Raw genomic sequence first — 57,671 nt, 5'->3', positions numbered from 1 at the left:
GAGCGCCGTGGTCGCGGCGAGGGCGCCGGGCGCCATGGCGCCGTCGAGCAGCTCGCGGAGCGCCCAGAAGCCGCCGTCCTTGCCGTCGATCTCGCCGGCGTGGATGCCGCCCTGGAACAGGATCACCGGGCGCCGCTTCGCCCGCGCCGCGGCGGGGTCGAGCGCGCCGTCGTCGGAGGCGGCGATCGCGAGCATGGGCCTGCCCTCGGGCGTGGTGCCGAAGCGGATGCAGCGCGCGCGGCCCGGATAGGCCTGCTCGAAGGCGGGGCACAGCCGCTCGACCTCGGCGTAACGGCCGGTGCGCTGGAAGCCGGTCCGCTCGGCCTCCGTGACGAGCGACGGCGTCGGCGCTGCCTGCGCGGCCTGCGCCGCCCCTGCGGTCCGCGCAGGCCCGCCGATGACGGGCGAGCCGGGCGCCGGCGCCTGGCAGGACGCGAGCAGCGCGATCGGCGCGATTCCCACGGGAAAAATGCGGCGACGGAGCGCGGCGCGGGGGCGAGACATCGCGGGAGTCGACCAAATTCCGCGCAGAACGGCAAGGCGTGCTCCCTCGGGCCGGGGCGGGCTAAGCTGCGCCAAGGATGAGCGCGCTCCCTTCCCGCCGTGCGCTGGCCGTCGGCGCGGCCCTGATCGGCGGCGCCGCGCTGCTCACCCCGCTCGGCGTCGCCTCGCTGCGCCGCGCCCCGGCGGAGCGGACCGAAGCGCCGGCGGCGGGCCCGACAGCGGCGGGGCCCGGGCCCGCCGGCGCGGCGACGGCGCTCGCGGACGGCGGGGCCGGCCTCCTGGACGGCGGCGAGGCCGTGGGCAGCGCGCCGGCCGACGGCGCGGCTGGCCTCCTGGACGGCGGCTGGGACGCGGGCGTCGCGCCGTTCGAGAAGCCCGTGTGGTCGGCGGCGTCGCGCGCGGCCACGTACGGCGGGCTCTCGAGCGACGCCTGCGACCGGGAGATGAAGCGCCGCCGGATCCCGCACGCCCCGGCGGCGCGCGGCGCCCCGCTGGTCGACCGGCCGGTCCGGCTCACCGGCCCGCTGCACGGGGTCGCGTTCCGCGGCGACGGCGTGGCGAGATCCCGGTCGATCTCTCCCTTCGACATCGCGGATTGCCGGCTGGTCCTCGCGCTCGACGATCTCGCCGCCTTCCTCGCGACGCGCGGGATCGCCGAGGTGGTGCACGTCAGCATGCACCGGCCCGCTCCCGCCGGCACGGCCGCGCCGAAGCCGAAGAAGGCGCAGAAGGCGCCCGCGAAGCCGGCGGGCAAGAAGGCCTCGAAGGGCGCGACCAAGGCGGCGAAGAAGGGCGCGATCGCCCCGAAGCCGCCGGCGCCGGCGCCCGGGCGGCCCAGCCAGCACGCCCTCGGGCTCGCCATCGACGTGGCCGCCTTCGTGAAGGCCGACGGCGCGCGGCTCGACGTGAAGGCCGACTGGCACGGCGCCATCGGCGCGCCGCCGTGCGGCCCCGGGTCGGAGCCGAAGGAGCCGAGCGCCCACGCCCTCGAGCTGCGGGAGATCCTCTGCGCCGTCCACACGAGCGGGCTGTTCAACGTGGTGCTCACGCCCAACGCGAACGAGGCGCACGCGGATCACTTTCACTTCGATATCAAGCGCGACGCGCACTATTTCCTGCTGGAGTGAGCCGCCGCGCGCGGGGCGATGCCGCCGGAATTCGGCGGCTTCAGCGGTTGAAAACCGCCCCGGCGCCAAGGATTCAATGGACAAGAGGACAAGAGGCGTTGCCCGGTCCGCGTCCCAGCATGGCGCATGCTGGCGTCGCTCGACCCACATCGAATGCGAAACAGGTTTCGCGGGGGGCCTGAAGCCGCCCACGACGAAGAGAAGGAGGGGCGTGCAATCTGGACAGACGCGGCGCTTCGTGCGAATTCTTGATGGAGAACATGTCGATCCGGTGTCGCAGCCATGTTCGCAGCTTTTCAGCAGGCGAGGTCCACTGGGAAGAGTGGAGCCCTCCTGGAAATGACGGCAAGCACACGCGCACCGTGGTCCTGGTGCACGGCCTGTCCGATAGCTGTAGGACCTGGAACCGGCTCGCGCCCGCGCTCGCGGCCGGCGGGCGCCGGGTCGTCGCGCTCGACCTGCCCGGCCACGGACACTCGGCCCGTCCGGACGCTCCCTACACGGTCGCCTGGTACGCGGGCGTGGTCGCGGAATGGATCCGCGCCCTCGGGCTCAGCGATTTCGATCTGATCGGGCACTCGTTCGGCGGCAGCGTTTCGATGTGCGTGGCGATCGAGCGGCCGGGGCGCGTGCACCGCCTCGGGCTGGTCGCCGCGGGCGGCATCGGGAGCGAGGTCGCGCTGCCGCTGCGCTTCGCCGCGGTGAGCGGGCTGCTGGAGCTCGCCGCGCCGGTGCTCATGGGCGTCGGCACCCACGCGGGGATGCTGGTGCTCGGCGGCAACTTCAACGCGGAAGAGCGCCGGCACCTCGCCCGCGTGAACGCGCGGCCCGGCACGGCCCGCGCGCTGTCGCGCACGCTCCGCCACGCGATCGATCTGCGCGGCCAGCGCGAGCACCTCATGGACATCGCGCACCGGATCCCGGAGATACCGCCCGTCGCCGTCTACTGGGGCGAGCGCGATCCCGTGATCCCGGTGCGCCACGCGTCGGACATCGACCGCTACCTCGAGGGGGTGGCGGTGCGCCGCTTCGCCAAGGCGGGGCACTACCCGCACCGGGAAGCGGTGGCCGATCTCGCTCCCGATCTCCTGCGCTTCCTCGACGAGCCTCGGCCTGCGCCGCGCCTGCGCGCCGGGGCGCGCGCGCCGCGCGCGGCGGTCGCGGCGCAGGTCGGCCCGCGGCCGCAGCGGTGGGCGGACGCCCCGGTCCGGCAATGGGCGATGCGCTCGCTCTCTCCGCTGCTCCGGCAAGCACCGCAGCAGGACGCCAGCAACTCCGTATCTCCCGCCGACCTCGGGAGCCGGCCGCCGCCCGTCCCCTGCTGACGGCGCGCGGCCCTGCCGGCGCCGCGCCGCCCCTTCCCTGTTGACGCCCAGCCCCCCGGTGCGGTTCTCTCGGGCGCCGGTGCAACTCGAATGTGAGACCTGCGGCGCCTCGCTGCGCGTCGAAGCGGACCAGCGGACCGCGGTGTGCCCCTTCTGCGCGTCGCCGTCGGTGGTGGAGCGGCCGCCCTCGAACGACCGGCCGTCGCCGCACTTCGTGCTCGGGTTCTCCATGGCCAGGGAGAGCGCGCAGGGCGCCGTCACGGCGTGGCTCGGGAAGCGGAGCCTCTTCGTGCAGTCGAGCGTCAAGAAGGGCACGATCGACGCGATCCGCGGCGTGTACACGCCCGCTTACCTGTACTCGGCGATGGCGCAGACGCGCTACGCGGCGCAGATCGGCGAGAACTACCAGGAGACCGAGACGTACACGACGACCGACGACAAGGGGAACACCGTCACCCGCACGCGCGTCGTCACCAGGACCGAGCACCGGCACCTCGAAGGCCAGCACGCCACCTACGTCATGGATGTGCTCGTCGTGGCGTCCCGCGCCGTCCAGAACGCCGAGCTCGAGGCGATCGAGCCGTTCGACCTCCGCACGATGCGGCGCTACACGCCCGCGGTGCTGAGCGGCTGGGTCGCCGAGGAGCCGACCATGACGCAGGCAGAGTGCTACGCCCTCGCGCGGCGGGAGGCGCTCGAGAAGGTCGGCCGCGACCTGCCGGGCTTCATGCCCGGGGATAGCCACCACGGCCTCACCCACGAGACGCGCCTCGACCAGGAGACGCTCGAGCTCATCTATGTGCCCCTCTGGGTGCTCGCGATCCGGCACGACCCGCGCAAGCCGCCCTTCCGGGTCCTCATCAATGGCCAGACCGGCGCCATCCACGGCAAGGCGCCCCTCTCCTGGGTGAAGATCGCCCTCGCCGTGCTGCTCGCGATCCTGCTCCTCGCGGCGCCGTTCGTCCTGGCCGCGGCCCGCGACCGCGACCGCGACCCGACCGAGCGGCGCGGCGTCGCGCGGCTTCCGGCCCCCGCCGCCGCGCCTGCGCCGGCCGAGCGCGCCCGTCCCGGTGGCAGCAGGCCCGGAGGGGCGCGATGAGCATGAGCGTGGGCGTCTCGCCGGCCGCCGCGCGGTGCTGCGCGCGCTGCCAGGGCCCGCTGGAGCTGGGCGACCTGCGCTGCGCCGTCTGCGGCCTCGCCGCGCCGCAGGACCGCGGCCCGGCCCCGCCGCCGCTGCAGGTGCTGCGGTGCACCGAGTGCGGCGCCGCGGTGGCGTACTCGGCCGAGGCGCAGGCGCCGAAGTGCCGCTTCTGCGGCGCGGTCACGCGGCTGGAGCAGCCGGTCGATCCAGTCGATCAGGCCGACTGGCTGCTCCCGTTCGGGGTGCCTCCCGCGCAGGCCGACCAGGCGCTGCGGCGGTGGATGTCGACGCTCGGCTTCTTCCGGCCGTCGGACCTGTCGCAGGCGGCGACCGTGGAGGGGCTGCGCCCGATCTGGTGGGCGGGCTGGCTCGTCAACGCGGACGCGGTGGTGAGCTGGACGGCGGACTCGAACGCGGGCGCCCGGCGGAGCGCCTGGGCCCCGCACGCCGGACAGACGCAGCTGCCGTTCCGCAGCCTGCTCGTGTCCGCGTCGCGCGGGCTGTCGCTCGACGAGGCCCGGGAGCTCGCGCCGCACTTCCGGCTCGACCACGCGGTGCCGGTCGCGCAGCGGGCCCAGCAGCAGCTCGGCCCCGAGGACGCGGTGCTGGAGCAGTTCGACGCCCAGCGCTCGGCGGCGCGGAAGATCGTCAGCGAGCGGATCGCCGCGGCCGCGGCGGAGGCGCTGCAGCAGGGCGTGATCCCCGGGTCCACCTTCCGGAACGTGCACGTGGCGGTGCTCCTGCGCGCGCTCGAGACGCGCCGGGTGGCGCTGCCCTCGTACGTGCTCGCCTATCGCTACAAGGGGCGCAGCTACCGCGCCGTCGTGCACGGCCAGGACGCGAGCCGCGTCACGGGCACGGCGCCGATCGCGTGGGGCAAGGTGGCGCTCGTGGTCATCGGCGCGCTCGCGCTGATCGTGATCGTCGTCGCGGCGCTCGCGCTCACCCGCGCTGGGTAGCTCGCAAGCGCCGCGCGACAGCCCTCCTTGCGCTGCGCAGGGCGGAGGCGCGCTCGCGAGGGCCGCCGAAGGCTGTGGCGGAATGCCTCTAGCGCACGCTGAGTGCGGCACAACAGGGCCGTTCATCGCGCGATCTCGCGGGTGCGCCGGCCATGGTCCAGATCTCGCAACTACCGGCGGGACTCAACGGAGGACACCATGGAAACTGGATCACGCGAGAAGCTGCTGGAGATCCTCAAGAAGTTCCGGAATGCCATGCTCGTCACGCAGGCCAGCCACGGCGCGCTGCGGGCGCGTCCGATGGCGCTGATGAAGGTCGACGACGGCACCGGGGACATCTGGTTCATGACGAGCATCGACTCGGGCAAGATCGACGAGATCGAGTCGAATCCGGAGGTGAACGTGACGCTCCAGGAGGAGCGCCGCTTCCTGTCGCTCTCGGGTCGCGCTTCGATCGTGAGGAGCCGGGCGAAGATCGAGGAGCTGTGGTCGGAAGAGGCCAAGGTCTACTTCCCGAAGGGCAAGGACGACCCCCACCTCGCGCTCATCCACGTGACCCCGCGCGAGGGCGAGTACTGGGACAACCAGGGCGCGGCCGGGCTCAGGTTCCTGGTCGAGGCGGTCAAGGCCTACGTCACGGGGACGACCCCGAAGACCGACGCCGCCCAGCACGCCGCGGTGCCGCTGAACGGCGGGCCGACGAGCGACGGCCGGGTGGCCGCGCGGTAAGCGATCTCCACCTGGGCGCGGAGCGCTGCGCCGGCTCGCTCTGGCGCAGCGCTCCGACGCGCCGATGCGGCCGACGTGGCGCGGCGCCGCATGCGACATCGCGCCCCACTGCCCTTTGCGGCGCTCCTGAGCCTGTTCCCCTCCCCCAGCATCGAATCGGCGCGCGTGGCGGATCGCTCCGCCGCGTGCAGGCTGGCCCCACCTCCACGATCCCGCGCGAGAAACGAACGCCGCGCCGCGCGCGGCGAGCTCGCGAATCCAGCGGACGCGACGATCCCACGCGCGCCCGCGCGCCGGAGGACCAGCGGGACGGAGCGTGGCACATTCCTTGCTTTTCTTGGAATTAACCCCGTGATCACTTTCTGGGATGGACGTGACGCGGGATCCCGGCAGCAACGAGGTCAGGCATGGGGATCTTCACGATGTCTCGTCGAGCTCAGATGATCATGGTCGCGGCGGCGGCGGTCGTTGTCATCGTGGGGTTGCGCTACGCCGAGCCGTTCCTCGTACCGGTGCTGTTCGGGATCGCGCTCGCGGCCATCTCCTCGCCGATCGCGAGCTGGGTGACGCGGCGGGGGCTCCCCCCGGCCGTCGGGGCGCTGGCCGCGCTCGTGGTCGACCTCGCGATCCTGGCCTTCGTGGGGGCGGTGGTCACCATCGCCGGGGTGGAGCTGGAGGAGAAGGTGCCGGCCTACCTGGCGCGCGCCTCCGAGATCACCGTGGCGATCGCCGCGACGCTCACGGAGCGCGGGTTGCCGGTGAACCCGGAGTTCCTGTCGAAGACGCTGCACACGGCGTCCCTGGTGCCGCTGCTCGGCGGCGCCGCGGTGACGGTCGCCAGCGCGGCGTCGAACCTGGGCGTGGTGCTCCTCGTCGTCTTCTTCGCGCTCTGCGAGTTCGCGGGCGCCGGCGCGAAGCTCCGGGCGGTCATCGCGGACCCCGGCCGCGGTCTCGAGCACGTCGATCGCATCGTGCGCGAGGTGAAGAAGTACCTGCTCGTGAAGACGCTGACGAGCCTGCTCGTCGCCGTGCTCGCCTACGTGATGCTGGTCCTCTTGGACGTGGATCTGGCGCTCCTCCTGGCGTCGAGCCTGTTCGTCCTGCACTTCATCCCGAACATCGGCGCGGCGGTGGCGACGATCCCGGCCGTGCTCGCCGCGCTGGCGAGCCAGGGGCCCGGGACCGCGGCGGTCGTGGCGATCGGGTACCTGCTCATCAACCTGCTGGTGGGGAACGTCCTGGAGCCGCGGGTCCTCGGGCGGACGCTGGGGCTGTCCCCGCTCGCGGTGCTGCTCGGGATGCTGTTCTGGGGCTGGCTCTGGGGGCCGTCGGGGGCGCTGCTGTCGGTGCCGATCATGATGGTGGCGAAGATCACGCTGGAGAACGTGGAGGGGCTCTCGTGGATCGCGCGCGTCATGGAGCCGGCGCCCGAGGAGCCCGAGGCGGCTCCGGCCAGCGAGGGCACGTCGGGCTCGCTGCGGGAGGAGGCGCCGAGCTCGCTGCTGCGGCCGAGCGTCGCGGGGGCGCGGAGATCCGTGTAGCGCCGCGGGACGACGTTCGTCTAGCGGCCCCCTCCGGCAGCGGCTCCCTCCGGCTGGACGAGGGGGAGCGTGAAGAAGAACGTGGCGCCAGCGCCGTGCTGACTCTCCGCCCAGATCCTCCCGCCGAGGGCCTCCACGAAGCCCTTCGCGATGGTGAGCCCCAGCCCGGTCCCCAGCCGCGCGGTCTCCGCCACCTGCCAGAAACGATTGAAGATGTGAGGGAGCTCGTCGGGGCGGATCCCCGCCCCTGTGTCCGCCACGGCGAAGAGGGCCTCCTCGCCGCGCGGCTCCGCTCGGACGGTGATGACCCCGCCCTCCCCCGTGAACTTGATGGCGTTGCCGATCAGGTTCGCGAAGACCTGGAGGACCCTCTCGCGATCACAGAGCACCTCGAAGCCGCCCCCGCCGCAAACCTCGCTCTTTAGCACCAGGTGCTTCTGCGTCGCCAGCGCCTGCTCCATCTCGATCGCGTCGCGGACGAGCGCGCCCGCCGCGTGCCTCCGCTTCTCCATCGATAGCCGACCGGCCTCGATGGCGGCGACGTCGAGCAGATCGCCGATGAGCCGGAGCATCCGCTGCGCAGCGAGGAGAATGATCTCGGCCCTCTTCCGATCTTGCGCTCCCTGCGCGCTGGTCGGCAATGTCTTCATGAGGAGAGCCGCGGCCGTCAAGATGGAGCTCAACGGGTTCCTGAGGTCGTGAGAGACGATGGCGAGGAAATCGTCCCGCGTGCGAATGCCGTGCTGCGCCTGCTGGTACAGGCGCGCATTCTCCACGGCCATGGCGGCCCGGTGCGCCACCTCCTCGGCCACTGCCAGATCGGCAGCGGAGTAGCGGCGGCTCGACTCCGCCGCCACGAACGTGAGCGCGCCGAGGATCCGCCCGCGAGCCATGAGCGGCACCACCATCACCGCGCCCGAGCCTCTCGCGCGGAGGGATCCTCGATGGCTCGGGTCGTGGGCGGTGGCCTCCACGGCCGGCTCGGAGATCTCAGGGATGAGGAGCGGCGCGCCGGTCCGCAGCACCCTCGCCTGCGGGGTCTCCCAGCCCGGCCTTGGGGTGTAATCCCCCATGCGCTCCGTCAGCCATGGCTTCACGGGATCCGCGGAAGTCGGCTCGAGGCGCTCGACTCGGCCGTTCTCATCGACCAGGTCGACGAAGTAGAGGTCGGCGAGGGCGTGCAGCGACAGCCGCGCCACCGCGGCGATCGTCTGTGCGTAGTCGAGCGAGGAGGCGAGGACCGCGCTGACCTCCGCGAACATTCGCTGCACCTGCTCGGCGCGTTTCACCTCCATGATATCCCGGAAGACGAGCACCGCCCCCGAGACCTGCCCTCCTCGCTTCAGGGGAGCGAACGTGCAGCTGACGTGGAAGGCCGCTCGGTCCCGGCATGAAAACGCGTCCTCGTCGCTCCGGACCGGCTCGCCCGTGCGGATCGCCCGCAGCGCGGGGTGCTCTTCGTCGGGTATGAACGTCCCATCCGGGCGTTGAATCCGGACAACCTGCTGGACGGGCCGCCCCACGACCTCCTCGGGGGTCCAGCCGAGCAAGCGCTCGGCGGCGGGGTTGAAGAAGGTGATCCGCCCTTCGCGATCGATCGCGAGCACGCCCTCGCCGATGCTGCTGGTCACCGCGCGCGTGAACTCCAGCTGCTCACGGACCTTCGCCTCCGCCTCCTTCGCGGGGGTGACGTCCATCGAGACGCCTTGAAACCGGGACGCGCCGGCGCCGTCCTTCACCAGGTGCACGCCGGTGTGGAGCCAGAGCACGCGGCCGTCCGCCGTTCGACAGCGATGGTCGCAGCGCTGGTCCCCCTCGAGGGCCAGCGTCCTTCGAAACGTCTGCTCGAGCGCGCCGCGACCGTCCGGGGTGGCGCAGCGGCTCCAAAAGTCGGGCTCCGCGAGCCACCGCGCGCGCGGATAGCCGAGGAGCTCCTCGGCCCGCGCGCTCACATAGAGGACCTGGAATGTACGCGCGTCGGCCTCCCACACGAACGCTCGAGCGAGGTTGTCCACCAGCGCCTCGTAGCGCTGCCGCAGCGCCTCGGCGAGGGCCCGCTGCTCGTCGGATTCGGCCTGCCTTCGCTGGGCCGCTTCTTGCGCCGCCTCCGCGGCCGCCTGCTTGGCGTCGACGACCACCTGGCGATCGAGCGCGACCGCGAGCTGGTTGGCCACCGCGTTCATGAACACGAGGTCCGGCTCCTCCAGAGGGGCGGCGCCCTCGATCTGGAGAGCGCCGAAGATCGGCCGGCGCTCGACGACGAGGGGGAGGATGAGGAAGCTCCCGCGCTCCTCCGCCTCGGCCCGAGGGGCCCTGGCAGGCTGTCCGGAAGGCGCGCTCGGCGCGGCCGGCGCGCCGTGCCTCTCGACGTCCCGTGCGGCCCCCGATCCGGTGAGATAAGCGTACGAGGTCGTGGCATGGGACGTCGCTGCCTGGAGCCGATCGGCGCCGACGCCTTCGGCGGCCCAGACGAGGGTCTTCACCCCGGGGCGGCCCTGGACCTCCAGGAGGACGAGCGCGGTGCGGAGGGGGAGCGCCCGCGCGAGGGTCGCGAGGACCGACGGGACGGTCCGCTCGGCGCCCTCGAAGCGCGTGAGCTGCTTGCTGATCTCGTAGAGATACTGGACGCCAGGGTACGCGCGCTCGAGACCTCCGGCGACCTGACCCTCGCCGTCGCGCAGCGCAGGCGCCTGCTCCCCGTGCGCGCCGTTGCGCCTCGACTCCTCCTGCGGTGCTCCCGGTGTCTCCTTCGTCCGGTGACCAGCGCTCATCCCCACCCCCCTATCTCTTCGTTCGCCTCCGGCCCGCGAGGTTCTCCGTCGCCAGGGGGGCACCCTCGCCAGCGCGCTGCCCGATCCGGGCGCCGCCCTTCCCGATGGTGAAGTAGTAGGCACCAAAATCGTGCTCGCTGCCGCGCGTCTTCACGACCAGGAGGGTTGGCCTGATCTCTCCTGGCAGGGGCGTGTACCGGAGCACGACGAGGTTGTCGGCCACCGGAGAGAAATGGCGGTCGGTGACGGTCTCACTGGAGTACATCACGCTCGATTCGAGCGTGAGCAGGCTGGTCACGCCGAGCGCCTTGAACCGCACGATCAGCGCGTAGAGGAGCTGCCGCAGCTCGTCCTCCCCGATGCCCTCGTCCGCGAGGTGGCTCACGCTGTCGAGGACGACGCGACGCGTCTTTTGCGTGCGGATCTTGTCGGTCAAGAGCGAGAGGAGCTGACTCGGGCGGATGCGCTCCCGCGAGATATAGATGACCTCGGCGCGCCCTTCCTGGATCGCCTCGGGGAGCGGCAGCCCCAGGGCCTCCGCGGCCCTGATGATCTGCGCGGGCCCCTCCTCGAGCGCGACGTAGAGCCCCGGCTCTCCGCGGCGGCAGCCTTCGAGGAGGAACTGCATCGACAGGGTGCTCTTCCCGATGCCCGCGCTCCCGGAGAGGAGGGTGACGCTGCGCTCGAGCAGCCCTCCGCCGAGCAGCTCGTCGAGCCCGGGCACCCCGGAGGGCAGGCGCCGCGCCGTCTCCAAGGGAGGCGGCGGCTCGGCGAACGCCGCCTCCGCGTTGTAACGGGGATAGACCATCACCCCGCCCGGGCCGATGACGATGCTGTGCCGGCCCCTGAGGTGGGCGGTGTTCCTGAGCTTGTAGATCTCGATGTAGCGCTGGCGCTCGAGCCCTTCCTCCGTCGAGGAGAGGAGGATGACCCCGTCGACCATGGTCTCCTCGACGCCGAAGCGGCTGATCTGGTGGGTGCCGTAGGGGATGTCGGTGGCGAGGAAGCCGACCGCCTGCGCGTTGTGGATGACGCTGGCGAGCTGGAAGATCTTCTCTCGGTCCACCTGAGGGTCCTTGACCTTGTGCAGAAAGACCGAGACCGAATCGACGACCACGCGCCGCGCCTTCATGCCGAGGATCCGCTCGCTCATCATGAGCAGGTGCGCCTCCACCAGGATGTTGGGCTGCGGGATGAAGACGATCTCGACCATCCCGCGCTCGATCTCGGCGTCGAGGTCCCAGCCGAGGCCACGGGCGGTGGCGCGCAGCCGCGGCTCGGTCTCCTCGAAGGAGAAGAAGATCCCCTTCTCGCCGGCCTTCGCGCCCCGGTAGATGAACTCGAGCGAGAGCACCGTCTTGCCGGTCCCCGCCACGCCGGCGACGAGGAGGCTGGCGCCCCGCGGGATCCCGTCTCCGAGGAGGTCGTCGAGCCTCGAGATGCCGGTCCTGAGGCGCGGCTCCTCGCCCTCGATGACCGCCCGGTGGAGGGTGACGCGGGGCGCGAACACGTCGATGCCGGCCCGCGTGATGGCGAACGAGTGCTCCTCGCGGCTGTGATCGGTGCCGCGCATCTTGACGATCTGGATGAAGCGCCGCTGCTCGCCGGCCTCCTGGCGCTGGCCGATCATGACCAGCCCGTCGATGATCGAGAACAGGGGGTTGGTCTCGATGTCGCCCTGCCCGAACTCCCCGAGGAATAAGGTGGTGGTCTCCCACGCCATGAGGCTGATCGCGAGCTCGTAGCCGAACTTCCGGAGCTCTTCCTTCGACTTGGCGAGGTCGTCGAAGACCTTGAAGCTGTCGATGACGACCAGGGCGGGCTTGACCTTCTTGATGTGCTCCATGATGAGCTTGAAGGCGCCCTCGAGGCCCTTCGTCCGGAGGATGGCGCCGAGATCCACGAACTGGATTCCCCCGTCGATCTTCCTGGCGTCGAAGAAGTCGAACTGATTCAGGTAGCGCAGCGTCTTCGCCGTCGGCTCCGAGAGCGTGTTGAAGTAGAGGACCCGGGTCTTGGCCGAGGCGTTGTGGAAGCAGATCTGCTGGGTGAGGATCGTCTTGCCCGCTCCCGGCGGGCCGGCGATGACGACGATCGAGCCCTTCGGCAGCCCCCCCTGGAACAGCACATCCAGGTTTCGCACCCCCGTCTCGATGCGCGCGATGGCCGTCTTCTTCGTCATGACTCCGCTTCCTCGCCGTCCTCGCCCTCGGAGATCCCGGGCGCGCTCTCCGACCCTCTCTCGACCCCGCCCGCCTCCTCCTGCGCGACCTTGGAGAGCTCCGCGTGGAGCGCCGGTGTGAGGATCTCCGCCGTCAGGTTTCCGAGGACCGTGAGGAACTCCACCAGGATGAACCGGAGCCCCTCCGCGAGCTCATCGCGAGGCAGGCCCCCGGCGAGCACCTGGAGCTCCACGCAATAGAGCCCAGCCGAATTCACCTCGAGCGACGAGAGGACCGGGTAACGCTCGGAGGCGTAATAGAGCACGCGATCCACGATGGCGCCGAGCGTGACCTCTCCAAGGGTGACGTGGGCGCGCCGCCACAGGGCGCTGAACGCTCGTTCGAAGAGATGGGCGAAGCGGTCGGGCGGCAAGCCCTGAGCCACCCGATCCATCCAGGCGTCCACGCAGGCGCTGTGAGCGTTCGCATCACGCATGAGCGTTACGCCCTTGCCACGGTCGCTGGGCGTCGGAGAGCGACGCGTCGAATCATCGGCGCGCCTCGCGGTGATGGCCGACGTCGCCGTCTCGCCCGGGGCGTTCGTGGACGGCTCCCCGCCCTGGATGAGCGCCGGGCTCCACCCGGGAGCTCCGCGCGCGGGCGTCCGTACGCGGCGGCGTCCACCACCGGGCCGCCGTGCGCGGGCGGCCGCCACGCTCCCCGTCACGCTGGCGCCGCATCGCGCCCTCGATCAGGTCGTCCCGCGCGGGCAACGTCGCCGTGACGCTCGCGCTTCCGTCTGGACCGCCGCCGCGCTCGCGCCCGGGACACTCGCCCGATCGGCCGGCGGTTCGAGCCATCCTTGCCCTTCTGCTCCGCGCGATCGCGGGCTCGAGTCCGCGCACGATCGTGGGGCGACTCCCCGCCGAGCACGTAGAGCGCGCCGTCCGCGGTGCGCTGCACTGCACGCAAGGAGATGTTCGCCGCCCTCCGTGCAGCGCGGAGATCGTCGGCCAGCTCTCGCATGCGATCGCTGTCCTGCGCTCTTCCGGCAGAGGCGCGGAGCGCGATGATGGCTTCGAGCGCCTCGAGGACATGGCGGACGGCGCGGCGCGCGGAGGTCGCCGCGTCGGCCGCCTCGCGGAGGATCGCCCGCGCATCCTCTGGATTCGTCGCGACGTCTGGCATCTCGGTGTTCTCGTGCAACGTGCGATCAAGATCGCCCGCGCGGTCCATCGCGGTGCCGCTGCGAGCAGGCGTCGCGGACCGCGCCATTGCGCTCCCCACGCCCGCTCGCGGCTTGACGTTGCGCGGTCCGAGAACCCTGGACTCAGGGTAGCACGGCGGCGGCCTCACGTCCCTCGTTATATCGCCTCGCGCGGCGGGCCCATCGTCCCGATATTCTCGGACACGGGAGGCGTTCGCGCTCTGCATGGATCTCCCGTTTCCGCGCTCATCCGCGCGGAGGGGCGCTCCCGCGACGAGCGATCTCTACATCGCGTCGATTCGCCGGTCGCCGGCACAGTGCTTATGTTTCCGAGATCCTGGATCCTGCGAGCGCCGCCGGCGTCGAGGCGCTCCTGTATTGCATGAACGGAAAGCCGGCGTGCATGCGGCGCACGGGTGCACAAGCGCGCGTTATCACGCGTGCGAGCCCAGAATTCAAGCGTGAAAGAGCGAAAGGCTGACGGATCCCGTCATCGAGCCGGAGAGGGCCCTGCAGGCCGAGGAGCATGCGTCGGGGAAATCCGCACGGAGACTGGTGTCGTGTGCGGCGACGTTGGACAACGGGCGTCAGGGCTCCGTGCGCCTGGGCGGTCCAAGGGGCCGGTCGAAGCACCAGCGCTCCACGAGACCCTCCGCGAGCCATCAGGGCTGCGGAGCTGTCGCGATCCCGAAGACGCGCTCGTGACGGGCGCTCTCATGGCAGCCCATGCACGACGCGACGCGGCCGGCCGAGGTCACCTCGCCCTCGGGCGTGACCGTGCCATAGACCCAGCCGGCGTCGGTGCCGGGCGTCTCCGGCGCGACCTTGAGCACCACGTAGGCGCCGGCGAAGCGCGACGCGCGGTAGACGCGATCGCCGTCGCGCACGTAAGGATCGAAATGGTCCGGCGTGCCGGAAGCGCCATCCGGTGCCGACGGCTGATGCGACGGGAACTCGGGAACCTCCTTCGCGTCGACGAGCTCGGGGTGGTAGCTCTCCTTGACGAGGGCCTGCCCGACCGGCTGGGACATGGGCGCTTCGCCCTGCACCAGCGGATAGCGATCGCGGTGCTTGGCGAAGGTCGAGTAGAGCTTGCGGGCGTGACCGCCGTCCTCGGCGGCGCTCATGCGGGCACGGCCGGGGAGCGGCAGGCGGCAGAGCCAAGGCGCCCAGCGGAGCTCGTCGTCGACGCGGCCCCAGGCCTTGTAGTCGCGAAAGGCCGAGGCGATGAGCGGGGCGAAGCGGGCGTCGACCTCGGCGGCGGCTGGCGGCGCCGCCGAGGGCGCAGTGGCCGGAGAGGAAGGCGAACTGCCGGATGGAGGGCTCTTCGCGCTCTCAGCGTCCGGAGAGATGGCCTCGTCGATGGGGTGGCTGCACGCAGGCACAAGCACGAGAAGGAACCAGGCGACGCGCATGAGGCCGATTGTACGATCCGGTTGACGGAAAGTTCTCGGCCTCGCGGCTCTCCGGCTTTTGCCGCCTCGCCGCCCTCCGCAGGCGGCCAAGGTCATGGCACGGACGGCTCGGACCCGTCCGGCAGCGCCGTCTCGGCCGACGGCGACCCGGCCGGCGCCGCTGTCTCGGCCGGCGCCGGCGCGGCGCGGCCCGGCTGGCAGCGGGGGCAGAAGTACGTCGACCGCATCATCGTCCCCTGCCGGCGCATCTGGACCGCGGCGCCGCAGTCGTAACAGGCGCGCCCCTCGCGGCCGTAGACGCTGACCGGCCGCCTGCCGCGGGCGAACCCCGCGCGCGTCGTGCGCGTGTGGAGGTAGTGCGCGGTGGGGCCGCGGTACGCGCCGGAGGGATCCCGCGGCTCGACGTTGGCCTGGAGGAGACGGCGGCCGAGGTCGAGCATCGCGGAGAGCTCCTCGTCCGAGTACGCCCGGACCGGCGCGAACGGATCGAGCCGCCTCCGGAAGAGGAGCTCGCTCTTGTAGACGTTGCCGATGCCGGCGACGACGCGCTGATCCATGATCGCGACCCCGAGCGGCACCTCGTCGAGCGCGCGCAGGCGGCGGAGCGCCTCCGCGGCGTCGAAGCCGTCGCCGAGCAGGTCCGGGCCGAGGCCGCCGAGCAGCCGGTCGCCGCGCAAGGCGCTCGCGCGGAGCAGGCGCACGATGGGCGCGCGGAAGCAGACGGCGACGTAGCCCGGGACCGCGAGGATCGCCGTCGCCGTCGCCTCGGACCGCTTCCAGCGCTCGCCCTCGCGGTAGAGGTGCCACGCGCCGCTCATCCGCAGGTGCGTGTGCAGCACGGTGCCCTCGTCGAAGAAGATCAAGAGGTTCTTGCCGCGCGCCTCCACGCGCTCGATCCGCCGGCCGACGAGCGCGTCGCACCGCCGGTCGCTCCGGGGCAGCTCCAGGGCGATGACGCGCGCGCCCTCCAGCGCGGGGCCAAGGGCAGCGGCGATCCGGAAGAGCGTGTCGCCTTCGGGCATGAGCGGCTCCAGGGCGCTCTGGGTGCAGACCGGCCGGATCGCAAGGGGCTCCAGCGCGAAGAGCGCACGATGCTGCGCCGGCACATGTCCGCCTGCTCACGGGCGCGTCGCGCGATGTCGGCGCGCCGGCGATACGCGCCAAGCTCGTCGCGCACGCCGCGCTCGAGACGTTTGCAGATCGGGGAGCCCTCGGCTCTCATGGCCGAAACCTCTCCGGGGCTCTCCATGCCAGCGACAAACGTCCGCGCAGCGCTCACGATCGACGGGCGGCTAGGGTCGGGAGACGCGCGCGGGGGCGCGGGATCGCAGGGCCGCGCGGAAGGCCGCGGCCGGGAGCGAAGGAGGACGTGATGGAGCTCGGGTTCGACGACATCCTGCCCTACCTCGCCAGCGCGTACCGGCGGGGCGTGCTGGCGCCGTTCATCGGCTCGGGGATGAGCAGGCCCGCCTGCACGAGCTGGCTGGACCTGCTGGTGCGGCTCGCCGGCGAGGCCGGGGTCGAGGTCCCCGAGCACCTCCAGCGGGCCCGGCCCTCGGACAGGCTGGACACCTCGGAGCTCTACCGCCTCGCCGACAAGGCGGTGCTCGGGCTGGCCGCCCTGGAGGTGGAGGCGCGCGCCGACGCGTACCGGAGGGCCCTCAACGAGGGCGGCAGGGCCGCGGGCGAGTGCGAGGTGCCGGCGCAGACGGCGGCGCTCGCGCGCTGCGCGTGGCCGCTCGTGCTCACCACCAATTACGACGATCTCTACGTCGTGAGCCGGATGCGGCAGTCGCGCGCCGGCGAGATGGTCGGCGTGAGCCGGACGGGCAAGCCCTCGTGGGAAGCGAAGCGGGACGAGACCGACGTCCCCGAGGTGCTCGGGCGCAGCGTCGAGGACTGCCACAAGGTCGTCCGCTCCCTGGCGTCGCCGACGCGACCCATCCTCTGGGCGCTGCAGGGCTTCCTCGGCGGGCAGGCCGCGCGGCTCGACGCGCTCGTCGAGGAGCTGGTCCTCGACGAGCGGCGCCGCGGCGAGCTCGCGGGCCAAGTGGTCGCCGGCTACCAGCAGTACCAGCACGCCGTCAACGCGCAGCCCCACTTCCGGCGCGCGTTCGCCGAGGTCCTCTCCCGGCGCTCGCTGCTGTTCCTCGGCTCCGGCATCCTCGAGGATTACCTCATCAACCTCTTCGGAGAGATCGCCCATCACTACGGGCCCGGGCCGCACCCGCACTTCGCGCTGTTCTCCAGCGACAGGCGGGGCGCGATCGACGTCCGCTTCCTGCAGACGCGGCTGGGAATCGCCCCCGTGTTCTACGGGCACTACGGCGAGCTGGCGGAGCTGATCGGCCGGCTGACCGATGCCGTCTGGGAGCGCAGGGCGCCCGCGCCGCAGGGCGCCGAGCGGCCGCCGGTCGCGTGGATGCCCGACGAGCTGGGGTTCAGCCTGTCCGACGGGGCGAAGCACCCTTCCGGCGGGGCGAGGAAGGTCCGTCTCCGGTACGCGCCGCTCTCGGTGCCCGCCGCGGACGGCCGCGAGTGCGTGCTCGTCAGCGTCGGCCGGACGCCCGCGGACAACCACGCCATCCCGGGAACCCAGGCGAACGGCTTCCTTGAAAAGGCGCGGGACGCCGGGCTCGTCGCGGACGCGGCGCTCGAGCGCTGGCGCCCGCTGGACGCGGCGCCGTCGTACGCTTACCGGTTCGGCGACGCGCCCATCTTCGGCGTCGCCGCCCGCGACCGGAGTCCGGATGTTCCGCGCGTGCAGGGCGGCGAGGATCCCGAGGACAGCCGGGATCTCGGCGTCATCGCCGATGCGGTCTGCGGGGCCTTGCGCGCGGCGGACGCGGCGGGGTTCCGCCATGTGCACATCGGCCCGATCGCCTCGGGGAAGCACCGCCTGTGGCACCCGCTGCATCCGTTCGTCCAGACGCTCGCCGGCTTCCGCAGGTTCTTTGCCGAGCATCCGGGCACGGGCATCGAGCTCGTCGAGCTGCATGTGCTCTCCTCGGCGGTCTGGTTCCCTGTGGTCGCCGGCAAGGTCCCGGTCGCGCAGATGCTGTCGTCCGACATGATGAAGATCTGGGTCGACATCCGGGACGCGAGCGGCAGCTCGGAGATCCTCGCGGTGACCGCCCGGGGCCCGATGCGCGTGGGCGACATCAAGGCCCTGTGCGGGCTGCCCCTTTCGCGGTGGAGCGCGGAGATCCTCCCGCGGCCGAGCAAGGTGGACCCGTCGAGCGCGGACGATCCGCTGGTGGCGCCGACGTCGATCGTCGTCCTCTCTCCGCGGCGGTGACGCTGCGCTGCCGAGGTTCGTCTCTGGCTTCATGAGAGAGGGAACCACAGCGGCAGAGAGGGCACAGACGAGAGAAAGAACGCTGCGCCGTCTGTCTCTCAGGGGAGTTGTTAAGAATTGTAATTTTGGGTGTTATGGCGTGAAGCGCGCCATATCAACCGGGCTGAGCCAGATAGACGAAGGGGGAAAGCACTGCTGTGCCTGCGGACTTTTCTTTCGGAGCGACAGTCGACCGTCGGCGCGCAGCCCGCGAGGTTCGCCGTTGCGCCAAAGCTCGCGCGCTGCTTCACCCCTAGCCGCCACCCTCGGCGGCGCTCTCACCCATGCATGAATGCATTCGTCGATAGCCGAATCGAGCGCTCGGCCCGAGCGCTTGCCCGAGCCGGGCATTCGTTCTAAGGTATGTCGCATCGACCCGGAGGCCAGGACAGGCCTCCATCGCAAAAGGAGTTATCCATGCGTCGGATCAGCCCTGCTACCCGCTTGCGGTTCTTCTTCGCTGCCCTGACGGCAGGCGCGGCGATGCTGGGAGGCGCCGCCCTGCTGGCTCCCTCGAGCGAGGCGGCGCCCGGGGCGAACTGCATCTACTACAGCGACGAGAGCCACACGACCGTCGTCGGCAAGTACGGACGCGATTGCTGCAACAACCAGATCGCGTGGGGCACCAAGACGCCGCATTACGAGTGTGGCGGGTGTTTCCTCTGCACCCCGCCTCCTCGGTGAGGCGAGCGCGTCACGTTTCGCCCGCTCTCGCGGGCCGTCGTACGGATCGCTCCTCGGAACGGATCGCGATCGATCCAGGGGGCAGCGGGAATTCCCGGGACCGCTCTGCCCGGCAGGCCTGGCGCCGGGCGCGTGCTCCCTCGGATCGCGCTGCTGACCGTCGGCTTTCTTGATTCAATAGTCACCATCGACGATCATCCAGCTCGCGGGGGGTTGGCATGAACAAGAACCGTTCTTCTCGATGGCTGTGCGGCGCGATCGCGCTCGGGCTCGCGGCCCTCCCTGGGTGCTCTGGCAAGGTCGACAGGGTCGACCCTGGCCCAGGCGGCTCGTCGAGCGCGGGCGGCTCGACCGGAGCGGGTGGCCACGGCGGCGGCGCCGGCGCGACGGGCGGCGGCACGGGCAGCGCGGGAGCCTCTGGCGCGGGCACGGGCGGCGCCGGCGACGGCGGCTCCGGGGGTGCTGGGACGAGCGGCTCCGGGGCTGGCGGCTCAAGCCACGGGTCGGGCGGTTCGAGCAGCGCGGGCACCGGGAAGTTCGTCGGCAACATCACGACGGATCGCGCCGTGCGCGACGACTTCATCCGGTACTGGGATCAGATCGCGCCCGAAGTCGAGGGCTGGTTCAGCAGCGTCGCGACCTCACGCGACGTTCGAAACTGGAGCAAGCTCGACGCGATCTACGCGTACGCGCAGGACAACGACATCCCCTTCACGGAGTACGCCTTCGTGTATGGCAACACCCCGCCGAACTGGATCGGGCGCCTCACCGCCGACGAGCAGCGGCAGGCGATCAGGGACTGGATGCAGGCGTTCTGCGAGCGGTACCCCGAGACGAAGTACATCATCGTCGTGAACGAGCCGCCGCCCCACACCACGCCTGTCTTCAAGCACGCCATCGGGGGCGACGGCGAGAGCGGCTATGACTGGATCGTCAACGCCTTCACGTGGGCGCGCGAATTCTGCCCGGGCGCGACCCTGATCCTGAACGACTACAACAACATCGAGTACGAGGTCGAGCACGACCGCTTCGTCGAGATGGTGAAGGCGCTGCTGGCCGCGGGCGCCCCGATCGACGCCCTCGGCGCGGAGGCCCACGACGCGTACAAGTTCGACACCGGCACGGTGAAGGGCTTCATCGACGGGCTCGCCGCCACGGGCCTGCCCGTGTACATCACCGAGTACGACATCAGCCTCGCGGACGACGAGGAGCAGCGCCGGGTGATGGAGGAGCAGTTCACGATGTTCTACAACCACCCCGCCGTCAAAGGCATCACCCTCTGGGGCTACGTCGTCGGCTCCACCTGGCGGGACAACACGGGTCTCCTGCACCCGGACGGCACCATGCGGCCGGCCATGGCCTGGCTGATGGACTTCCTCGGTCGCGGGGAGTGATCCCTCGTAGCGCGCCCGGAGAGCGGAGCGGCGAGCACGGCTGGGAGCCCCGCGAGCACCTGCATGGGTGGCGCGAGACCGCCGCGGCCCCGAACACCGGGATCGCCCTCCGGAAAGACCACGTCGTGGAGTACGGCGTCTCCGACGAGCGCCCGGCGTTCGGCGGAGCGGCGCCGGGGCAGGCCCGGCGAGCTCCTACCGGGGCACCAGCACCGAGACGCTGTGGGCCGGCATCGCGTACGTGAAGGCGTTCGTGGCGCCCGGGGTGACCGCATTCGCAGGCACGAGATCGGCCTTTGCGGCCGTGAGCTGCCACACGTCGACGGCCGTGTAGCTCGCGTAGGCGGCGAGGGTCACCGCGGCCGTGAGCGGGGCCGCGGTCTTGTTGATGGCGACGAGGATCATACGGCGCGGATCGGCCTCGTCGATGCTCGCGTACACGGTGGCCTTCGCCACGTCGCTCGTCTCGGCGTGGATGGACGTGTCGCCGAAGCGCGCGCCTTTCCCGTCGTAGCTCGTGAACGCCCGCACGCCGGCCCGGAGCATCGAGACCTCCTCGCCGGGATCCCAGATCGTCGCGAGGAACACGCCCTCGCGGCCGAAGACGCCGAGCGCGTCGGCCTGGGCGATCGCGCCGGAGATGTGGTTGCCGCCCCCGTAATTGTACTCGGTGAAGCCGATCTCGGTGCCCGGGTAATGCGCGTCGATGAGGCCGCGGAGCCACGGGATGAGCTTGATCGGGCCGTTCAGCACGTCGTTCGCGATCCAGCTGTCCTCCTTGAAGGTGGGATCCCAGAGCGAGCGCGGCGCCTGGACGCGGGCCTCCACGGACTCGGGCGAGGAATCATCGCCCGTGATGCGCTCGCCGTTCGCGTAGATCTCCGTGTACCAGTGCAGATCGAGCACGTCGACGAGGCGGTGCCCCGCGCTCGCCTCGGCGGCCTTCATGGCGTCGAGATAGTGTTCGATGAAGTTCTTTCCGCCCGCGTCCGGCGCGCCCTGCAGGCTGACGTAGCCGGAATACCCGTACGAGACGAAGCCGGTGACGAGCGCGTTCGGCGCGACGTCCTTGACCGCGGAGGCGAACTCGATGTTCTTCTCGACGAGCTCGGCGTAGGTCACCGGATCCGGGTGGATGCGCTCGTGGGTGTGATTCCAGAGGTCGGGCTCGTTGTCCAGCGAGAACAGGACTCTCGCGACCTCGCCCTGGAAGGCGTCGGGGAAGGCCTGCTTCATCCAGGCGACGAACTCGTCCTGGTACACGGCATCGTCGCCGAGATTGGGCGCCGCGGAGAACGGGGCGCCCTTGCGCGCGATCGTGGGGTGAAAGCGCGTCCGGAGGTAATTCGGGGTCTTGTTGACGTCGCCGTTGCCGTCCTTGTCGGCCGCGACATACCCGCAGATCGGGATGGTCGCGATGAAGGCGGCGCCGTGCGACAGCGCGTCCTCGGCCAGCACGCGCACCGCCTCGCCGGGGACATCGCCGTTCGGGCTGTTGCCGACGAGGTGGGCGTCGTTCTGGAACATGTAGTCCGCGCCGGCGTTGGAGGCGTTGTTCTCCCAGTTGTAGGCGGTCATGCGGTTGCCGCCCATGCGCACGACGCTCGTCCCGCGCTGCTCGCCCTCCAGATCCTCGGCCCAGTTGGCCCCGTAGATGAGCGGGCTGATGGGGCGCATCCCCTGATCGGCGCGCACGGTGAAGGTGACATCGCCCTGCCCGGGGTCGCCGGGCTCGACGACGTCCGCGGGAAGATGGCCGCCCGACCCGCCCTGGCCGCCGCTGGTCGTGCCGGTGCCGCCGCCCGCAGCGCCCGTGCCGCCGCTGGTCGTGCCGGTGCCGCCGCCCGCAGCGCCCGTGCCGCCGCCCGAGGCGCCGGCGCCGCCGCTGCCCCCCGGAGACGTGTCGCCGTCGTCGCCGCAGGCAAGGAGGGCGGCCGACGCGAGCAGGGCGAACAGGACCCGCTCGCGAGCAAGCGAACCAAGTGTAGAAATTTTCATTACAAGGGTCTCCTGTCGGCCATCATTTCCCGAGCAGCTTAAGTTAGATGTATTTATTAAGCGGTGGCCCCCGTCCGGTTGGCACACCTGGCGTCTCGGCGGTCCACACGTTCGCGGCGCTGTATGCGGCAATTACCCCATCACCCGCTATCGGCGGATCAGCGCCGGGTCCATCGGATCGACCTCGCCGGGAGGTGGCTTGGCGGCAGGGCGCGCTTGCTCGACCGCGGGCGCAGCAGGGCGGCTGTCCTTGGCCGGCGGCGCGGCGGGACGGGCGCGTGCGCTGGACGGCGGGCGCGCTGGCGGGCTCGGCGGCGCCGCTGCGGTCGTGGCCCCCGCGCCCTGCGACGGCGGCGCGCCGTCCGGGAGGTCGGCGCCCCGCGAAGGCGGCGCGCCCGCGGAGGCCTCGGCCTCCGGAGCGGGCGCCGCCGCGCTCGCCGCCGCGCTTGCCGCCGCCGCGGGCGGCCGTGGCGGCGCGGGCGCGGCGGCGCTGCGCTGGAGCGCGTGGCTCGGGATCGGCGTCTCCTCGGTCGACGGCGCCGTCGCGCCGGCGGAGGCAGGCGCCGCGGGCGGGCCCTCCGCGCCGCCCGGAGCGCGCAGCACGGCCACCAGCCCGGCGCCCAGCGCGATCGCCGCGCCCGCGACCAGGACGAGCGCGCCACGCCGCCCCCTGGACGCGGCCGGTGCATCCCAGGTGCGCGCCGTGATCGCCCGGTCCGAGGGGACGCCCTCCGGGCGCGCGGCCGGCGCGCCCGCGCTCAGGGCCGGCGCGGCGCTCGCGTCCGCGGCCGCCGCGCCGGCCCCGGCGACGCGGACGATGCGCTCGACCGAGAGCCGAGACCCCTCCGGCGCGTACGGCCCGAGCGCCTGCGCGAGCTCGGCCACGCTCTGAAAGCGCCGCGCCGGATCCTTCTCCAGGCAGCGGAGCACGACCGCGGCGAGGCCCTCCGGGGCCTCGGGGCAACCCTCGCGGAGCCCGGCGGGCGCCCCGGCGGCGATCTTCGCGCCCATGGCCATGAAGCTGCCCGCCGCGAACGGCGGACGGCCGGTGAGGAGCTCCTGCAGGACCACGCCGAGCGACCAGATGTCCGTGCGGGCGTCCACGCGCTTCGTGCTCTCGAGCTGCTCCGGCGACATGTACAGCGGAGAGCCCATGATCGCGTCGGGCGCGGTGATGCTCACGTCGAGCGGGAGCGTCGCCGCGTGCGCGCCGTCGCTCGCGCGCGAGATCTTCGAGATGCCGAAATCGAGCACCTTGACGAGCGGCGAGCCGTCGCGCCGCGCGGTGAGGAACAGGTTCGACGGCTTCAGATCCCGGTGGACGATGCCGAGCGCGTGCGCCTCGGCGATCGCCTCCCCCGCCTGGAGCACGTAGTCCACCGCCACCCCGACCGGCAGCCGCTTCTTCTCGTGCAGGACCTGCCCGAGGTCCTTGCCGCTCAGGAACTCCATCACGATGAACGGCGTCTCGTCGTCGAGCGTGCCGACGTCCATCACCCGCGCGACGTGCTCGCTCTCCAGCCGCGACGCCGCCCGCGCCTCGCGAAGGAAGCGCGCCACGTCCCCGCCGCTCTTCCTGCCGCGCAGGAGCTTGAGCGCCACGTTCCTGTCGAGCGCCTCGTGCCGCGCGAGCAGCACGACGCCCATCCCGCCGCTGCCCAGCGTCCGGACCACCCGGTACTTGCCGGCGAGCAGCGCCCCCGGCGCGGCGGCCTGCGCCGGGTCGCCGGCCGCCGCGGCCGGGGCGGCGCCGAGGCCCTCGTCGGCGAGGAGGACGGCGAGCTGGGCCGCGACCTCGGCGGCGCTCGCCGGGCGGACCTCGGGGGCCTTGGCGAGCATCCGCGCGACGAGCGCCTCGAGCGCCGGCGGGGCGAGCGGGCAGAGCTCCCGGACCGCGGGGGGCCGCTCGACGAGGATCTTCACAAGCACCGCCTCGGTGTCCGCGCCCGAGAACGGCGCCCGGCCGGTCAGGCACTCGAAGAGCACCGCGCCGAGCGCGAACAGGTCGGTGCGCGCGTCGGGGGTCGCCGCGCCGCGCACCTGCTCGGGCGCCATGTAGCTCGGCGTGCCGACGAGCGTCCCGGCGCCCGTCACCGCGGCCGCGTTCGGCCCGCGCGCGAGCCCGAAATCGAGGAGCTTGACCCGGTCGACGGCGCCGTCCTGCAGGAAGATGTTGCTCGGCTTGATGTCGCGGTGGACGAGGCCCTTCTCGTGCGCGGCGGCGAGGGCCGAGGCGACGCCGTGCCCGACCTCGGCCGCGTCGCGGACGCCGAGCGGGCCGGCGGCGAGCCGCTCCGCGAGCGTCACGCCCACGAGCCGCTCCATGGCGAGGTACCGCTCGCCGAGCGGGGTGCTTCCGTGGGCGACGTAGCCGACGATCCCCGGGTGGGAGAGCGCGGCGAGCGCCTCGGCCTCCCGGTCGAACCGGGCGCTCGTCGCCTCGTCGACGTCGCGCAGGACCTTGAGGGCCACGCTCCGGCGCTCCTCGCGGTCCCAGGCCTCGAAGACGACGCCCATGCCGCCCTCCCCGAGCAGCGTGTCGACCTCGAACCTGCCGGCGACGACCTCGGGCTCGGCCGCGAGCGAGACGAGGCGCCCGACCCCCGCGTCGTCGAGGAAGGTCACCGGGCGCCCCCGAGCAAGGCGCGGGACTCGGCCTCGAACTCGGCCTCGGAGCCGGTGATCTCCCGGAGCTTGTCGAGGAGCAGGCCGCGGAACTCGCGCCGCGCGAAGGCGAGGTAGTTGGTCACGTCGGTGACCTTGATGCCGAGCTCCGCGGCGAGCTCGGCATAGGTGGGGCGGCCCTCGGGGCCGTCGTCGAGCACGTAGCGCTCGAAGACGCGGAAGGTGAGCTGCTTGCCGCCCCGCTCGCAGCGCTCGCGGAGCGCGTCGACCGCCATCCCGACCAGGTGACGCGTCCACTCCCGGTCGAAGTACGTGTCGATCGAGTCGGGCGCTGGCACGGCGAGCGCTCCAATCTCCCGCTCGGCAGAGGGGAAGTCAAGGCTCAGCGTCACCGTATGTCCGCCGCGCTTCTGTCGCCCGCTGCTCTCGGCCTCCTTCATGACGAAGCGGTCGAGGCACATCTTCAGATAGGTGCGGAACAGCGCCCGCGCCGGGTCGTACGCGGAGAACGTGCGCTGCTCGAGCGCGCGCGCGAAGAAGCCCTGCGTCAGGTCGGCGGCGCGCTCGCCTTCCATGCGCCAGCGGACGCGGAGGTGCTTGTACACCGGCTTCCAGTAGGCGCGCACCAGGATGTCGAACGAGCGCGCGCGCTCGGCCGGGTCGTCGCTGCCCACCGCGACGACGGCGGACCGGCGGGTCGTCGGAAACCTGCCTCGCGGGGGCTCACGCGAGAAATCGTCGGGCATGTCTAAAGGAACGCGGGGGCCACGCGGAATAGGATCATCGATGAGGCGAAGCTATCACAGGCCCACCCAGGTTACCTTCACGGCGCTCGGCGTCCCGGCCGCATGCCCGGAGATCGGGCTGGCAGGCCCGAGCGATGCTCCGACGGCTTCTGAGACCTCCGACCGCTAGCGCCTCCCGAGGACAACGTGAAACCGCTCCGTCCGCTCCGTCGTACGCTCTTCGCTCCCCTCTCGGGGGCGCTCCTCGGCGCCGCGGCGCTGCTCTCGGGCCGGCAGGCCGTCGCCGAGGAGAGCGCCGCCGAGCAGCTGTTTCGAGAGGGCCGCGCGCTCCTGGTCGAGCAGCGCTTCGCCGAGGCCTGCCCCAAGCTCGAGGAGAGCCAGCGGCTGGAGCCGAGCCTGGGGACGAAGCTCAACCTCGCCTTCTGCCACGAGCGGCTCGGCCAGGTGGCCACGGCCTGGGTCGGCTTCCAGGAGGCGCTGATCACGGCGCGAACCGCGGGGGACGCGGCCCGGGAGGCGTTCGCCAGGGCGCGGCTCGACGCGCTCGCGCCGCGGGTGCCGTGGCTCCGGGTGCGCGCCTCGGCGGGCGACGCGGGCGCCGACCAGGTGACGATCCTGCTCGACGGGGCGGCGCTCGATCCGGTCGCGTGGGACAAGGATCTGCCGGTGGATCCGGGCGAGCACGTCGTGGCCGCGGCGCACCAGGGGGAGGTCTTCTGGGAGACGACGGTGGCGCTGAAGGAGTCGGAGCGCGTGGACGTCGCCGTGCCGGCGCCCGCGCCGGCGGAAGCGGCGCCGGAGCCGGCGGAGGCGGCCGGGCCGAGGCCGGCGCGGCGGCCCGCGGCGCGGCTGCCCAGGGCGCGGCTGCTGCCCGACGCGCAGCGCGATGGAGCGCGCGACGAGAGGAGCGTGCGCGCCGCCGCGCCGGGCGTATCGGACGGCCTCGTCGTCGAGGGAGGCGGACACATCGGCTATCTCTGGTTGGACGCAGACAAGATGGATGTTTGCGCCACCACCACATATGGGGAGTGCTATTACTCTCTCTCCGACGGTAGCTTTCTCGCAGGGGCGACGGGGTTCATCGGATACAAGGCGACGGAGCGCCTGGACCTCGGCGTTCGCGCCCACCTCAGCCTCCACTCGAGCGCGGGCCTGCTCATCGCTCTCGGCCCGTCGGTGTCGTACCCGCTCGGCGATCGCTTCAGGGTGGGATCGTCGCTGCTCTTCGGCACGGCGACGCAGAGCGGGACGGCCTACACGGAGAGCTATGCGTGGAATGAGAACGGCTACGAATACGGTGGAGACATGGTGGAGGCCAGCGTGCCGCTGGGATTTTCGCTGGGCCTGGGCGCCGAGATCGGCATGAAGCTCACGGACAGCCCGTCGGGCTCGCTCTTTTTGCAGGCCACGCCGCTGTTCCTCGTCGGCGCGGACGGCGCGGCGGCGTCTCTGCCGCTCGGCGTGGCCTACCGGTGGAACTGATGTCCTGAGCCGGCGGCGCTCAGGGCGCGGTCACGACGGTGATCTCGCCGGTCGCGTACAGCGCGGAGGTGTCCCAGGCGAGCCCTGGGGCGAGCGGCACGTCGATGTTCACCGAGGCGAACGCCCCCGTGAGGTCGCCGCTCCAGCCGAGCAGAGCCAAGGTGTCCCCGGCCTGGAACGACACCGAGCCGTCCGCCGGCCGGACCTCGAGCGCCCCGTCGAGGTGGACGTCGCCGTCCACCTGGAGGAGCGGCGAGGCGCTCGAGCCTGCGACGGTCACGCGGAGGGCGGCGCCCGGCCCCTGGGTGTAGCTGCCGGCGACGACGGTCGACGGGTGGACCTCTCCGACGGAGAGCTCGCCGGCCAGGACGTTGTCGAGATCGCCCACGAAGCTGCCGGTCTCGAGGCGCCCGCCGGCGAGCTCGAAGTCGCCCTCCGCGACCTCGATCGCGCCCGCGATGAGGTCGCCGTCCGCGAGGCGCACGGAGGGCCCCAGGTAGGGATAGGGAGAACCGCCGACCGTCGGCGCGGTCCGGAGCAGGCCGCCGATGCTCACGAAGGCGTGCTCGTCCACGAGGAGCGACGGGGACTGATTGCCGATGGCAAAGACGGTGACGTCGCCGCTGTTGAGCCACGATGCGTAGACATCGTTCGCCTTGACGAAGCCACCGCCGAGCTCGGAGTGGATCTCGGTGTCCTCCGTCACGAGGGTCCCGTAGGCCCCGACGGTCAACGTGCCGTATCCGCGGTTCGCCCCCACGCGCAGGAGCCCCTGGTTGGTCCACGTGCCGCCCCAGCCGCTCACGGTCGCGTGGCTGTTCCGGAGGTCGTCGCCGTCGATGCTCGCGCCCACCGTGAAGAGCTGGCCGCGGTGGATGTTCAGGAGGCCGCGGCTCGCCACGCCGAGGGCGAACTGCCCCGTGCTCACCCACTTCGTCGCGGAGCCCGTGATGACGACCTCGCCGCCGCAGATCGAGCAGCCGTGGACTCCGCCGATATACACGTCATGGGAGAAGAGGCTCCCTCCTTGCTTGAGCTCGACGTAGCCTTGACCAAGGTCGCCGATGTAGGTGTTTCCTCCGCTCGTCAGGGTGGCGTCGTACCCCTCGACGAACAGACGACCATAAGCCTGCGAGCCCCTCGCGCCCACCACGAGATCATCGGTGATCACCTCGGCGCCGCTCCGGACGACGACCCAGCCCTCGGAGAGGTTGGCTCTGCCGATCCCCATGGATCCATGGTTGATCCACGTCGAGCCATACCCCTCGACCAGGACGGTGCCGAAGCCGGCCGGCCCCCCGTTCACGGAGGCGCCGGGGCTGATCAACGTCCCGGCATCGGTCACCTCGACCGTCCCGGAGCCCACGACGAGCTGGCTCGTCCCCAGGTCCCAAGGATCGGATGGGTTCTGAGGCGACACGCCTCCCGCGATGGTCACGTCTGCGTGGGCCTGTCCCGCCATGCCCGCCGACGCGGCGACGAGCAGCGCCGAGAGAGCGCATCGAGCTTGGTAGTTCATCATTCTGATTCCTCCACGAGAAATTTCAGCGCGCGTGAGAGCGCACCATCGCCTGATGCCTCCTCAGCGCCGGGGCACCCTGCGAATGTGGTCTCCCACGATGAAATGGATAGGCGAGTCGATTCACCATTGCAATGAATTTCGCCATGTCGTCGCGACCCGGGTCCGCATGTGACCGGATGGTAGAAATCGAGTCGCGCGAGCCCGGCAGCGTGCCTGTCGATGGACGTGCACGCTGCCCCGGGGCGCGGTGGGTATGAGCCCCGAAGCCTTCACGCGATGTCTGCCTGTTCAGCGTTCTAGCCGCTCGGCGGCGCGCCCTCGGGCGCCACCTCCGGTTCGGTGGGCGCGGCCGCGCCGGCGGTGTCCGCGGGCTCGGTCGCGGGGTCGTTGGATGACGCGGCGCGGCCGCCGCGGCCCTTGTAGAGCGACGGCGCGATCGTGTCGGCGTCTCCGTCGTTCCAGCGCAGGTAGGTCACGGCGCGGCGGGTCTGGTCATAGGCGCGCACGAGCAGCGCGAACGCGCGCGCCCGCTTGTCCGCGGCCTCGGTCGGCCCGGGGCCCTTGCCGTGCTCCCGCGCGCCGAGGGCGGTGAGGAGCTGCGGCCCGATCTCTCCGGCGCGCTTCACCTCCTCCTCGGTCGCCGCCGTCTTGCCGGCGATATCGGACCAGCGCCCGCCGAGGAGGGCCGAGAGCGCGACGAGGTCGTTGGCCGTGTCGACGTGCCCGTGGCCCGCGCGGATCTCGGCGACGGCCGCGGCGTCGAGCAGGCCGCGGCGGGCGAGCGCCTCGGCGTCGCCCAGCAGGTTCTCGCGCAGCGCGGCCGCCTCCGCGAGCAGCGGCTTCAGCGCGTTCTCGGCGCCTCCGCTGGACAGCCACAGGAGGTGCGCGTACCAGGCGGCGAGCGCGTACGTCTCGAGCCGGTCGAGCAGCGCGAGCTCGTGCTGCTGCAGCTGCGCGGCGATGGCGGGGCGCAGCGCGCGCAGGCCTGGCAGCACGCCGAGCACCTTGGAGACGGCGCGAGGGATGTCGATCTTGATGGAAACGAGTCGATCCGGGCTCAGCGACTCGATCTCGGGGAGGGTCCTGTCGAACGCCGCCGCCGCCTGGGGCGGGGCCGCGAGCGCGCTGGGAGCCGGCTTCTTCTTGCTGACCGGAGAGGAAGGCTTGGCCATGAGGGGAACACCTCTCGTCGAAGTCCTTCGCCGGGCGGCGAAGGGACACTGGCGCCGTGCTCCCTACTCCCCTGCGCTGGACGTGTTGTGACCGTCCGGCGCGCGCCGGACGTTCGTGCCAGGGGTAAGCACCCTTCCCGATCGGTCAACGGACATGGCAAGATTTCGACGGTCGATGGCCGACCGCCGCGATGCTGTGCCCGCGCAGCTCGGCTATCCGGGCGGGGCCGCCTCCGATGGCGGAGGAAAGCTCAGCTATCCGGGCCGGGCCGCCTCCGATGGCGGAGGAAAGCTCAACTATCCGGGCCGGGCCGCCTCCGATGGCGGAGGAAAGCTCAACTATCCGGGCCGGGCCGCCTCCGATGGCGGAGGAAAGCTCAACTATCGGAGCCAGGCCGCCTCCGATGGCGGAGGAAAGCTCAACTATCCGGGCCGGGCCGCCTCCGATGCCGGAAGATCGACCCGGCGAGCGTTTGGCCAACGAAAGGCTTGCCATTGCGAATCGATCCGAATATGGATGCAAACATGGGAGACCACGCTCGCCCGGTGCTCCGGAGCTGCGAGGGAGGACCAAGGCAATGGGTGGGCTCTCATGGGGACTGAACCTTGTCGTGGAGGTATGGAGATCCATGAACTACCAAGCTCGATGCGCCCTCTCGGCGCTGTTTGCCGCTGCGTCGGTGAGCGTGGCAGCACCAGCCAGCGCAGACGTGACCATCTGGGGAGCCGTCTCACCCCAGAATCCAACCGATCCCTGGGACCTGGGGCCGAACCAGCTCCGCGTCGGGGCTGGAACGGTCGATGTTACCCATGGCGGGACCTTGATCAGCGCCGGCGCATCCGTGAGAGCGGGTGGTGACAATGTCGGCAGCATCCGGGTCGACGGATATGGCTCGACGTGGGTTAACCATGGATCCATCGAGATCGGCGCGAGCCTCGTCGAGAGCTGGGTCATCATCCGGAACGGCGCCGAGGCGACCACCGATGATCTCGTGGTGGGCGCCAGGGGCTCGACGGGCGATGGCTATCTGATCGTCGAGGGGTACGACGCCACCATGACGAGCACAGCGAACACTTACATCGGCCACACTGGACAGGGCCACGTCGAGCTCAAGCAAGGCGCGAGCCTCTTCTCGCACAATGTCTATATCGCCGGAAGCGGCGGCTGCATGAGCTGCGGGGGTGACGTCGCTATCACGGGGTCCGGGACGCAGTGGGTGAGCACGGGGGAGTTCGTCCTGGGGGTGAGGAGCCATAGCTCGCTGGACATCTACCGCGGCCAGCTCTTCACGGTGAATGCACGCATCCTCGGCGACGACATCGGCTACATGACCAGCCATGCGAGCGTGAGCGGCTGGGGCGGCACGTGGACGAACCAGGGGCTCCTGCGCGTCGGGTCGAACTATGGATACGGCACGCTCACCGTCGGGGCCTACGGGACCCTCGTGACGGAAGACACCGAGATCCGCTCTCAGCTCGGCGGGGGCTTCGTCAAGGTGAACGATGTCTATGCATCGTGGCTCAACAGCGGCGACGTCACCGTCTCTGCCATCGGCAACCAGTATCCATCGCTCCTGGTCGACAATGGCGCCCTCGTGAGCATCGGCGGCCTCCTCCGGACGGCGCCCTGGGCCGGCGGCGATCCCTACCCCTACCTGGGGCCCTCGGTGCGCCTCGCGGATGGCGAGCTCATCGCGGGCGCGATCGAGGTCGCGACGGGCGACTTCGAGTTCGCCGGCGGGCGCCTCCAGACCGGCAGCTTCGTGGGCGATCTCGCCAACACGCAAGCCGGCGAGCTCTCCGTCGGGGAAGCTCACCCATCGACCGTCATTGCCGGCAGCTACAGCCAGGGGCCAGGCGCTACCCTGAGCATCACGGTCGCGGGCCCGAGCGCCGTGCCGCTCCTCCAGGTGGACGGGGACCTCCACCTCGACGGGGCGCTGAGGCTGCTCCCGGCCGACGGGTCCGTGTCGTTCCAGGCCGGGGACGTCATCGCCGTGTTCGGCTGGAGCGGCGGCCTCACGGGGACGCTCACCGCCGTGGATATCGACGTGCCGCTCGCCCCGGGGCTCGCCTGGGACACCTCCGCGGTGCAGACGACCGGCGAGATCACCGTCGTGCCCGCGCCCTGAGCGGCCGTCGGCGTCACGCGCGGGGCCGATCCTGCGACCGGGGCGAGCTCCTGCGCGGCGCCGGCGGCGACGATCTCGGGCAAACCAGGCGATCCCGATCTCCGCGTCCGATTTACCCGCCGCACATTTCGGCGAAACTCATGGGAAACACGGCGACCGCTATACCCGGTCCTGCGTGTTCGTCGAGGACGGCCACGCCCCCTCCATGGCCGCGCGCTCCTCCCTCCACCTCAAGGTCGTCACCGCCGAGACAACGCGGACCCACTGCCCGTACTGCGCCTTCCAGTGCGGCATGGTCGTGACCGATCTGACGCCCTTCTCCGGGCCGATCGAGGTCCGGCCGGACGAGGAGTTCCCCGTCAACCGCGGGCAGATGTGCATCAAGGGGTTCACCTCCGCGGCGCTGCTCGATCATCGCGAGCGGCTGACGTCGCCGCTGCTCCGCGGGCGCGACGGCCGCCTCCTCCCCGCGCGCTGGGACACGGCGCTCGATTTCATCGCCGAGCGGCTCCTCCGGCTGCGCGAGGCCCACGGTCCCGCGGCGCTGGCCGCGTTCGGCAGCGGCGCCCTCACGAACGAGAAGACCTATCTCCTCGGCAAGTTCGTCCGCCTGGCCCTCGGATCGCCGAACGTCGATTACAACGGCCGCTACTGCATGTCCTCGGCGGCGGCGGGACAGAACAAGGCGTTCGGCGTCGATCGCGGCCTGCCGTTCCCGGTGTCCGACATCGCTCAGACCAAGGCGCTCCTCCTGTGGGGCGCGAACTGCGCGGAGACGCTGCCGCCCATCATGCAATGGGTCTACGCCCAGCGCGACAGCGGCGGCGCGCTGATCGTCGTCGACCCGCGGCGGACCGACACGGCGCGCGCGGCGGCGCTCCACCTCCAGCCCACGCCAGGGTCCGACCTCGCGCTCGCCAACGGCCTGCTCTACCTGGCGCTGGAGGAGAAGCTCGTCGACGCGGCCTACATCGCCGCGCGCACCGAGGGCTTCGACGAGCTCCGGCGCGTCGTCCTCTCGTACCACCCGGCGCACGTCGAGCGGCTGACCGGGGTCTCGACGCAGGACCAGCTCCGGGCCGTGCGGCTGCTGGCCGAGGCGCCGAGCAGCATGCTGCTCTCGGGCCGCGGGCCGGAGCAGCAGTCCAAGGGCTCGGACACCGTCCTCTCCTTCATCAACCTGATGCTCGCGCTCGGCAAGGTCGGCAAACCCTACAGCGGCTATGGCTGCCTGACCGGACAGGGCAACGGCCAGGGAGGCCGCGAGCACGGCCAGAAGGCGGATCAGCTCCCGGGCTACCGGCTGATCGAGAACCCGGAGCACCGGCAGGCCATCGCCCGCGTCTGGGGGATCGACCCGGCGGAGCTGCCGTCCAAGGGGAAGAGCGCCTACGAGCTGCTCGACGCGCTCGGCCCCCAGGGCGGCATCCGCGCGCTGCTCGTGTTCGGCTCCAACGTGGTGGTCGCGTCGCCGAACGCGCTCAACGTCGAGCGCAAGCTCGCCGCGCTCGATCTGCTCGTGGTCTGCGACGCCTTCGTGAACGAGACCGCGGCCTCCGCCCACGCCCTGCTCCCCGTCGCCCAGTTCGCGGAGGAGGACGGCACGATGACGAACCTCGAAGGGCGGGTGATCCTGCGGCAGCGGGCGCGCCGGCCGCCCCCGGGGGTGAAGAGCGATATCGAGATCTTCTGCGAGCTCGCGCGCCGGCTCGGCGCGGGCAAGCACTTCCAGTACGAGGGCGTGGAGCAGGTGTTCGACGAGCTGCGGCGGGCGACCGCGGGCGCGAAGGCGGACTACAGCGGCATCACCTACGACAGGATACGACGCGAGCGAGGCGTCTTCTGGCCGTGCCCGTCGACCGAGCACCCGGGGACGCCGCGCCTCTTCGCCGATCGCTTCCATCACCCCGACGGCCGGGCGCGCTTCCACGCCGTCCACCACCGGCCGGCCGCCGAGCTCCCCGACGACGCGTATCCGCTCTACTTCACGACCGGCCGCTACAAGGAGCATTACAACTCGGGCGCTCAGACGCGCCGGGTCTCCACGCTGGACGAGGCCAAGCCCGAGCCGAAGGTCCAGGTCCACCCCCGGCTGGCGGCGCGGCTCGGCGTCGTCGAAGGCGACTGGCTGCTCGTCGAGAGCCGCCGAGGATCGGTCGTCTTCCGGGTCTCGGTCACGCCGGAGATCCGGCCCGACACGCTGTTTGCGCCGTTCCACTGGGGCGGCAAGAAGGCCGCCAACGTCCTCACCAAGCCGGCGCTGGACCCGACCAGCCGGATGCCGGAGTTCAAGGTGTGCGCCGTCAGGGCGCGCCGGGTCTCGGAGTCGAACTGATGCGAAGGAAGGACCTTGTCGTCGTTGGCAATGGCATGGCCACCTGCCGCCTGCTGGACGAGCTCGTCTCGCGCGGCGCCCGGGACCGCTACGACATCACGGTGTTCGGCGAGGAGCCGGGCGGGGCGTACAACCGCGTCCTGCTCAGCAAGGTGCTCTCGGGCGAGGCGCCCGACTCCATCGTGACGAAGCCGCCGGCGTGGTACGAGCGGAACGGCGTGAAGCTCGTCGGCGGGACGCCCGTGGAGCGGCTCGACACCGCGGCGAGGACGGTCGTGACGGAGGGCGCCGCGGCCCATCGTTACGACGTCGCGGTGATCGCCACCGGGAGCCGGCCGCTCGTCCCGCCGCTCGAGGGGATGACGACGGCGGAGGGCGACCTGCGGCCGGGCGTCTTCGTCTACAGGACCATGGACGATTGCCTCCGGATGCGCGGCCACGCGCGGGCTGGAGACAACGCCATCGTGGTCGGCGGCGGGCTCCTCGGCCTGGAGGCCGCCAAGGTGCTGAGCGACATGGGGCTGCACGTGACCGTCATCCACGTCGCCAAGGGCCTCATGAACGCGCAGCTCGATCAGATGGGCGGCGACATGCTCGAGCAGCAGATCGAGCGCTGTGGGATCTTCGTCCGCACCGGGCGCACGGTCGAGGCGATCTGCGGGGACGAGGTGGTGGAAGGGGTCCGGCTCGACGACGGCAGTGTCTTGCCGGCGGACATGGTGATCTTGGCGTGCGGGGTGCGGCCGCGCGTCGACGTGGCGCGCGCCTCGGGGCTGCCCATCAACAAGGGCATCGTGGTCAACGACACCATGGCCACCCAGGTGCCCGGCGTCTACGCGATCGGGGAGTGCGCGGAGCACCGGGGCAAGCTCTACGGCATCGTGACGCCGATCTGGGAGCAGGCCGCCGTCCTCGCGGATCTCCTGACCGGCGCGAACCCGCAGGCGCGCTACCGGGGGTCGAAGCTGTACAGCCGGTTGAAGGTGGCGGGGGTCGACGTCACCTCGATGGGCAGCGTCGAGCCGGAGCTCGAGAGCGACGAGGTGCTGCAGATCGTGGAGACGCGGAAGTGCACCTACCGGAAGCTCGTCCTCCGCGACGGGCGGCTCCTCGGGGCGATGTTCGTCGGCAACACCGCGGCCTCGGCGGCGCTCGTGCAGCTGTTCGACCGCAACGATCCGCTGCCGGCCGACCCGCTGGAGGTGCTCTGCGCGGGCGGCGGCGCGGGGGCGGCGGCGCAGAGCGAGCGGATGATCTGCAATTGCCACAAGGTCAGCGAGTCTGCGCTCCGAGAGGCGATCCAGGGGGGCGCCTGCACGCTCGAGGCGGTGTGCGCGGCGACGAAGGCCGGCACCGGGTGCGGCTCGTGCCGCAGCGAGGTGGCGCAGATCGTGGCCCGGCACGCGCCCGCGGAGGAGCCGTCCGCGGGCCGCATCGTGGCCGCGGGGTAGACGCGAGATCCTGGGCTCATGATGAGGAGAATTTGAGCCACAGAGGCACAGAGGGCACAGAGAAGAGAGAAGAGAAAGAGAGATGAAGAAAATCGATATCTCTCTCTTCTCTTCCCTCTGTGCCTGTGTGGTTCTTTTCGTGAAACCGGCGCTCGCGGCTCGGCCAGCCGATTGGGTTATCTGCGACGGAAGAGCTGCTGCGCCGCGTCCATCGATGAGCTATGAACGGCCACTTGCCGTGAGGCCCGAGCTCCCTCAGAGCTCGACGAGGGTGCCATCGAGACGGGTGAAGACAAAGCCCCTGAAGACCGACTCGGGATAGGTAGGGCGCTCCTCCCGGAGGACGCGGATGGCGAGCTCCTCGCCCAGCTTGTGACCGGCGACATCGTCGTTCCTGTAGTGTATGCCGTAAACATCCCTCCCCAGCGACGTGTTGTGCGCAAGCTTGTTGATCTCACCGGCGATGGTGAGCGGCGGCCCGTCCACGCCGGGCACGTAGGGCTCGAGCGCCGTGCCGTCGCGGCTCGGCTTGACGGGGTTCGGCAGCACGAAATCCTCCTTGAACCAGGCCTTCAGGAGGGCAGCGCGGGAGCCTGCCGTGTAGCCGTGTCCCCCCGGGTGGGAAGGATCCGTGGGCGAGCCGATGGGCATCATGCTCGGAAGCAGGTACGAGCCCCTGCCGCCGTTCAACCCACGCCGCCGATTGACCAGCTCGTTGTAGGCATAGATGCGGTCGAGCACCGGGGACTCCAAGAGGTCCGGGTGGATGGGGTAGTCCGCCGCGCCCCGCCGGCGGTTGTGCACGCGCCCGCCGAAGGCGTCCGGCCGCAGGTAGCGGTGGACGTACCACTTCCCGTAAAAGCCAGGATGGCTGGCCCGGGTCAAGCAGCCCATCAGCGTGAGCAGGTGGGACGGCCCGAAGCTGGCGAACCCGATCTGCGTCCTGCTCGACTTGTACGGGTTGCGATCGCTCAGGGCCTGGTCGCCATAGCTGAGGAGGATGAGGGCCGCGCGGAGATAGGGGGTGAAGTGCATGTCCGAGCCGGCGAGCTGGCCGACGCCGCGCAGGTTGTGGATGTAGCGAGGGACCGGGTCCATGCGCGGGAAGCCGATGGTCGTGCCCGGGGGGAAGCCGCGCTGCGCCGCCAGCCACTCGTCATACGACGTCATGAAGTCGATGCCGTTGCCGGTGGTGACAGGCAACGGGACCTGCAACCGGGGCACGAGCCTGATGGAATCGTACGTCATGGGCTGGAGCATGAACTGAGAGACCATGGGCCCGTCCATCACTCCGGGGCTGTCCATGCGGAAGATCGTCTGGGGGGTGAGGGGCCTCGGTCCCCTGTAGCCTGAGTACCGGCTGAGATCGTCGATGGCCGCGGCGACGGTGGGATCGGTAGAATAGTCGGTGAAGGGAACGTCGCGGCAGAGCGCCATCCAGTAGAGCTCGGCCATCTGAGCGGCCGCCTCGGCGCTGGCGAAGGGAGGCGGCGGCGGTTCGATGGGCACGGCCGCGGCGTCCGGTCCGATCAGATCGTACGTCAGGCCGCCAAGAGGGTTGCTCAGCCGCAGCAGGCCCGCCAGCGGAAGGGCCTCGAAGTCCTCGAAGCGGCCGCTCGCGAGCGCGCACAGCATCGCGTCGTAGGCGTCGGGATCCACCTCGCCCAGGTCATTGTGGGGCAGGCACTTGGAGTAGTTTCCGATGCGGTTCGGGTAGAGCTCTTCATCCCCGTTGGTCCACTTGGGGAAGAGCCCCAGGCGGAGCTCGTCGAGGGCGGCCTGGCGGCGCAGCTGGAACGCGCGGTGGCGCCGCTCTTCGCCCCGCTGCGGCTCCGGATCATCTCCGGGCTCACCGCAGGCCGCGCCGCGCCGCGCGTCCGTGTCCTCCGCCCAACTGGCCAGCGCCGTGCCGCCCAGCGCGCCAAGGAAGCCGCGGCGGTCCGTCCGCGCCTGGCGGATCTCGCCGGCGGTCACGTTGTGATCATCGCCTCCTCGCGCTGGAGCCTGAGAAATAGCGTCCTTGTGTCGCTCGCTCATGGAACTACCCCCCTCTTATCTACAGGCCCGCTCCACGCGAGCCACGAAGCTCCGCGCTCTCGCCGTCGAAGAATGAAGAAGGATCACGAGCAAAAGCTGCAGCGGCGACGTCCGGGGCGGGGAATCGCTGCCACGCCAATAGATCGGCTTTCGATGATCGCGGCGAGGTCGCGTTGCGGTCAGACGATGACACCACGCTGCCGGGGCCGCAAGCGCCTGGCCAGGGCACCGTGACCGTCCGGGCTGCGCGGGTTACTCGTGACACGATCGCTGCCGTCTTCGCCTATCGTGCGACGCACCCGGTGCCATCGAAGCTGCCGAAACCGCCAGCTACCTGGGGCGCTGCCTTTGCCAACCTCGCGCAAGAAAACGCACTTCAGTGGCCTGCCTTGGCGGTTCATTTCTCGCTGGATCGACGCGATCGAAGCTCTCGAGAAGATACTTGGAGCTCGCCCTGCCGCAACCGCCAGCGCGACGTCGTGCTCGTGGTTTGCGCGGGCGGTCCGGGCTCGGCGCGCTCGATGGCCCGCGCCGAGGGCGCGACTCAGCGCCGGAGCAGCGTCTCCGCCCCCGCCTGCGAGCTGCCCAGGCTGGCCCATCGCCCCGTGAGCTGCCTGCCCTCGATCGCATAGCTCACCACGCCGACCGGCTGCCCCGGCGACCAGCCCACCACGAGCTGGTCTCCCGTGCGGAGGCCCACCCCCTTCAGCGCGCCGGTGCTCAGCGTCCAGGTCACCGCGTACGTGTCGCCCGTGCGCGCGATGACGACCGTCCCCTGCCGGCTCCCCTCGACGATGCGGTAGCTGCCGGTCAACCCCTCGGGCCCCTGCAGCGTCTCGGCCTCGATCTGGCCGGGCCGATCGCTCGCGCTCCACTGCCCGCGGAGTCGATCGCCCTCGATGCGGTAGGCGGCCGCGCCGTACGGGCCGCCGCTCGCCCAGCCCACGGCGAGGGTCTGCCCCTGCAAGAACGCGATCCCCTCGTAGCCGGCGCCCTTCGTGATGATCCAGGCGATGCGGTACGTGTCCCCGCTCCGCGACAGCAGGACGTTGCCCGCGTAGCTGCCCTGCCCGCCCGGGTTGCGCGACGAGGTGATGTCGTACGTGCCGGCCAGGTCGACGTCGCCGGCCGTCGCGGCGCCCGGCGGCGCCGGGGCGCTGCCGGGGGTCGCGCCGGCGCCGCCCGCGCTGCCGTACGGCGGCGGGAGGACCTGGGGCTCGGTCGCGCGCAGGCGCTGGACGAGCACGACGCCGCCGACGACGAGGGCGGCGACGGCGAGCAGACCGCCGCCGGCGATCGCGAGCAGCAGGCCCCAGGGCGCCCTCCGCGCCGGTCGGGCCGGGACCGGCACCAGGGTGCCGCCGGCCACGCCGCCGACGTCGGTGCCGGCGAGCGTCGGGGAGGTCAGGCCCGTGGTCGCCGGCGGGGCCGGCGCGAACGGCCCGGGCAGCGGGGCCGCGGGCCGGTGGACGGCCGCGGCGAGCACGGCATCGAGCGCCGCCATGGCCTGCGCGGCGTCGGCGAAGCGAGCGCGGGCGTCGCGCGCGACGCACCGGGCGAACCAGGCGTCGAAGCCCGCGGGGATCAGGTGCGGGCAGCCGAGGCGCGCGGCGCGGGCGGACGCCGGCTCCAGCGGGACGAACAGCACCTCGCGCATCAGCGACATGACCGAGGCGCTCGGCCCGCGGCTCGGCTCGAGCCAGTACATGCGCCCGGTGAGCAGCGCGAAGGCGAGCAGGCCGAGCGCCCAGACGTCCGACGCCGGGGTGACGTGCTGGGACGCCTCGGTCTGCTCCGGCGCCATCCAGAGCGGCGTCCCGACCGACGCGGTCAGCGCCGTGGTGGCCCGCGCCTCGGCCACGATCTTCGCGACGCCGAAGTCGAGCACCTTCACCTTGAAGCGGACGTTCTGCTGCCGCGGCCGCGCGATGAAGACGTTCTCGGGCTTGAGGTCGCGGTGCACCACGCCCGCGCGGTGCGCCGCCGCGAGCGCGTGGCACAGCTGCCCCATGAGCTCGCGGACCTCGTCGGGCGGCAGCGCGCCGCGCTGCGCGATCACGGTCGACAGATCGGCCCCGTCGAGCAGCTCCATCGCGAGCCACGGGGTCTGCGTCGCCGGATCGACGCCGGCCGCGACCACCTCCACCACGTGGTCGCTCTCGATGCGCGCCCCCACCCTCGCCTCCTGCTCGAAGCGCTCGCGGAACCGCGGGTCCTGCGCGAGCTGCGCGTGCATCAGCTTCACCGCGCGCTGCTTGCCCGTGGAGAGCTGCTCGGCCACGAGCACGGCGCCCATGCCCCCCTGGCTCAGGGGACGGACGATGCGGAAATCGCCCCCGAGGACGGTGCCGGGGGCGAGCGATGCGGCGGTCGTGAGGTCGAGCATGGCGGGAGGGGGCGGCGCCGCGGGCGACGCGCTCCGGTAGCGTACCCCCGGACGCGCGCTGAAGGGGCGCCGCAAAGCGCACGCCGGCGCGGTCGCCGGGTCCTCGCCGCGGAGGGCGCGCTCAGCCCCCGGCCGCGCCGCCGTCGCCGATCACCACGAGCTTGCGTTTCCGCTGCATGGCTCAGACCTCCGCCAGGCCGATGTCGATCGTCGCGAGGCCGCGCACGCCCTCCGGCGCGCCCACGGACAGCTCCAGCACGCTCTCCGGGGGGATGTCCTCGACGATGACGAGCGGCACGTGGATCGCCGCCTTGGCGCCGATCGGGAAGTACCGCATCGGCTGGCCGTCGCGCTCGAGCAAGAGGTAGATGAGCTCGGGCGTGGAGTTGCCGGCGCGCAGGTAGATGAGCTGCGCGCGCTTGTCCCGCGGGACCGTGTACCCGACCACGGGGCGGAGGGGGACCGGCCGCTCCAGCCCCTGCCCCTCGAACGCGTAGACCCCCTGTATGAACCTCGGTGTTTCCAACGTGGCCTCCCGGGCGAGTCACCGGACGAGCGCGCCCTTTGGCGCGCCGCGTGGGGTGCGATTCGGCTGCACGGGAGTGATACGGCGCGGCCGGTTTCGAGGGCACGTTGCCTGGCGCAGCGATCCCGTGTAGGTCGAGTTTCCAAGGTGTTTCGATCGTCTCCGTCCTCTTCTTCCCGCCCGGCCGCGGCCGCTGAGCTCGTCGTGGTCGGGGCCGGCTCGGCCGGCGCGGTGATCGCGGCGCGCGTCACGGAGCGCGCCGATCGCGAGGTGCTGCTGCTCGAGGCGGGCCCGGACTACCCGGACGCGGCGCGCCTGCCCGCCGACCTGCGGGACGGCACGCGCAACTCGTGGCTCGCGCACGACTGGGGCTACCGCCACCGGCCGACGCCCGGGCAGATCATGTTCCTGTTCCCGCGCGGCAAGGTGGTCGGCGGCTCGTCGGCGGTGAACACGTGCATCGCGATCCGCGGCATGCCGTACGATTACGACGAGTGGGCCGCGCTCGGCCTGCCCGAGTGGGGCTTCGACGCCTGCCTGCCCTATTTCAAGCGCCTCGAGGACGACCGCGACTTCGGCGAGCCGTGGCACGGCAAGGGCGGCCCGGTGCCCATCCGCCGGGCGCGGCGCGAGGAGCTCGTGCCGTGGCAGGCGGCGTTCGTCGACGGGTGCAGGGCGCTCGGCTACCGCGAGTGCGCGGACACGAACGATCCGCAGGCGCCCGATGGCGTCGGGCCGCACGCGATGAACAAGATCGACGGCCAGCGCATGAGCGCGGCGCGCTGCTACCTGACCGCCGAGGTGCGCCGGCGCGAGAACCTGCGGCTCCGGCCGCGCACGACGGTGCGGCGGGTGCTGGTGCGGAATCGCCGGGTCGAGGGGGTCGAGGTCGAGACCGACGGGCGCGTCGAGGTCGTCGCGACGCGAAAGGTGGTGCTGAGCGCGGGCGCGATCGCGACGCCCGGGATCCTGCTGCGCAGCGGCATCGGGCCGCGGGACCAGCTCGCGCGGCTCCGGGTCGAGCCCGTGTCCGACGTGCCCGCCGTGGGGGCGCGGCTGCTCGATCATCCGGGGGCGGCCATCGGCCTGTGGCCGCGCCGCCGCGGGCTGATCGACGTCCTGCGCCAGCCGCTCGTGCAGACGGTGCTCCGCTACACGTCGCGCGGCAGCCCGTACCCGAACGACATGCAGCTCCAGCCGGGGTCCTTCTTCCCGGTGCACCCGCGCCTCACGATCCCGGCGTTCGCCATCGCGTGCTGCATCGGCAAGCCGCGCGGCGCCGGCCGCATCGAGTACCTGAGCGCCGACCCGCACGCGCGGCCGCGCATCGTCTCGAACATGCTCGTCGACCGCGACGATCGCGCGCGCGCCGTCGACGCGCTGGCGCTCGCGTACGAGGTCGCCCGCGCCGCGCCGATGCGCGAGCTCGGCTTCTTCCTGTGGCCCAGGGAGCGCACGCTGATGCGGCGCGAGGCGCTGGAGCGGTGGATCACCCGGAGCTGCGGCTCCGGCTACCACCCGTGCGGGACGGTCCCGATGGGGCCCGAGGGGGACGCGGCGGCGGCGGTCGACGGGCGCGGGCGCGTCCGCGGCGTCGAGGGCCTGATCGTCGCGGACGCGAGCATCATGCCGACCATCCCGAGCGTGAACACGAACCTGACCGCGCTGATGATCGGCGAGCGCTTCGGCGAGTGGCTCCGCGAGGGTGCGGTCTAGCCGGCGCAGGGAGCGAGAGCCCCCTCGCCGGCGAGTACGGCCGGTCAGCCAACGTTCGAGCAGCCGGCGGTGATCGCGGGGCTCACCTCGTGCAACGACAGCTCGCAGTGCCTCGAGGGCAAGACCTGCCAGAGCGCTCTCCTATACAATGAGCCTCGCCGCTCCGCGGCTGCCCCTCCAGCTCGACGAGGAAAAGGAAACGGAGACCATGACAGGCACTTATCGCCCCTTGTTGCTGCCTCTAACCCTCGCGCTGTTCTCGCACGTGGTCGGCTGCTCCGGTTCGGACTCGGATGCGGCCGCCTCGAGCGGGGGAGCGACCAGCGCCTCGTCCACCTCCGGCGGCGGCGCCACCTCGTCCACCTCCGGCGGCGGCGCCACCTCGTCCACCTCCGGCGGCGACGCCACCTCGTCCACCTCCGGCGGCGACGCCACCTCGTCCACCACCGGCGGCGACGCCACCTCGTCCACCACCGGCGGCGGGACGACCGAGAAGTTCAGCTTCTTCGTGACCAGCATCGCCGCCATGCGCGAGCTGTCGGGCTCCCAGGACGGATTCGGCGGCGATCTCCGCTTCGGGGAGACGGGGCCGGGCGCCGGTCTCCGAGGCGCGGACAAGATCTGCGCGACGATCGCCGAGAAGAGCCTCCCGGGCGCAGGAAGCAAGACGTGGCGCGCGTACCTGAGCGCCGCGGCGGGCGAGGACGGCAAACAGGTCGACGCCATCGACCGGATCGGCGAGGGGCCCTGGTACGACCGGCTCGGCCGGCTGGTCGCGAACGACAAGGAGGAGCTGCTCAACACGCGTCCCAGCGGGGCCGACGAGGCGATCATCGACGATCTGCCGAACGAGGACGGCGTCCCCAACCACCAGCCCGATCCGAGCCAACCCGAGGTCGACAACCACGACACCCTGACGGGCTCCAACGACCAGGGGCGGCTCTACAGCGCCACGGCGACGTGCAAGGACTGGACGAGCGCGGCAGGCGAGAGGGCCTCGGGGGAACCGCGCCTTGGACACTCGTGGCCGAGGGGCGGCCGCGGGGGCATGAGCGGGAACCACTGGATATCGTCCCACGACGCACCGGGGTGCGCGCCGGGCGTCAATATCGCGCAGACGGGAGGTCCGCCGCCGGGCTCGGTCACCGTCGGCGCCGGCGGCGGCTACGGAGGGATCTACTGCTTCGCCCTGACGCCCTGACGCAGGCGTACCGGCGTGCGCGAGGAACGATGCTCTCCAGGTCGTCCCCGGACGCAGGGCCCGGCGTCTCCCCTCCAGGAAGAGGAATCCCGGCGGCGCAGAGGACTCGGAGAGAATCCCAGAGAGCCGCTGTGCTCTCCGTGCCCTCTGTGCTCTCTGTGCCTGCGGGGCGCGGATCTCGGGCCTTCGCGCCCATCGGCGCGAGAGGCCTCTGCAGGAGAGGTCCGCGGCTTGCTCTCCCCAGCGCAGGTGCGCTTCGTGGCACCGGGAGGGGCTCATGCGGACTTCGAAGACGGGGAGAAACAGCGGTAGGTCGACAAGAAGGAGAGGCGTCGTGGGGGGGCTCGCCGGGCTTCTCGGGCTCGGCCTCTGTCTCGGCGTCTCCAGCGCTTCCGCGGGCGACGCCGCACAGCGCACCTCGCCGCAGGCGCAGGCGCGAGCGCAAGGCCGCCTCGGGCCGCACCGGGCCTCGATTCCCACGCAGCACGCCGCCTCCACCTACGTCGCGAACCCCCAGAAGCGGCGCTGGATCATCGCCGGAGCGTCCACGCTGAGCGGCTTCTGGACCGCGTCGGCCATCTACGGCGCCGCCCTCAGCCTCGAGCGGCCGCACACCCGGCTCGTGCCCCATTGCACCAAGTGCGCGTGCTCCCTCGTCCCGCAGCGCGACAGGGCCTCGGCCAGGCCCACCACGCTGCTCATCCCCCTCGCCGGCCCCTGGATCCACCTCGGCACGGGGCGGCACTCGGCGGCAGGCGCGGTCGGCCTCTCCGTCCTGGGCGCCGGCCAGGCCGTCGGCCTCGGGATGCTGCTCGGCGGCATCGCCATGCCGCGGCAGGTGCGCGTGCCGATGAAGCGCGGCAGCGTGCTCCAGGTGGGCGCAGCGCCGATCGTCACCCCCGACGGGCTCGGGCTCTCGATCCAGGGCTCGATGTAGCCGCGGCTCGAGGTCCCCGCCGGCGCCCCGATCGCGGAGCGCCCCGCGGCGCGCCGGCGCGCCGCGGAGCGCCCCGCGGCGTGCCGGCGCGCGGGTCACGGCGAAGGGCCGAGGATCGCCCGCACGCGCAGCCGCTCCTCGGGCGTGAACGCGCGCGCGAGCAGCGCCTCCTCGGCGGCGCGCCGCGCCTCCGGATCGGCCTCGGTCGCCGCGATCGCCGCGCGCGCGCCCTCGAACGCGTCGAGGCGCCGCTGCCAGTCCGCCCGCTGCCGGTCGAGCGCCGCGAGCCGGTCCGCAGCCTCGGGGCCCACGGTCGCGACCCGGTGCGCGTGGAGCTCCTCGTCCGAGGCGCCCGCGTCGCGGAGCGCCTGCTCCTCGGCCTGCTGGACGAGCGGGCGCACCGCCGCCTCCCGCGCCTCGCGGAGGTGCTCGGGCAGCGCGGCCTCGACCTCGGCGAGCCGCGCGTCGCGCTCCTCGGGCGAGAGGGTCGCGTCCGCGAGGACGCGGGACGCCTCGATCGCCGCCGCCCCCTCCCGCTCCTCGTCGCCGAACAGCTGCGCCGCGACCTCGTCGCCGAAGTGCGCCCGCCGGATCTCGCGCAGCGCGGCGAGCCGCTCGGCCGGATCGGCCGCCTGCGCGGCGCGCGCCGCGCCGGCCGCCTCGCGGTAGCCGAGGTACCGGTCGAGCAGGGCGATCGCCTGGTCCGCCGCGCGCCCCGCCGCGCGCTCCCGGATCGCCGCCACGATGCGGGCGCGGATCGCCGCGTCCGGCTCCTCGCCGGCCGCGCTCAGGAAGTAGTCGAACAGCGCGAGGAGCTCGGGGCCGACGATCAGATCGCCGTTCGCGTCGACGAGCACCGCGCCGTCGACGTCCGTGCCGCGGAGCGACGGCGCCGCGGACGGTCGCGGCAGAGCCGCCGCGGGGGGCGCGACCGACAGCGCATGCCGGACCCGCGCCGGGGCCGGCGCCGTCGACAGCGCCGGCCGCGCTTCCGCGCGGGAGGAGCGCGCGGCCAGCCCGCTCGTCCGCGCGGCGGACGCGGCCGGTCTGGGCCGCTCCCGCGAGAGGAGCCGCCCGGCGCCGAGCAGCGCGGCGACCGCCATCGCCGCGAAGACAACCTTCCTTCCACGACGCTCCACGGGCCCTCGCCGGATCAGAGACCGAGGTTCTTCAGGCGGCTCGCGTGCGCTCGGAACACGGATTTCGGGTTCGGGCCAGACAGGTTGATAAACCCGAAGAGCTGATTCACCTCGTCGAGGTGGTTCATCCCGTAATCGTCGCGGACCACCTCCCCGAAGTGGGAGCTGCACCTGCCCACCATCCCGTCGTTCGACTCCGAGTACAGCTTGGAGATGAGCCCGAGCGTCACGTCGGTCGGATCGAGGAGGCTCGTGATGATCCCTGTCCCCGACCACGAGAAGAAGCGCACGCCGTTCTCCTCGGCGGCGCCCTGCCCGCACCGGCTGGCGGGCAGCCCGGCCGGGTAAAGCGCGTTGAACTCGCGCATCCCCTCGGCCGAGAGCGACCTCACGGCGGCGATCGAGTCCTGAGGCGCCGTATGCCCGCTGAGCAGGCTGAGCACCGTGCCCAGGCTGTTGGCGAGGAACGAGAGCGCCCCCTGGGCGAAGCCGCCGTCGCGCAGGTTCTCCTGGAGATAGCTGGCGAGCTCGGCCCCCTGGTGCGGCGACCCGATCGTGGTCACCGAGGCGACGAGATCCGGCCGCACCGCGGCGACGTACCGGACGTCGAGCCCTCCATGGCTGTGCCCGATCAGGTTGACCTTCCCGCTCCCGGTGCGCGCGACGATATCCTCGACCTGGGCGAGCAGCGCCTCCCCGCGCGCCTCGGTGCTGTCGAACTGGGGCACGGAGGTGGCGTACACCTCCGCTCCGCCGGAGCGCAGCGTCGACGCGATCCCACCGAAGTAGTCGACCACACCGAACATCGCCTTGAAGCCGGCCATCCCGTGACAGAGCACGATGGGATACTGCGTCTTCGCATAGCTCTTCAGCGCCTGGGCGGCCTCGCCGACGTCGGCGCGCTCCTCGCCCGCCGCCTCAGCCATCGACGCAACGCATCCTTGCGAGAGCAGCAGGACGGCAGCGCCGGCGGCACAGCGCAATGCGTCAATCCACATTCGGCACCCAGCCCCTCGTTTTCTCTCGACTCTCTGCCCATTTCGAGCGGGTGTGACGGTGGTGGGTAGTACGGCGCGCGTGTTGGAGGAATGAGCTCGTCTGATCACCTGTCACCTCTGATAGAGTATTTTTTTAATTCGAATCAAGCAGAACTCACAGGCTCTCAGCGCAATAAGCACCTCGCTTATCCTGGACAATCGGCAGACAGGTGTCCGCCCCCGCACCGGTCACGATGGTCCAGGCGACGCGACAGGCCATGAGCGGCGCGGCGTCAAACCGTCCGTGTCGCGCCGAACCGCGCGGGAAGCGGATGCGCACGGGCGGGCGAGGCGGAGGGTGAATGCACCCCTCGGGCCGGCTGGCTCGCCGCGGCGCCAGGGGCTAGCCAGCTGGCTCGATCGACGCGGCGCCCAGGACGATGCGCGCGTTCTCCGGCACCGCGGTCAGGAACCGCTCGCGCCGCCGTGGGTCCGCGATGCGCTGGGCCCGCGCGAGCAGGCTCTCTCTTGCGTCGGCGAGCACGGCGGCCGCCTCGGCGTGCGCGCCGGACGCCGCGAGCGCCTCGGCGTACGCGAGCCGCACGAGCGACTCGCCCTCTTCCAGGGACCCGAGCGCCGCGAGCTCGCCGAACGCCGCCCGCGCCGCGCCGAGGGCCGCCGCGACCTGGCCGCCGGCGAGCAGCGCGCGCGCGCGCACCGCCATGGCGGGCGCGCGCAGCCGCGGGGCCACGCGCAGGGCCGCCTCGGCCGCGCTCGCCTCCCGCTCGGCGGTCGCGGCGTCGCCCGAGAGCAGCGCGATCTTCGCGAGGTACGTCCGCGCCACGCCCTCCATGCGCAGGTCGCCCCGCTGCTGGAACGCCTCCACCGCGCGCCGCTCGACGAGCTGCGCCTCGTCGAGCTTGCCGAGCTGCCCGAGCGCGTGACCGAGGTTGTGCAGCGCCACGGTCGCGAGCTCGCGCAGCCCCATCCGATCGGCGGCCTCCTGGGCGGCGCGCAGGGCCGCCTCGGCCGCCTCGAGCTCGCCGAGCTCGGCGTAGATGAAGCCGAGGTTCGCGCGGATCACGCAGGCGCTGCGCCTGTCCCCGGCCTGCTCGAACGCCGCGAGCGCCGCCTCGAGGCCCTCGAGGCAGGCCTCGGGATCGCCGCCGGCCGAGGCGCGGATCGCGCGGAGCTGCTGCGCCGTCGCGACGAGCTCGGCGTCGGGCGGCGGGGGCGCGAGGAGGTCCTCGTCGATGCGCGCGAGCAGGGCGTCGGCCTCGGCGTAGCGGCCGCCGAAGACGAGCTGCGCGCCGCACTCGCAGAAGCACGCGAGCCGCGCGCGGCGCAGCGCCGGCGCGCCGGAGGGCGGCGGCGCGGCCGGATCGCGCCCCGCGGACAGGCCCTCGGCGATGGCGGCCCACCCAGCCACGCGGTCGACGGCGCCGAGCTTCCCCGCGGCGGCGGCGATCTGCGTCACGGCCCGGAACCACGCGGGGGAGCCGGCCGGGAGCAGCTCGGCCGCGGACGCGCCCAGCGCCTCGGCGGCGGCGAGATCGCCCTCCCAGACCTTGGCCTCGGCCGCGACAAGCCGGAGCGCGCCGAGGTCCTCGCCCGCGGCGCCGCACGCCTCGCCGCTCGCGGCGCGCTCGATCGCGGCGCAGAGGTCGTTCGCCTCGAGCGATTGCTCGGCCGCGCGCCGGTACCAGCGCACCGCGCGGCCGGGCTCGCCGCCCCGCCGGAAGTGCTCGGCCACGACCTGCGGATCCGCGGACGCGCCACGCTCGATCCACGCGCCCGCCAGCCGGTGGCCGAGCGCGCGATCGTGCTCGGTCAGCATGGCGTAGGCGGCCTCGCGGACGAGCGTGTGGCGGAAGACGTGGTCGGCGGCGTCGGCGAGGCCTCCCGACCCGGAGGCCGGCGCGACGAGCTCGCGGTCGGCGAGCGCCGCGAGCCACGCCTCCACGTCGGCGAGGCGCTCCTCGCCGCCGAGCAGCGCCGCGACGCCGCGCTTCGAGAAGCGATCGCCGAAGATGCTGGCCGCCCGGAGCACGCGCTTGCCCTCGTTGCCCTCGGCGTCGAGCCGCGCCTCGACCGTGCCGAGCACCGAGTCGGGCAGGAGCTCGCCCTTGCCGCTCGCGACCGCCCGGATGAGCTCTTCGAGGTAGAACGGGTTGCCGCCGGCGCGCTCGACCAGGTGCGCCACCACGCCCTCGGGCACGGGCTCGCCGAGCGCCGCGCGCACGAGCTCCGCGCCCGCGCGGCGCGGCAGCGGTCCGAGCTTGATCGTCTGCACCTCGCGCTCGGCCCACAGGTTCGGGAACCGCTGGTGGACGTCGGGGCGCGCGAGCGCGAGCACGAGGAGCGGCAGCTCGCGGAGGTTCCGCAGGGTCGCGTCGAGCAGGCGCACGGTGGCGGCGTCGCCCCAGTGCAGGTCCTCCAGCGCGAGGAGCACCGGGCGCGCGGCGCACTCGGCCGCGAGCCAGTCCTCCCACGCGGCCCACACGCCGTCGCTCACGCCGGCGGGGCTCTGGCGCGCGGCGCGCAGCAGCCGTGCGTGCTCGGGCGATGGCGCGCCGGCGATCTCGCCGAGGAACGCCGCGGCGCGCTCGAGCGGCGGGCCGTCGAGGTGGCGCCCGAGCCGCTGCCTCAGCTTGCGGTGGCGCGCCGCCTTCGGGTCGCGCTCGCGGAGGCCCGCGGCCCGGCAGAGGACGTCGGCGATCATGCCGAACGGCGAGCCGGGGGAGCTCGAGTCGGCGCGGCCCCAGAGGATCTCGACCGGCTCGTCCTGCTGCCGCAGAGAGGCGAAGAGCTCCAGGCGGAGCCGGGACTTGCCGGCGCCGGGCGGCCCGACGACGAGCACCGCGCTCGCGAGCGACTCGGAGATGCAGCCGGAGAGCGCGCCGTGGAGCATCGAGAGCTCGCGGGCGCGGCCGACGCAGGGCGTGCGCTTCCCGAGCAGCGCGGGGGCGATCTCGTCCACGGCGCGCTCGCCGGAGAGGACGAGCGGCTCGCCCGGCGCCGAGGGCGCGGGGCGCGCGACGACGAAGCGGGGCCCGAGCATGTCGGCGGTCGCCGGGTCGAGGCGCACGGCGCGCGCTCCACGCGCGTCGCGCGCGGCGCGGAGCTCGGCGAGGCCGCGGTCGATGGCGTCGCCCCCGGCGACGCCCGCGGAGAAGACGCCCCGCCCCGTGATGACGCAGAGCGGCGCGCCCGGCAGCTCGGCGCGGAGGGCGAGCGCGCACTGGGCGGCGCGCTCGGCGCGGTCGACGGCGCTGCCGGGGCCGGACATCACGACGAGGTCCACGCCCGGGGCGAGCTGCGTGAGCCTGCCGCCGTGGAGCTCGACGAGCGCGCGGATCTCGGCGGCGCGCGAGCTCGACGCGGGCGGAGAGCCGGCCTCGCCGAGGGCGCGGTCGAGCTCGGCGAGGGCGCCGTCGGCGGCGGCGCCGAGGAAGACGAGGCTCGCGACGCGCTGCTCGTCCAGCGTGAGGGCGGCGCGCTCGCGCGGGCCGGGGCCGCGGCCCGGCGCGCTCCCCGCGCGCGGCGGCGCGCCGGGCGGCATGCTCCCCGACAGCGTCGGCGCGTCGGGCGGGGCGATCCACGGGCCGGCCACCGCGGCGATCCGGTCGATCTCCGCCGCGACCTCGGCGCCGTCGCGCGGGCGATCGCCGGGCAGCCTCGACAGCATGCGCGCGACGAGCTCGTCGAGCGGCGCGGGCGCGTCCGCGCGCAGGTCGCGGAGGCGGGGCGGATCCTCGAGGAGCATCTTGCTGAGCGCGGCCATCGGGCTCGCGGCCGCGAAGGCGGGCTGGCCGGTGAGGCACTCGAAGAGGACGCACCCGAGGGAGAACACGTCGCTGCGCGGATCGGGCGCGCTCCTGGCCTCGACCTGCTCGGGGGCCATGTACCCGGGCGTGCCGAGGACGCCGCCGGTGATGGTCACGCGCCCCGCGTCCGCGCTGGGGCGCGCGATGCCGAAGTCGACGAGCTTGACGCGCCCCGCGTCGCCGCCGGGAAGGAAGAGGTTGCTCGGCTTGATGTCGCGGTGGACGATGCCGCGCGCGTGCGCGAACGCGAGGGCGTCGGCGGCCCGGCGCACGAGCGAGAGCCCATCGCTCGCGGGCAGGACGCGGCGGGCGAGGCGCGCGGCGAGGTCCTCGCCGTCGAGCCACTCCATGGCGAGGTAGCGGTCGCCCTCCGGGGTGCTGCCGTGCGCGACGTAGCGCACGATGCCCGGATGGACGAGCGAGGCGAGGAGCGCGGCCTCCCGCTCGAACCGCTCGACCTGGATCGCGCTCCTCAGGCGGACGATCTTGAGGGCGACCGACGCGCCGCCGAGGCGGTCGTGCGCCTTGTAGACGGTGCCCATCCCTCCGGCGGCGGCCTCACCTTCGAGGACGAAGCGCCCTGCGACGACCTCCGCGTGGCTCACGTCAGCGCAGGAACACGGTGACCGAGCCCGGGTGCGGCACCTCCTCGACGGCGAGCTCGCCCGAGCGGACGTGGTCCGTGCCGCGGCAGTTCCGGAAGCTCCCGTCGCTGCTCGGCGCGTCGCACAGGCGCTCGCACGATCCGGCGACCTCGATCGCGCATGTATCGAGCGACGGCCCGCAGACGCGGGGGATGGCCGAGGTCTCTTTCGGGAGGCACGCGTGGTAGAGGGGCCGCTCCGCGAAGATGTCGCCGTAGTACGTCGCCTCCCGCACGGGGAACGCGGCGCGCTCGACCTTGTCGGCGAGGAGCTCCGCGCGAGCGCCGCGGAGGGAGATCCTCACCCGCTCTCCGAGGTAGTTGACGCGGGCGAGGACGCAGCCGCTGACCCAGCTCCGGCACGCGCCGTCGCAGGATCCGCCCTCCTTTCCCCAGCGCGGCGCGAGGCCGAGCTCTCCCGGGAAGGAGCGCTCGTCGCCGTCGATCGCGAGGGTGAGGCGCTCGCCTCGCGGCAGCGCGCAGCTCGCGATGTACTTCAGCACGGCGCGCGCGGCCGGATCGCGGAGCGCCTCGGCCGTGAGCGGGCTTTCCGAGAGCGCCTCGGCGGTGAGCGCGTTCGATGTCAGCGCCTTCGCGGTGAGCGCGTTCGACGTCAGCGCGTTCGACGTCAGCGCGTTCGACGTCAGCGCGTTGTTCGACCCGACGGCCTGGGACGCGTCGCCGTCCTCGGCCTCCGCCGAGGGTTCCGGGTCGAGCGGGGCCGCGCAGGCGCCTGTGGAGAGCGCGGCGACGGTCAGGACGAGAGAAGCCAGCTTCGGCGAATGCTCCATGGTTAACGCCCCCTGGGATGCCCATGAGCGCTTCGCCCATGAGCTCCCGAAACGACCGGCGCCGGAACGCGGACCACGGGGGCTCGCATCGAACGCCGGTGCGTACATCTTGGTTCAAATGCACGAGCCGAGAAGAAGCCTACAAGGCCGGAGCGGCCGACGTGAGTCAGCGCCGCTACGGCGACACGTGGAAAGATGTCACTGATAAACCGCGTGGCAAAGACCGACGCGCACGCAATACGCTCTTTTTTTGTGTCGCGGAGCGAACGCTCTGTCGGCGCGAGACCACCGCTCTGTCCACGCCATCACGAACAGCGATGCTCGCACCGGGGACGGAGGCGCGATGAGCGGCGGAGGCGCGATGAGGTGCTGACAGCCACCCTCCTGCCGGGCGGAGCGCGGGGGCGCGCGTCGCTGGCGTCGTCGGGGTGGAGCGTCGCGCTGGCGTCGTCGGGGCGGAGGACGTGGACGTCGTGGTCTGCCGACCTGCGGGGCCGGCCTCCCCTGGGTCCGCGGTCGACTCGCGGGGGCGCGGCGCCGCCCCGGTCGCGGGGTGGCGGGGACGGCAGCGCTGGCTCGTCTGGGCCGGGGGCGCCCTGTCCACGCGCGGCCGTCCGCGGCGTTCGCTCGATCGAGGGGCGTGCCGCGGGCGGGGGGCGAACGGCGGCTAGACGGACTGCTCGGCGCGGTGCGTCGATGTGCCCTTGACGCCGCTGCGCCTTGATCATTACATGCCGCAGACCATGAAGGGCCATGCCCGCAATCTGATGACCGAGCGCGTGATCGCTTTGGAGCAGGGCACGCCGGTCACCGACATGTTGCAGCTGTTCGCGAAGCAGAACCTGAGCGGCGCCCCGGTCATCGACGAGGGGCACCACATCGTCGGGTTCGTCAGCGAGACCGATCTCCTGGGCGTGCTCCTGCGCGAGGAGTACGAGGGCATGACGGCCGCGGACGTGATGAGCACCCCGCCGATCTGCGTGGACGAGTTCATGCCCACCGACGAGGTGATGACGCTGCTCCGCGAGAACCGGATCCACCATCTGCCGGTCGTGCGCGAGGGGCGGCTCGTCGGGATCATCACGCCCCAGGACATCCTGCGCTACCTCGTGGAGCGGGTTCTGCCGCTCCCGCCGACCTCCGCCTGAGGCCACCGGCGCCCGGAGGGCAGCCGAATCGCTCTCCTCACCAGCGACATGGACGCGGCCACAGGATGGCTCGTTGGGACGCGTGCCGACACCTCGGCGTCTCGAGCGGCACCGGCGCGTCGAAGCCGGTGGTTCGCCCGACGTTCTCGAGAATGCGGAGGCGATTTCAGAACGAATCGGGGCCGCTCCAGCAAGCGCCGGAGTCTCCTTGTGCATTGCATGGAATGCTTCCTGTTTGCCATCGAATGCGGCGCGAGATCGTAGAGATCTGGCATACTCGCCCTCACGCTATTCGCTAAAAAATCATTCTATCGCGTGCGCATCGAACTGCTACGGCGCTGGGAAAGGTGGTGCTGTGGTGCCTGTCGGTCTCCGGCGACGACGCGCGGCTCGAGCGGGAGATCGGGCGCATCGCGGCTGCGCTGGACGAGGTGCTGCAGGCGCCGACCGGGCTCGCTGCCCTGGAGGCGCTCTTGCGCTATCTTGTGGCCACGCACGCGCGCTTCAGCGTGCGGAAGATCGGTCGGCTCTTGGAAAAGGCGGCGGGCCCGCGGGCCCAGGAGGCCATCGTGACGACGCTGGACGAGATCGAACGCAGGGGCGAGCGCAGGGGGCGCGTGCAGGGGCGCGCGCAGGGGCGCGCACAGGGGCGCGCACAGACGCTCCTGGAGCTGCTCGCGGCCCGGTTCGGCGCCGTGCCGCCCGACGTGAGCGCCCGGATCCTGGCCGCGAACGAGGCGGCGCTCGTCGCCTGGACGACGCGGGTGCTCACGGCCACGACGCCGGAGGACGTCCTCGCCGAGGACGGCGAGCGCCCCGCAGCGACGCGGCGCCCTGCGGCACGCAAACGCGCGCGGCGGGTCTGATCCGGGGAAACGCCGCCACGCCCGCCCCGAGGCGGCCCGCTCGGCCGCACCCCCCGGCCGGAGGTGAAGCGCCCGCGGAGCCGCCGGCCGCCGCCTCCTACCGCCGGTCGAACTGGTACCGCGCCCGCTCCGCGCCCTCGATCTCGACCACGATGCGCTTCGGGCCGAGGCGCACCACGGCGTGCGCCGCCGCAGGGCGGCCCGGCGCGTCGTCGTCGAGGTTCTCGATCAGGCTCTGGAGCGTCACGTACGGAATGCCGCGGATCACGTCGAGGTGGTTCCAGTGCAGGTGGCCGTTGAAGACCGCGAGGACGCCGTGCTCCTCGAAGAGCTTCCGCATCGCGCGCCGCTCGCGCACGAGGCAGATGTGCGGGCTCCCCTCGAACCAGCGGTTGCCCCGGAGATCCTGATCGGCCGCGCTGTGGTGCATCAGCACGACCTTGGGCAGCGAGGTCCCCGCGAGGTCCTCGGCGAGCCAGGCGAGCTGCTCGGGCCCCACCGACACGTCGCAATCCTTGCGCTCGCGCGTGTAGAGGACCGTGAAGTGGTACCCGCCGCGGTCGAACGCGTAGTGGAGCCGCGTCACCTCGGGCCTCCCCCAGGCGGACAGCAGCTCGGCCTCGCTCAGGTGGACCACGTCGTGGTTGCCGGCGACGTGGAAGAGCTCGGCCCGCACGCCGCGCAGCGCCGCGATGCACTCGCCGTAGCGCGCCCGATCGGCCTCCGGACCCTCGTCCTCGATGTCGTCGCCCAGGTTCACGACGAGGTCGGGCCGCGTGACCTCGTTCATCCGCTCCACGAAGGCGCGCGTCAGCGCGGGCGCCTCGCCCGTGAGCTTGCGCAGCTTGCCCCCGAACGACGCCTGCGGGCCGAAGTGCAGGTCCGAGACGAGCGCGACGACGAGCTCCATCCGCGCCTCGCCGCTCAGCTCGACGCCGCGCCGGGATCTGGCGTCCCCTTGGAGCCGCCGAGGCACGCGGGCGAGCGGAACCCCGCGCTCCCCTGCCGCTCCCACTCGTCCGGCGTCATCGCGCGGATCGTCAAGGCGTGCAGCCCGGCGCCGAACTCCTCGCGTACGACCTCGTTGACGCGCCGGTGGCGCTCGAGGGGGCTCAGGCCCCGGAACGCCTCGCTCACCACGAGCACCTTGAAATGCGTCTCCGAGCCCGCCGGCACGCTGTGCATGCGGCTCTCGTTCTCCACCTCGAGGTGCACGGGCTCGAGCGCGCGGGCGAGCTTGCTCTGGATCGACTCCTGCCTCGTCGCTGTCGTCATGGCCGCGCGAAGCTTAGCCTCGGCCGCGCCGCCGGTCACCCGATGAGCGCCGCCGCGAAGGTGCGCCCGCCCGCCGGGACCCGGGCGGGAGGGCGCTCCGCGGGCCGCGGGAGGGCGCTCCGCGGGCCGCAGGAGGGCCGCCGTGGACGAAGGGATTGCCCGGCGCCACGCCAACGGATAAACCGCGCGGCATGGCATCTCCGATGGTTGCGCGGCTCGCGCTCGTCCTCGTCGCCGGGCTCGCCGGCGCTTCCGGCTGCAGCGACGATGAGACGTCGACCGCCCCCGGCCCGACCGGAGTGCCCCAGCTCGAGATCGTGAGCCCGAAGGACGGCGCCTGCGTCGCGATCGGGGAGCCCTCGGACGCCTCCTCCGACGATGGGCCGACGGTTCCGATCAGCGTGACGGTCTCCGAGCTCCTCCTCCGCCCTCCCGGCACCTGCTTGACGTACCGGCAGTGCGGGCACCTCGTGCTCAGCGTCGACGGCGAGAGGAACAACGCCGCGGCCGGCCGCGTGATCGACGTGCGCCTCGGCGCGCTCGATCCCGAGGAACGCTACGGTGAGCTCGAGATCACCATCGCCGCCGTGAGCGACGCGGGCGAGCCGATCCTCGGTGGCGAGAGCAAGCAGGAGCCGCTCACCCGGAGCTTGTCGCTGACCGTCGCGGCGTCGTGTGAAGGCGGCAGCGGCGGCGCAGGCGGGGACGGCGGCTCGGGCGGGGACGGCGGCTCGGGCGGGGACGGCGGCTCGGGCGGCGATGGCGGCGCAGGCGGGGACGGCGGCTCGGGCGGCGATGGCGGCGCAGGCGGGGACGGCGGCTCGAGCGGCGATGGCGGCTCGGGCGGGGACGGCGGCTCGGGCGGCGCGGGCGGCGGTGGCGCGGGCGGCGGTGGCGGCGGTGGCGGGGACGGCGGCTAGCCCGCTCGCCGTTGCCCCGCGCCGCTCCAGCCCGGCCGAGGCATCATTTCTCCTCTGGATCGGCGCGCGGCAGGCCTCGCTCGTCGAACAGCAAAGCGATGTCGACGTGGAACTGAGCTCTGCGGGAGGAAGGCGGCGCCCGGTGTGAGCTCGGCGGCGGCGTGGAATGGCTGCCGTAGGCCTCACCTTCCAGCGCACCCGGCGCGAGCGCCTCGCGCTGCAACGGTGCCGCGCCCATCTGCCCCGCGGTCATCTCCGGCTGCGGGTGCCCCGCGCCCTGCTGCGAGGGCGACACCGGCGTCTCCCGTCGAAGAGGCGCCCCGGCGAGCTGCGCCTCCCGCCGCGAGCTCGGCACCGCCGGCTGCGAGAGCGGCGCCGCCGGGCGCGAGCTCGGCGCGGCCGGCCGCGAGCTCGGCACGAGCGCCTCGCGCCGGGACGGCGCCCCGGCCTCCTGCCGCGAGCTCGGCGCCGTCTGCCGCGAGCTCGGCGCGGCCGGGCGCGAGCTCGGCGCGGCCGGGCGCGAGCTCGGCGCCAGCGTCTCGCGCCGGGACGGCGCCCCGGCCGCCTGCCACGAGCCAGGCGCCGCCGGTTGCGACAGCGGCGCCGGCGTGTCCCGCCGCGGAACCGCGACCCCCGGCTGCCGCCGCAGGTACGCGGCGGCCGGCTGCGACAGCGGCGCCGGCGTGTCCCGCCGCGGATGCGCGGCGGCCGGCAGCGTCGCCCCCCGCGAGTACGTCGCGGCCAGCTGCGAGCCCGCCATCGGCGTATCCCGCCGCGCGTACCCGCCCGCCGGCTGCGAGGCCGGCATCGGCGTGTCCCGCCGCGCGTACGCGCCCGCCCTGCCCGCGAGCGGCACCGACGCGTCCCGGCGCGCGACCACCACGCCGGTCGGCGCCGGCGCCGGCGGCGACGAGGGCAGCTCCCGGCGCGCGCGCGACGTCAACGCCATCACGCCCAGGCGCTCCGCGCGCGGCGCCGCCGGATCGAGCGGGCGGTGCGGCGCCTCGCCCTGGCCGCCGGCCGCCCGGCGCTCCGGCCGCTGCGAGGCCACGGCAGCCGCCACGCGCTCGCGGAACGCGAGCTCCTGCGCGCCCGCGCTCCGCGGCCCGGACCGCGGCAGCGGCGTCGCCTCGGCGTCGCGCCGCGACGACGCGTCCGTCATCCCCCCGAGGGTCCAGCGCTCCGAGCACGGCCCCGTACCGTCGTCCCCGGGCGTCAGCGAGTAGCGCCCCGGCGTGAGCTGCCACGAGCGCTGCTTGCGGCTCTCGCGCGCCGCCGTGCCGAGCATCGCCCCGAGCTCGTCGTCCGTCAGCGTCTCGTCGACGCGCACCAGCGTGCTCACCACGTCGCGCGCGATCTCCTCGAACCCCTCGGGCGCCAGCGCGTAGGTCGACGACGTCACCACGATGGCCACCGGCCGGCGCTCCTCCGCCAGCGCCGCGGCCATCGATACGGGGCACGCCTTGACGACGATCCCCACGTCCATCGCTGCCGCCTGGCAGCGCTCTAGCAGCGCCTGATCG

At 72.6% G+C, this 57,671-nt stretch carries 41 protein-coding genes (2 of these 41 cut by a window edge); 19 read left to right on the top strand and 22 right to left on the bottom strand.

Going from position 1 to position 57,671, the window contains the following annotated elements; genetic code table 11:
• Positions 1–504: the 5' end (the start) of a M14 family zinc carboxypeptidase gene (locus tag WMF20_RS20290; protein WP_437615999.1), read on the bottom strand. Its footprint begins 1,353 nt before the window's first position; only the first 504 of its 1,857 coding nucleotides appear in the window; the start codon lies at positions 502–504; its stop codon lies beyond the left edge, outside the window.
• A 77-nt stretch (positions 505–581) separates the two neighbouring features.
• Between WMF20_RS20290 and WMF20_RS20285 the strand changes: the two genes are divergently transcribed.
• The 6 genes from WMF20_RS20285 (at position 582) to WMF20_RS20260 (ending at position 7,326) form a co-directional block, all read left to right on the top strand.
• Positions 582–1,631, top strand: coding sequence for an extensin family protein (locus WMF20_RS20285; protein WP_437615997.1), 1,050 nt, complete (start codon positions 582–584; stop codon positions 1,629–1,631).
• Between the two features lie 260 nt (positions 1,632–1,891).
• Positions 1,892–2,956, top strand: coding sequence for an alpha/beta fold hydrolase (locus tag WMF20_RS20280; protein ID WP_437615996.1), 1,065 nt, complete (start codon positions 1,892–1,894; stop codon positions 2,954–2,956).
• Positions 2,957–2,996: 40 nt separating this feature from the next.
• Positions 2,997–4,055: a hypothetical protein gene (locus WMF20_RS20275; protein WP_437615994.1), complete on the top strand. Its 1,059-nt coding sequence runs from the start codon at positions 2,997–2,999 to the stop codon at positions 4,053–4,055.
• Entirely contained in the window at positions 4,052–5,056 is a 1,005-nt protein-coding gene (locus WMF20_RS20270; protein ID WP_437615992.1) for a zinc ribbon domain-containing protein, read from the top strand. Before WMF20_RS20275 ends, WMF20_RS20270 begins: the two co-directional genes overlap by 4 nt.
• 198 nt (positions 5,057–5,254) lie before the next feature.
• Entirely contained in the window at positions 5,255–5,785 is a 531-nt protein-coding gene (locus WMF20_RS20265) for a pyridoxamine 5'-phosphate oxidase family protein (RefSeq protein WP_437615990.1), read from the top strand.
• A gap of 422 nt (positions 5,786–6,207) precedes the next feature.
• The gene (locus WMF20_RS20260; RefSeq protein ID WP_437615988.1) at positions 6,208–7,326 is read left to right on the top strand and encodes an AI-2E family transporter; all 1,119 of its coding nucleotides are present in this window, start codon (positions 6,208–6,210) and stop codon (positions 7,324–7,326) included.
• Between the two features lie 20 nt (positions 7,327–7,346).
• On the opposite strand, the gene WMF20_RS20255 is transcribed toward WMF20_RS20260, so the two are convergent.
• The 5 genes from WMF20_RS20255 to WMF20_RS20235 all read right to left on the bottom strand — a co-directional run bounded on the left by WMF20_RS20255 (position 7,347) and on the right by WMF20_RS20235 (position 15,987).
• Positions 7,347–10,097, bottom strand: a complete 2,751-nt coding sequence (locus WMF20_RS20255) for an ATP-binding protein (RefSeq protein ID WP_437615986.1) — start codon at positions 10,095–10,097, stop codon at positions 7,347–7,349.
• Between the two features lie 10 nt (positions 10,098–10,107).
• The gene (locus WMF20_RS20250) at positions 10,108–12,279 is read right to left on the bottom strand and encodes an ATPase domain-containing protein (RefSeq protein ID WP_437615984.1); all 2,172 of its coding nucleotides are present in this window, start codon (positions 12,277–12,279) and stop codon (positions 10,108–10,110) included.
• Positions 12,276–12,713, bottom strand: coding sequence for a hypothetical protein (locus WMF20_RS20245; RefSeq protein WP_129575938.1), 438 nt, complete (start codon positions 12,711–12,713; stop codon positions 12,276–12,278). Before WMF20_RS20245 ends, WMF20_RS20250 begins: the two co-directional genes overlap by 4 nt.
• Positions 12,714–14,128: 1,415 nt before the next feature.
• Positions 14,129–14,881: a hypothetical protein gene (locus tag WMF20_RS20240; RefSeq protein WP_437615982.1), complete on the bottom strand. Its 753-nt coding sequence runs from the start codon at positions 14,879–14,881 to the stop codon at positions 14,129–14,131.
• Between the two features lie 92 nt (positions 14,882–14,973).
• Complete coding sequence (locus WMF20_RS20235) at positions 14,974–15,987, bottom strand: DNA-formamidopyrimidine glycosylase family protein (RefSeq protein ID WP_437615980.1); 1,014 nt, start codon at positions 15,985–15,987, stop codon at positions 14,974–14,976.
• Positions 15,988–16,253: 266 nt separating this feature from the next.
• On the opposite strand from WMF20_RS20235, the gene WMF20_RS20230 reads away from it, so the two are divergent.
• From WMF20_RS20230 to WMF20_RS20220, 3 genes are all read left to right on the top strand, one after another.
• Positions 16,254–18,179, top strand: coding sequence for an SIR2 family protein (locus WMF20_RS20230; RefSeq protein ID WP_437615978.1), 1,926 nt, complete (start codon positions 16,254–16,256; stop codon positions 18,177–18,179).
• A gap of 456 nt (positions 18,180–18,635) precedes the next feature.
• Positions 18,636–18,902, top strand: a complete 267-nt coding sequence (locus WMF20_RS20225) for a DUF6289 family protein (protein WP_129575935.1) — start codon at positions 18,636–18,638, stop codon at positions 18,900–18,902.
• Between the two features lie 218 nt (positions 18,903–19,120).
• On the top strand, positions 19,121–20,296 hold the full coding sequence (locus WMF20_RS20220) for an endo-1,4-beta-xylanase (RefSeq protein ID WP_437615975.1): 1,176 nt from the start codon (positions 19,121–19,123) through the stop codon (positions 20,294–20,296).
• A gap of 195 nt (positions 20,297–20,491) precedes the next feature.
• Here WMF20_RS20220 and WMF20_RS20215 read toward each other — a convergent pair whose 3' ends face one another.
• The 3 genes from WMF20_RS20215 to WMF20_RS20205 form a co-directional block, all read right to left on the bottom strand.
• Positions 20,492–22,294 (bottom strand): glycoside hydrolase family 44 protein, encoded by a 1,803-nt coding sequence (locus tag WMF20_RS20215; RefSeq protein ID WP_437615973.1) that lies wholly within the window; start codon positions 22,292–22,294, stop codon positions 20,492–20,494.
• A gap of 147 nt (positions 22,295–22,441) precedes the next feature.
• Positions 22,442–24,919 carry a serine/threonine-protein kinase gene (locus WMF20_RS20210; RefSeq protein WP_437615972.1) on the bottom strand — a complete coding sequence of 826 codons (2,478 nt, stop codon included), beginning with the start codon at positions 24,917–24,919 and terminating at the stop codon, positions 22,442–22,444.
• Positions 24,916–25,665 (bottom strand): RNA polymerase sigma factor, encoded by a 750-nt coding sequence (locus WMF20_RS20205; RefSeq protein WP_437615970.1) that lies wholly within the window; start codon positions 25,663–25,665, stop codon positions 24,916–24,918. The genes WMF20_RS20210 and WMF20_RS20205 overlap by 4 nt, the downstream gene beginning before the upstream one ends.
• 186 nt (positions 25,666–25,851) lie before the next feature.
• Here WMF20_RS20205 and WMF20_RS20200 point away from each other — a divergent pair, with 186 nt between their 5' ends.
• Positions 25,852–27,147 carry a hypothetical protein gene (locus WMF20_RS20200; RefSeq protein ID WP_437615968.1) on the top strand — a complete coding sequence of 432 codons (1,296 nt, stop codon included), beginning with the start codon at positions 25,852–25,854 and terminating at the stop codon, positions 27,145–27,147.
• Positions 27,148–27,166: 19 nt separating this feature from the next.
• Here the strand turns inward: WMF20_RS20200 and WMF20_RS20195 are convergent, their stop codons facing one another.
• Positions 27,167–28,669 (bottom strand): hypothetical protein, encoded by a 1,503-nt coding sequence (locus WMF20_RS20195; protein ID WP_437615966.1) that lies wholly within the window; start codon positions 28,667–28,669, stop codon positions 27,167–27,169.
• Between the two features lie 296 nt (positions 28,670–28,965).
• A complete protein-coding gene (locus WMF20_RS20190) occupies positions 28,966–29,841 on the bottom strand; it encodes a hypothetical protein (protein ID WP_437615964.1) in 876 nt (291 codons plus the stop codon).
• Between the two features lie 842 nt (positions 29,842–30,683).
• Between WMF20_RS20190 and WMF20_RS20185 the strand changes: the two genes are divergently transcribed.
• The 3 genes from WMF20_RS20185 (at position 30,684) to WMF20_RS20175 (ending at position 35,759) form a co-directional block, all read left to right on the top strand.
• Entirely contained in the window at positions 30,684–31,973 is a 1,290-nt protein-coding gene (locus WMF20_RS20185) for a hypothetical protein (RefSeq protein WP_437615962.1), read from the top strand.
• A gap of 205 nt (positions 31,974–32,178) precedes the next feature.
• Complete coding sequence (locus tag WMF20_RS20180; RefSeq protein WP_437617147.1) at positions 32,179–34,308, top strand: molybdopterin oxidoreductase family protein; 2,130 nt, start codon at positions 32,179–32,181, stop codon at positions 34,306–34,308.
• Positions 34,308–35,759 carry an FAD-dependent oxidoreductase gene (locus WMF20_RS20175; protein WP_437615960.1) on the top strand — a complete coding sequence of 484 codons (1,452 nt, stop codon included), beginning with the start codon at positions 34,308–34,310 and terminating at the stop codon, positions 35,757–35,759. The genes WMF20_RS20180 and WMF20_RS20175 overlap by 1 nt, the downstream gene beginning before the upstream one ends.
• Positions 35,760–36,014: 255 nt before the next feature.
• Here WMF20_RS20175 and WMF20_RS20170 read toward each other — a convergent pair whose 3' ends face one another.
• The 3 genes from WMF20_RS20170 to WMF20_RS20160 form a co-directional block, all read right to left on the bottom strand.
• Positions 36,015–37,733, bottom strand: a complete 1,719-nt coding sequence (locus WMF20_RS20170; protein ID WP_437615958.1) for a hypothetical protein — start codon at positions 37,731–37,733, stop codon at positions 36,015–36,017.
• Positions 37,734–38,340: 607 nt separating this feature from the next.
• Positions 38,341–40,182 carry a serine/threonine-protein kinase gene (locus tag WMF20_RS20165; protein WP_437615956.1) on the bottom strand — a complete coding sequence of 614 codons (1,842 nt, stop codon included), beginning with the start codon at positions 40,180–40,182 and terminating at the stop codon, positions 38,341–38,343.
• A gap of 181 nt (positions 40,183–40,363) precedes the next feature.
• Entirely contained in the window at positions 40,364–40,708 is a 345-nt protein-coding gene (locus tag WMF20_RS20160) for a molybdopterin oxidoreductase (RefSeq protein ID WP_437615954.1), read from the bottom strand.
• Between the two features lie 147 nt (positions 40,709–40,855).
• Between WMF20_RS20160 and WMF20_RS20155 the strand changes: the two genes are divergently transcribed.
• Positions 40,856–42,424: a GMC family oxidoreductase gene (locus WMF20_RS20155; RefSeq protein ID WP_437615952.1), complete on the top strand. Its 1,569-nt coding sequence runs from the start codon at positions 40,856–40,858 to the stop codon at positions 42,422–42,424.
• Positions 42,425–42,643: 219 nt separating this feature from the next.
• On the opposite strand, the gene WMF20_RS20150 is transcribed toward WMF20_RS20155, so the two are convergent.
• Positions 42,644–42,943, bottom strand: coding sequence for a hypothetical protein (locus WMF20_RS20150; protein ID WP_437615950.1), 300 nt, complete (start codon positions 42,941–42,943; stop codon positions 42,644–42,646).
• Between WMF20_RS20150 and WMF20_RS20145 the strand changes: the two genes are divergently transcribed.
• Positions 42,933–43,625: a hypothetical protein gene (locus WMF20_RS20145; protein WP_437615948.1), complete on the top strand. Its 693-nt coding sequence runs from the start codon at positions 42,933–42,935 to the stop codon at positions 43,623–43,625. The genes WMF20_RS20150 and WMF20_RS20145 overlap by 11 nt on opposite strands.
• Positions 43,626–43,959: 334 nt before the next feature.
• On the top strand, positions 43,960–44,562 hold the full coding sequence (locus tag WMF20_RS20140; RefSeq protein ID WP_437615946.1) for a hypothetical protein: 603 nt from the start codon (positions 43,960–43,962) through the stop codon (positions 44,560–44,562).
• 95 nt (positions 44,563–44,657) lie between these two features.
• Here WMF20_RS20140 and WMF20_RS20135 read toward each other — a convergent pair whose 3' ends face one another.
• The 4 genes from WMF20_RS20135 to WMF20_RS20120 all read right to left on the bottom strand — a co-directional run bounded on the left by WMF20_RS20135 (position 44,658) and on the right by WMF20_RS20120 (position 51,939).
• On the bottom strand, positions 44,658–45,665 hold the full coding sequence (locus WMF20_RS20135; RefSeq protein ID WP_437615944.1) for a lipase secretion chaperone: 1,008 nt from the start codon (positions 45,663–45,665) through the stop codon (positions 44,658–44,660).
• Positions 45,666–45,715: 50 nt separating this feature from the next.
• Positions 45,716–46,627 carry an esterase/lipase family protein gene (locus WMF20_RS20130; protein WP_437615942.1) on the bottom strand — a complete coding sequence of 304 codons (912 nt, stop codon included), beginning with the start codon at positions 46,625–46,627 and terminating at the stop codon, positions 45,716–45,718.
• Between the two features lie 454 nt (positions 46,628–47,081).
• A complete protein-coding gene (locus tag WMF20_RS20125) occupies positions 47,082–51,110 on the bottom strand; it encodes a serine/threonine-protein kinase (RefSeq protein WP_437615940.1) in 4,029 nt (1,342 codons plus the stop codon).
• A gap of 1 nt (position 51,111) precedes the next feature.
• The gene (locus WMF20_RS20120) at positions 51,112–51,939 is read right to left on the bottom strand and encodes a hypothetical protein (protein WP_129575917.1); all 828 of its coding nucleotides are present in this window, start codon (positions 51,937–51,939) and stop codon (positions 51,112–51,114) included.
• 731 nt (positions 51,940–52,670) lie between these two features.
• Here WMF20_RS20120 and WMF20_RS20115 point away from each other — a divergent pair.
• Both WMF20_RS20115 and WMF20_RS20110 read left to right on the top strand, forming a co-directional pair.
• The gene (locus WMF20_RS20115; RefSeq protein WP_129575916.1) at positions 52,671–53,087 is read left to right on the top strand and encodes a CBS domain-containing protein; all 417 of its coding nucleotides are present in this window, start codon (positions 52,671–52,673) and stop codon (positions 53,085–53,087) included.
• A gap of 347 nt (positions 53,088–53,434) precedes the next feature.
• A complete protein-coding gene (locus WMF20_RS20110) occupies positions 53,435–53,953 on the top strand; it encodes a hypothetical protein (protein WP_437615937.1) in 519 nt (172 codons plus the stop codon).
• A gap of 97 nt (positions 53,954–54,050) precedes the next feature.
• Here WMF20_RS20110 and WMF20_RS20105 read toward each other — a convergent pair whose 3' ends face one another.
• Together WMF20_RS20105 and WMF20_RS20100 are read right to left on the bottom strand one after the other, a co-directional pair.
• On the bottom strand, positions 54,051–54,863 hold the full coding sequence (locus tag WMF20_RS20105; RefSeq protein ID WP_437615935.1) for a metallophosphoesterase family protein: 813 nt from the start codon (positions 54,861–54,863) through the stop codon (positions 54,051–54,053).
• A gap of 14 nt (positions 54,864–54,877) precedes the next feature.
• Complete coding sequence (locus WMF20_RS20100; protein ID WP_044988516.1) at positions 54,878–55,228, bottom strand: BolA family protein; 351 nt, start codon at positions 55,226–55,228, stop codon at positions 54,878–54,880.
• Between the two features lie 191 nt (positions 55,229–55,419).
• Between WMF20_RS20100 and WMF20_RS20095 the strand changes: the two genes are divergently transcribed.
• On the top strand, positions 55,420–56,148 hold the full coding sequence (locus WMF20_RS20095; RefSeq protein ID WP_437615933.1) for a hypothetical protein: 729 nt from the start codon (positions 55,420–55,422) through the stop codon (positions 56,146–56,148).
• Positions 56,149–56,191: 43 nt separating this feature from the next.
• On the opposite strand, the gene WMF20_RS20090 is transcribed toward WMF20_RS20095, so the two are convergent.
• Positions 56,192–57,671 carry the 3' portion of a hypothetical protein gene (locus WMF20_RS20090; protein ID WP_437615931.1) on the bottom strand. Its footprint extends 62 nt past the window's final position, so only the last 1,480 of its 1,542 coding nucleotides appear in the window; its start codon lies beyond the right edge, outside the window; the stop codon is at positions 56,192–56,194.

Source organism: Sorangium sp. So ce834, from assembly GCF_051521425.1.
GTDB classification, from domain to species: domain Bacteria; phylum Myxococcota_A; class Polyangia; order Polyangiales; family Polyangiaceae; genus Sorangium; species Sorangium cellulosum_D.
This window is presented reverse-complemented; position numbering and strand designations above follow the sequence as displayed.

What these genes read in the sequence shown, in the direction of transcription:
- WMF20_RS20285 (WP_437615997.1), top strand. Translation starts at nt 582, where the DNA reads ATGAGCGCGCTCCCTTCCCGCCGTGCGCTGGCCGTCGGCGCGGCCCTG.
- WMF20_RS20280 (WP_437615996.1), top strand. Translation starts at nt 1,892, where the DNA reads ATGTCGATCCGGTGTCGCAGCCATGTTCGCAGCTTTTCAGCAGGCGAG.
- WMF20_RS20270 (WP_437615992.1), top strand. Translation starts at nt 4,052, where the DNA reads ATGAGCATGAGCGTGGGCGTCTCGCCGGCCGCCGCGCGGTGCTGCGCG.
- WMF20_RS20265 (WP_437615990.1), top strand. Translation starts at nt 5,255, where the DNA reads ATGGAAACTGGATCACGCGAGAAGCTGCTGGAGATCCTCAAGAAGTTC.
- WMF20_RS20260 (WP_437615988.1), top strand. Translation starts at nt 6,208, where the DNA reads ATGTCTCGTCGAGCTCAGATGATCATGGTCGCGGCGGCGGCGGTCGTT.
- WMF20_RS20255 (WP_437615986.1), bottom strand. Translation starts at nt 10,097, where the DNA reads ATGAGCGCTGGTCACCGGACGAAGGAGACACCGGGAGCACCGCAGGAG.
- WMF20_RS20250 (WP_437615984.1), bottom strand. Translation starts at nt 12,279, where the DNA reads ATGACGAAGAAGACGGCCATCGCGCGCATCGAGACGGGGGTGCGAAAC.
- WMF20_RS20245 (WP_129575938.1), bottom strand. Translation starts at nt 12,713, where the DNA reads ATGGATCGGGTGGCTCAGGGCTTGCCGCCCGACCGCTTCGCCCATCTC.
- WMF20_RS20240 (WP_437615982.1), bottom strand. Translation starts at nt 14,881, where the DNA reads ATGCGCGTCGCCTGGTTCCTTCTCGTGCTTGTGCCTGCGTGCAGCCAC.
- WMF20_RS20230 (WP_437615978.1), top strand. Translation starts at nt 16,254, where the DNA reads ATGGAGCTCGGGTTCGACGACATCCTGCCCTACCTCGCCAGCGCGTAC.
- WMF20_RS20225 (WP_129575935.1), top strand. Translation starts at nt 18,636, where the DNA reads ATGCGTCGGATCAGCCCTGCTACCCGCTTGCGGTTCTTCTTCGCTGCC.
- WMF20_RS20220 (WP_437615975.1), top strand. Translation starts at nt 19,121, where the DNA reads ATGAACAAGAACCGTTCTTCTCGATGGCTGTGCGGCGCGATCGCGCTC.
- WMF20_RS20215 (WP_437615973.1), bottom strand. Translation starts at nt 22,294, where the DNA reads ATGAAAATTTCTACACTTGGTTCGCTTGCTCGCGAGCGGGTCCTGTTC.
- WMF20_RS20205 (WP_437615970.1), bottom strand. Translation starts at nt 25,665, where the DNA reads ATGCCCGACGATTTCTCGCGTGAGCCCCCGCGAGGCAGGTTTCCGACG.
- WMF20_RS20195 (WP_437615966.1), bottom strand. Translation starts at nt 28,669, where the DNA reads ATGATGAACTACCAAGCTCGATGCGCTCTCTCGGCGCTGCTCGTCGCC.
- WMF20_RS20190 (WP_437615964.1), bottom strand. Translation starts at nt 29,841, where the DNA reads ATGGCCAAGCCTTCCTCTCCGGTCAGCAAGAAGAAGCCGGCTCCCAGC.
- WMF20_RS20180 (WP_437617147.1), top strand. Translation starts at nt 32,179, where the DNA reads ATGGCCGCGCGCTCCTCCCTCCACCTCAAGGTCGTCACCGCCGAGACA.
- WMF20_RS20175 (WP_437615960.1), top strand. Translation starts at nt 34,308, where the DNA reads ATGCGAAGGAAGGACCTTGTCGTCGTTGGCAATGGCATGGCCACCTGC.
- WMF20_RS20165 (WP_437615956.1), bottom strand. Translation starts at nt 40,182, where the DNA reads ATGCTCGACCTCACGACCGCCGCATCGCTCGCCCCCGGCACCGTCCTC.
- WMF20_RS20150 (WP_437615950.1), bottom strand. Translation starts at nt 42,943, where the DNA reads ATGCTGGTCACGAAGAAGCTGAACTTCTCGGTCGTCCCGCCGCCGGTG.
- WMF20_RS20135 (WP_437615944.1), bottom strand. Translation starts at nt 45,665, where the DNA reads ATGGCGGTCGCCGCGCTGCTCGGCGCCGGGCGGCTCCTCTCGCGGGAG.
- WMF20_RS20130 (WP_437615942.1), bottom strand. Translation starts at nt 46,627, where the DNA reads ATGGCTGAGGCGGCGGGCGAGGAGCGCGCCGACGTCGGCGAGGCCGCC.
- WMF20_RS20120 (WP_129575917.1), bottom strand. Translation starts at nt 51,939, where the DNA reads ATGGAGCATTCGCCGAAGCTGGCTTCTCTCGTCCTGACCGTCGCCGCG.
- WMF20_RS20115 (WP_129575916.1), top strand. Translation starts at nt 52,671, where the DNA reads ATGCCGCAGACCATGAAGGGCCATGCCCGCAATCTGATGACCGAGCGC.
- WMF20_RS20105 (WP_437615935.1), bottom strand. Translation starts at nt 54,863, where the DNA reads ATGGAGCTCGTCGTCGCGCTCGTCTCGGACCTGCACTTCGGCCCGCAG.
- WMF20_RS20100 (WP_044988516.1), bottom strand. Translation starts at nt 55,228, where the DNA reads ATGACGACAGCGACGAGGCAGGAGTCGATCCAGAGCAAGCTCGCCCGC.
- WMF20_RS20095 (WP_437615933.1), top strand. Translation starts at nt 55,420, where the DNA reads ATGGCATCTCCGATGGTTGCGCGGCTCGCGCTCGTCCTCGTCGCCGGG.